Raw genomic sequence first — 57,671 nt, 5'->3', positions numbered from 1 at the left:
GCGATTTCCAGACTCTTTTTCACTTGGGCAGCAGCGTAAGCGAATACATCTGCATCCGGTGAAGTCGCAGCGCCATGCGCAAACCGAGGGTTAGAAAACATGTTCTGGGTGTTCCACAGCAACTTGACGCCGGTCGACTTCATATACTCCTTGATCATGCTGACGATCTCGTCCAAATTGCGGTTGCTTTCGCGCAAAGTGTCGCCTTCCGGCGCAATATCGCGATCATGGAAGCAAAAGTATTCGACTCCGAGCTTTTCAAAAAACTCAAATGCCGCTTCGACGCGCTTTTTCGCCAAATCCATGCCAGTGTAGCCGTCCCAAGGGCGAATCATGTTGGCAAGGCCAAACGGATCGCTCCCTGGCAAGGTGAATGTGTGCCAGTAACTCACCGCAAAGCGAAGATGCTCGGCCATCGGCTTACCAAGCACAATTTCTTGAGGATTGTAGTACTTGAATGCGAGCAGATTGTCTGACTTTCTGCCTTCATAGGCAATACGGCTGACTTCCGGGAAGTACGTCGCCACGGGCCATCACCTTTCTTGACAAATAGTTTGTGCAACAAACTTATTTCATGCTAACAAAACGAGGGCCAGAATTCAATCAGAACTTCCGAAATCGCTTTTTCTCCAATGTATTGCCTTTCACCTGACGTATCGACAGCCGACGACATGAGGGGCTGAACACGCAAAAGGCACTTTTCGCGAGCTCTATAGCGATGCGCCATAGACTGATTGCGAAAAGTGCCCAATCGTAAGTACGCTGAACTATCCAAACAACGATAGCTTACATCCGTCATCACTTATGCGAGAATTTGCGTTCCGGCGACTTGCCTGGCACGATGGCACTCGCATATTCCAACTGAACGCGTGCGGTTTCGCGCCCAAAAACCAGAAACGGAATACTGAGTACCACAAGCACCACGGCAATGCCGAGAAAAATAACGAGATCGCCCCCTGCTTTGAGTACGAATGGGATGAAATAGGTGGTTACAATGCCACTTAGTCCGCGCGCAGCCATTTCAACAATGTAGACGCCGCGGCCACGCACGTCTGTCGGATACTGTTCTGCCACACAGAGCTTCGATACCGGAAAGATGCCAAGGCCGAAGAAAGCCGTCAGAAACCCGGCGGCGAACGCAATTGGCGCACTACCTGCAAATGCGAACAAAAGACAACCTATTGTCGCAAGGCCAACATATACCGCCAAGATTGCCTTGCGGCCAAACCTGTCAGATAGGTACCCCTGGCATACCGAGCCAAAGCCGGCGAGCAACATCATGATCCCCGTGTACAAAATCGAATTTGAAATGGCAACTCCGCGCGTTGCCAACAGTGTAGGACCAAACACCTGCAAGATATAAAACAGGATGAGAGCCGCAGTCAGATGCATGATCACCATGGCCGTACGCCCAAAAAGCGGTCTACGCACCAGAGCCTTCAGCGTATTCAACATATCATGCGGGGTCGCATCCAGCATTTCGGCGATCACGTCGTCGTGAAGTTTCTCATCGTGTGGTAAACTCGCCTCGTGTTCCAGCGATTCCACAAGCTTTTGCACACGGCCAGCTTGCCCACGTTCCAACAGGTAACGCGGCGACTCTGGAAGCCACAAGTAAATCGGAATTAACATGACCAAGGGAATGCCGCCGAGTAAAAACGGGACGCGCCACGCATAGTCGGCCGGGTAGTTGTGCAAAGCCCAAAGTGAAACGACACTCGGCACAATATAAGCAGCGGTGAGGATGCCATTCGCATACCCGACGCTGACCGCCCGCCGTCGATGTCCGGTAAACTCTGACAAAATCAAATATGGCATCGGCAGCACCGCCCCCTCGCCGACACCTGCGAGAAGGCGAATCGCAAACAGCGACTCCACATTCGAGACGAGCGCGCCGAGCAACGTTAATACCGAGAACCACAGGATACCGAACAGAATCACCTTGCGTCGGCCAAACTTGTCCGCAATCATGCCCGACGGCAACATCCCAAGCACGATGCCAACGGTCGAGGCAATCGCCAAGAGTCCGACCTGCCAGGACGCCAAGTGCCAAGACTTCTCCAAAGTGGTCAACACCGGCCCGACGATCCCGATATCAAACGCCTCCGCTAACCAGACAAGCGAAAGTAAAAAGATGATGCCAACGACACGGGGCGTAAGCGGTATCCTATCCAACCGCGTTAAAAGATTCACTTCTGAACGGTTTGCCAATGCTTGTCCTCCTCCAATGCACAACGGCAATCACAGTTCGTGGACCGTGATTTCACTGCGCACCAAAAATCGCAAGTTGATGCCAGATTGTCCAATGCCTTTCGATATGTAAAACGGCCCCTGTGAACAGCGATGGCGACCCTTGTAGACGCCTGAAGCAGCGAGGGGGCCCATCGGATTGAGTTGAAACAGGAACGGTACGTTAAACTGCTTCCCGTGCAAGTGGCCAGCAAACAAGCAATCAAATCTGCGTGTGGCGACGACCGTATACGTGGGGTCATGAGTCATCACAATGACTGGAAGAGCGTCGTCAATCTGGTCGAACGCCCGCTCGTCACTATGCCGCGTACAATAATCGTCGAGGCCCACCAAGTTCATTCCGTCTAGAACAACAGTTTGATTGATGAGAACGGTCACGTCAAACGATTCCATCAATTCAATCAGGCGCTGCACGCTTTGCAACCTGTAGTCGTGATTGCCGAGCACCGCATAGATAGGAACCCCAACTTCCCGCAGTGCGCGCAAAAACGGTACGAGCAACAATAGCGACTCATCTCTATCGACAAAATCACCTGTCAAGCAAACGAGATCAGGCTGTTCGGCCCTAAGAACAGACTTCAGGCGGGAGGGTGAAATTCGGTTGCGCTCGATGTGGATGTCGCTGATTTGGACAATCTTCTTTTCGATTCCCAGGTTCCAATGCACACGCTCCACCTTAAGCCACTGTGTCGGGAGAACACTCGTCGCGTAGAACAACGCTCCAACGCCCGCCACAGCCGCCGCGCACCCGAATAGCACCGCCATCCCCCCGTCATCGCTGCTGTCGTCGGTGATTCTGAGTCCATTGTATACGGAAACGCTGCTCCATGTGTGCCAACTGTCGGCAAACGTCACAACCATCGCATCTCTGCAAGCGCTGTTGAAAAAGGCGGCTTAGGGTTTCCGCAAAACTCGGCCAAAGCGCACCCGGGTCCAAGTCGTGCAGGACGACGCGGCGCGGGGAATGTGCAATTAAGGTTGCGATCGCGAGGTCCTCACTGTCAATGCCGTCCACATCGGATACAACCGCATCCATCGCTTCCCCGATTTCTCCCTCGCAAAGGCCAAACCCATCCGCGTCCGCAATCCAGACAAAGTCGGGAGTCGTGAACACATGCAATTCTTCGTCTTGTATCACCTGTTCACTTAGCACTTCGCGTAGTCCTTCCACCAATCGCTCAAAATCCCTTTCACGACCGCCACTTTGCCACACGCGTTCGGTTTCGGCACGAAGCGCAAGGACTACTTCGCGCAGACGAAAACGAGCAAAGCCGTCGAGGGAGACAATTGCATCGCCTGTACAGAACGGTAGCAACTCCACCTGAACGCGCGAAAGCCATGCCGCAAAGCTGGCATTGGCGAGTGACATCCTCCCCGCGGCAAATTTGACGACAGCCTGGTCCGCACAAAGCGCCAGCTCACTGTCAAAGTCACCTGCGCGCCGGATCCATTCGCGCGCAATTTCCGTGCGCAACCAGTCGGTTAATAGATGATGTGCAATTGTTTCTGCCACCTGTGGTGCAAGCTGTGGCGGAAATATGCAAGTCAGAGATTCCATGGCCATATCGCCAAGCAGCACTTTTGCTCCTTCGAGTTGCTGCAGCGAGCTGGCCAAGCCTGGGAACGCATGCGTAGCAGTCACGGTCAACCTGTGCACGTTCACCAGTCCCTCCATCGCGAATCCCGATCGCGAATTGACGGTGTCTGCGACGCACCGCGCCAGTATTCATTGCCAATCCGTATTACGGATGCAAAAAAGCCGTCAACGTATGTACGTCGACGGCTTCGTTTGGTGCGGCTGACAGGAATCGAACCTGTGACCCCCACCGTGTCAAGGTGGTGCTCTCCCTCTGAGCTACAGCCGCAAATCGCGGACAAGCACATATGTTAGCAACAGAGAGTCCGAATGTCAACAGGCGCTCCACAACCTCGTCTTCCCGCGTTCGCGACGACCGTCTGTTGTAACCTACACGCCTGGCACCAAAATCGTATAGGCTACAGCTTGCACGGCCGTAATTCAGGCATCTGCCACAGCGGATGTGGGTAACTGGGCCAGGCGGTTCCACAGCTGTGGCGCCACGCGCGCTAGATTGACTGGTCGCATCGATCCGTTTGCCACGAATGCATGCTTAGTTTGCCCCGCGGCGCTCAACTCTCCATCCGCTGTCAAAACTTCGTAAGCAAAACATAAGCGCGCCCGCGACAGTTCCAACAGCCGAGCTGAAACTTCGATTTGATCCTCGGCTCGCAGAGCACGCGCGTAATGACAAGAGACGTCCGTCACCACGACCGTGATGCCCGCATCGTGGAAATCTGTCATATAGCGAATTCCGTTTGCTGAAAGAAAGTGCATGCGCGCGATGGAAAACCAATCGATAAACGATGGATGATACACAATACCAGCGGGATCGCATTCCCCCCAGCGCACTTCCAAAGCCGTTGTCACACGTTCAGGCATGTCGATTCCTCCATTGCGCGCCAGGTAAGCCTGGCCATGTCCCCTCATTGTAGCAAACTTGAGAGGACACCTCACCACGCGATCACGACCTTAGACCTCTAGTTGCTGGGCCGTGCATACCCATCAGAAGCCATCTGTGGTGAATCGGAAACGGGCACACTCGCACCATTCGGAGCCTCTCCATCGCTCACAGGCTCACTGCCCACCTCGACAGTGGTGCCAGACGTAGCCGTTTCGCCACCCGGTTGCACCGTACTGCTCGCTTGGCCCGACGGCAGAGCGCTCGTTTTCGCATGCGACATAAATACGGAGATGACCGTAACGATAGATGCAACGGCATTGGCAATCGCATTGATCTCTGGATTTGTGATGACGTGTAAGCCAAGCGCGTCTGTGATCAATTTCGCGGCGCCGAGCAGGCCGATGACCAGGGTTGTCAATCGTTTGGTTTGCGCCAGCTGTACCAGTGCTTGCAGCACTTTCGAAATCCCCATGTTCCATCACCTCACTGTCGATGTTCATATATTCCAGATGCAGACAACCTGTCGCGGCGGCGACAGGAACTTGGTGAAACCCACCAAGACAACCGTTCAAGAAAATAGGTTAGACTGGGATCTAACAATGTTCTTGACTTGGAAGGAGCTCTCTTCATGCGCGTGCCACATCACGCCGTCGCGATCGCGCTGACGGCGGGCGTTTTCGTCCAGCCTATTGCCACCTTATTCCCAACCACAGTCTTCGGTGCCACGGCGCCAGCGCAAGTCGTGGCAGAGGCTATTGCGACACAAAAGACCTCATTTTCCGTAAACTTGCCGATGCAGCAAACGGAAGCACTCGTCAAGACGAGCTTGCAACAGCAACCGTATTTCGCGCAGCTGTATTCCAACATGAACTATGAATCGGATGGAACCACCACGCGCGTCACCATCGCGTGGCTACAATCAGCAGCACAGACCAGAGCGTTGGATCAATCGATCCGCAGCACGGAACGCACGCTGCTGCGCCCTGGGATGAGCGACTTCGACAAAGAGTGGGTCATTCATAACTGGATTGTGGAACATGTCAGATACGACACGTCGCTTAAGCGATACACACCGTACGATGCCTTTCAAGGTTCGGCCGTGTGTCAAGGTATAGCTGCGCTCACCTACAGGATGATGTCGTTCGCTGGCATCCCCGTGCGCTTCGTCGATGGCACGGCGGGCGGCGGATCGCACCTGTGGAACGAGGTCAAAATTGGAGGGCATTGGTATCAACTCGATGTCACGTGGGACGATCCAATTGGTGGTGGTAATCGCCCCAGCTACCTGTACTACAACCTGACAAACGCACAGATGGCCGCGACCCACTCGTGGGATGAATCCGGCTTGCCCCAAGCAACGACAGATTTTGCTCAAGTCGTCAAATCGCTAAGTCGAGGCTCCTCGGATCCGGTTCTGCGCACCATTGCAAACAACCCAACCGTCATGGCGGAATTTCAGGAGAAGGTGAACAGTCAGACCATCGGCGCTGCGATAGCCCGTCACATTGCCCACGGCGACACGCAGTTTACTGTGGAGTTTGCGGGATCGGCGGAGGCGCTGGCGAAAACGATGGCAGGGTTGCAGTTAAGTGGCTTTCAGTCGATGTCATACACGTATTCACAAAGCCGCCTTCCTGGCTATCAAGCGGTACAAGTGACGCTCCAATACTGACGTTGTACTTGGGGGATTTTGCAAGGCGCAACCGTCGCGATTTATAATTGTCCTGTTAGATACAGATATGGAGGGACAGCACATGGCACAATCACTACAAGGCATGCATGCCATCATTACCGGTGCGGGCAAAGGCATTGGCCGCAGCATCGCGGAACACCTGGCGAAAGCCGGAGTCAACTTGGGCCTGATTGCACGTACACAATCGGATCTCGACGATCTCGCCAAGACGTTGCAGTCTCTTTCCAACGTTCAAGTATTTACCGCCCAGGCGGACGTCGGCGAACGTGAACAAATTGAAAAGGCCATCGCCACACTCACGGAACAACTTGGCGCAGTCGACATTCTCATCAACAATGCAGGGACTGCCACGTTTGGCACCGTGATCGATATGCCTGTCGAAGAATGGGAACGTATGATTCGCGTCAATCTGCTTGGCACCTATTATGCAACGCGAGCCGTCCTGCCACACATGATTGAGCGCAACGGTGGCAATATCCTGAACATCAGCTCGACGGCTGGTGAGCGCGGTTCGGCTACCACCTCTGCCTACTCGGCGTCGAAATTCGGGGTGATGGGCTTTACAGAGTCTCTCATGTACGAAGTGCGTAAACACAATATCCGCGTCATGGCACTTACACCTAGCACCGTCAATACGGAACTGGCTCGGGCTGCGGGACTCAAAATCGGCGATGAAAGCCATCAGATGCAGCCGGAGGACATCGCGGAGCTCGTTACGTCGATTCTGCAACTGCCACCCCGCGTGGTTGTAAAAACCGCAAGTATCATCATGACCAACCCGCAATAATGAACAGGGCTGGCGCGTGAAGCAGCGGCCAGCCCTTTTCTTTTATATGTATGTCTCATGTCATGAGGAAGTATTGTTGCCGAAAATGCGGTTATTCACAGAGCTGTTGCCCATTGAACTGTTGCCCATTGAACTGTTGCCCATTGAACTGTTGCCCATTGAGCTGTTACCCATCGAGCTGTTACCCATCGAACTGTTGCCCATCGAACTGTTGCCCATTGAACTGTTACCCATCGAACTGTTGCCCATTGAGCTGTTATCCATCGAGCTGTTGCCCATCGAGCTGTTGAGCGTTTGATTTGCACTCTCACCAATAAAATTTTGGCTTTCCTGCCCCATTGGCCCACAGCCTGCCAATCCTATCACCGTTACTCCCAGTAGAATGATCATGCGCTTTCTCAACAGTAAAAAATCCCCCTTTGTGCTTTCATACGATTGTGGTTATACTTTCCATGCATGTACAAACGCATGTATAAGTTGTCGAATTTGGTTTGATTGCGTTGAAAAACGCCGAACCACATTTGGGAGGTATACCGTTGCACACTGCTGTTAGACGCTTTCCACTTTCTGTACAGCACGTCTTTGCTATGTTTGGCGCTACCGTACTGGTGCCAATCCTGACCGGGTTGAATCCAGGCGCCACGCTCATCGCCAGCGGTGTGGGCACACTGCTGTTCCATCTGATCACACGCGGTAAAGTTCCGGCGTACTTAGGCTCATCGTTTGCATTCATCGCACCACTGACGCTCTACGTGACGAAACACCACACACCGAATCAAGCAGTCACCGGACTTATCAGCGTCTCCATCGTGTATCTCGTGTTTTCCGCACTCATTGCGGCAATTGGCTTCAACCGCGTCAAGCGCCTTATTCCCTCGGTCGTCGTCGGCCCTGTGGTCGCCATCATCGGCTTGTCCCTGGCAGGCACAGCCGTATCGACCGATGCATCGACCCACTGGGACGTGGCCATCGTCAGCCTTGCGGCCGCCATCATAAGTGCCGTCGCTGGCCCGAAGCAACTGCGTATCATTCCAATCCTTGTCGGCATTGTAGTCGGCTACGTTTACGCCATCGCCCGCGGCCTCGTGCATTTTGGTAACGCCAGTGCCTCACCATGGATACAGTTCCCGTCGTTTCACGCACCAGCGTTCAGCTGGCAAGTCGTTCTCGCCATGGCCCCCATCGCACTCGTAACGATGGTTGAGGATTTGGGCCACATGTTTGTATTGAATGAAATTATCGATCGCGACGTCACACAAGACCCTGGCTTCTCGTCCATCCTGCTTGGCAATGGCGTGGCAACCCTCATCTCCGCACTGATCGGTGGTCCAGCCGAAACGACCTATGCAGAAAATCTAGGCGTCTTGGCGATGACTCGCCAATTTTCAAGCCGCATCATTCAAGGTGCGGCCGTGATCGCCATTCTGCTTGGCTTGTTCGGCAAGTTCAACGCTGTCATTCAGTCCATTCCAGCGGCTGTGGTCGGCGGCATCGGCATTTTGCTGTACGGCATGATCGCGGCGATGGGCATCCGTCACATGATTGAGGCAAAAGTCGACCTCACAAACACGAAAAACCTCATTGTCGTCGCCGTCATTTTCATCATCGGTATCGGGGCCAAGAACAATGGCATTGCCATCGCGACCGTTGTAGGTCTCGCCATCTATTGGCTGTTGCCGGACCGAACACAGACCGGGGCCGAAAATGGTGGACAAACAGCGCACCGTAGCTAACCGTGCTATCGCGATAAAAAAGCCGCTGCCAACTTGGGCAGCGGCAAGTATGGAAACCCAGGGGGAATGGAAGGGTTTGAGCTCATAGTACACATCCAAGATTGAATTGCCCTTGAATATCTTAGTCTCATCCAAAAAAAGGACCACCGCTTACCGCAGTGGCCAAAGGATGTATTCTAGGGGGTTTCAGGGGGGTTCCGCGAGAAGAATGATATCAGCCGCAAATTGAAACAACCTCGAAATCAGCCGCAAACGCCCGCTTTCTTATCTGTGCAAGGCCAACTCCACGATTTTAATAACCAGCATAACGACAGCAATCAGAAGGTATCCGCGCAACGTCATCATGGCCAGCTTTTTCATGGGTGACCAAGATGCCTTCGGCAGTTCATGTACCGGCGGCATCTGCCATGCGTGGCGATCCGCTTTGTCAACAAACGTCGCCTGTGCAAACCCCTTTCGCCGCTTGCCCAGCATGACAATGGCGGCAACGAACAAACCCACCAGGAGCACCCCTGCGGCCACAACACTGAGGAAGCGGACATCGACATTCGGAAAAAATGTCGTGACGGCGAGAATCAGTGACAACATCACAAGCACACCGACGATCAGGATGCTGATGGCGTTTAGCCACGGGCGGTTGACCCACGGCCCCAAAACATCGCGATCGTTACATAACAGCAACAAAAAGACGGTCGCGCTCGGCAACAAAATGCCCGCGAGGGCCTGCACGCCGGTCGTGATTAGCCCCAACGGTGCGTGCGGAATCACGACGATTCCTGCCGCTACCGCGATAATTGCGGCATAGATCAAGTAGAACGAAAGCCCTTCTTTCACGCTCCTGTGAAGAGAGTGGTCCGTCCCAAACACATCGCCAAACGCATATGACGTCGACAATGTAACAGCGGCAGCGCCAATCAGCGATGCATTAAGCAGGATAATCGCGAACAAATCACCTGCCGCGCGGCCAACATGCTGCGAAAGCCCCTGGATCACACCGCCGGCATCAACGAAGTGACCCGCCAGTGTGGTACCGTGAAACGCAAACGCCGTGCAAGCCATGATGGCAGCAGCACCTATGACAACGACTACCGATCCGATGACCGTATCAGCTCGCTCATAGGCCATCCAACGCGACGTCAATCGCTTATCGATCACGTTCGACTGCTGGAAGAAGAGCTGCCAGGGCGCTACCGTGGTCCCCACAATACCGATGATGAGTAGCATCGCATTTGACGTAAAGCCACCTGCAACGCCCGGTACGACGAATCCCTTGAAAACGGAGCCAGCTTCCGGGTGACTCATGAAAGCAAGCGGAATCACCAAAAAATTGGCTACCACCATTACATACATAAACCGTTCCCAACGCCGAAAGCTTCCGGTAACCGTCATCGCGACGAGCAAAACACCCGCCAAAACGACGGAAATGAGTGGCGAAACACCGAAGTGCGCCATCGCCTCGCGAACGCCGATGAACTCTGTGACAATCGTCAGGATGTTGAGAATGAATAAATCGATGACCGAAAAAGCACCCCAAAACTTGCCGAAGCGTTCGAAAATCAGTTTCGCATGCCCAACGCGCGTGACAAGCCCAAGGCGCACCACCATTTCTTGATTGACGATGAGAACGGGCACGAGCAACAACAATACCCACAGCAAACTGGTTCCATAATTTTGCCCGGCTTGTGCATATGTCGATACGCCGCCGGCATCGTTGTCGCCGACCATGACAATTAACCCGGGTCCCATAATGGCCAACAAGGTCAATAGCCGCGTCTTCCAACCTTTGCGTAATTCCGTATCATGAACGCGCACAGTGCCGAATGCACCATGGATATCACCCGGACCATTCTGCGCGACATCGTGTTCTTGCCATGCTAAATTTTTGCTCACGACAATCGACCCCTTTCAGACGGTGGTAGAAGGGACAATACACCCCCATATGCGATTCGACATACGCCGTTCCTTTGCTTAAACATCTGGGACTAGGGCCTATATCCACAACTACCACCTCCTCCGGGATCAAAAATTCCCCCTCAGCATGAGCCCAGGGGGAATCACCATTGCACACCAAAATCTTGCAACTTATAAATCCCCCTAGTTGAGCTTTAGCACTATGCGACGTAGAGTTGTCCACTCAGCCACGTTGAGTAAAGCCTTAAGCCGGCCATACCTGTTCTACCCATTGGCGTCTTTCGACGTTTCCGGGCAGTGGCTTATGTTCACATAGACGCCTCGCCTAACGAGGACGTATGCACTTGTAAAGCGTATGAATCGACTGCTGTATTGGCCACGGGCCATTGACCCGTATGTCAATCCAAAATGCAATCCCCACCTGTTGTACCACCTGTCGTGCCAGGTGTCAACGCAAAAAATTGTGATTGCTTCAACGACTAGATTTCACCTTGAAGGCCATCCTAGATGTTCGATCGCACTTTGAACTGGGATGTGAGAATGATGCGCAACGATTTCGAACACAAGTGGATTCCTTTAACTTCGCTTGTCAGCGGACACCCCATGCAGGTGGTGAATGATGTCCTTTTTTTAACCACCCAAATCGTCAACGTAATCTACGTCGATAGCGGGCGCGATACAGGACAATTCACTCTCATTGATGCTGGCGTTCCCAACGCCGCCCAGGAGATTATCGACTTGGCCGAACGCCACTTCGGATCCCATGCGCAGCCAAATGCGCTCATCTTAACACATGGCCATTTCGATCACGTGGGATCTATTCTCGAACTCATTGAACATTGGGGTATGCCTGTATACGCCCACCAGGACGAACTGCCCTTTCTACAGGGTAGGGCCGATTATCCCCCTGCTGATCCGGGAGCGGCAAGTGGCCTGATTGCCAAACTTTCGCCGACATTCCCCAACCAAGGCATTGATCTCGAAGACCACGTGCAGGCGCTTCCCGAAGACGGTTCGGTTCCGGGTATGCCTGAATGGCGTTGGATCCATACCCCCGGGCATACACCAGGACACATTTCCCTGTTTCGCGAGCGGGATCGAACACTGATTGCCGGAGACGCCATCACAACTGTGCAGCAAGAATCACTGTATGATGTGTTCACGCAAAAACGGGAGCTTCACGGGCCACCGGCCTATTTCACAACGGATTGGGAACGTGCGCGGCAATCTGTACAAACCATTGCAGCATTAGAGCCACAAGCGCTCATCACGGGCCATGGACTGCCCGTGTATGGGGCCGAACTGGTAGACGGTTTGCGGGAGTTGGCGGAGCATTTTCAGGATTGGGAAGTTCCCAAACATAGCCGGAACGTACATTGTGCCGTGAACGGCCGAAACAATAAGACCAGTTTCAAAGAACCATGACTGAAAGACTCATGGAAATGAAAGAGCGCGGTATTCCCATCGCCATGAGAACCCGCGCCATTCCCGTCTTTTCAATTGGTGCCGAGAACCGGACTCGAACCGGTACGGGGATACCCCCGGCAGATTTTAAGTCTGCTGCGTCTGCCAATTCCGCCACCCCGGCGCATCATGCATCTACTATACTACGAACTTCACAATTGTTCAAACCCTGTTACGCATCACATCCCCCCGTTTCCACCGCCCGCTGCAACCTCTCCAGTGCGGCTGACACCTCACCTAACCTCTCCTTCCCTGCTGACACCTGCTCATGTACTTCATGGGCGCCCCGTTCCAAACCACGTACAACCTGTTGGACTTTCGCAGCAGTTCCCACAAACGATTTCGACGCCCCCGCCATCCGCTCCGACCATTTCCACAAGTCCCCCACAATCGCCTCAACGCCGTGTAGCTCTGACTGAGTGCGTGTCGCCTCGACGCTGAGCGTCAACGCAATCCGCCGCATCGCCAAAGATGCATCGGCAATAGAATTAAATGCGTCTCGCAAACTTGTGCATAAATGCCCTAAGCGCAGAATATCGGTCGTAAGCGCGTCCACAGCATCCGGCCATTGTTCAAAGTCTTCCATGAGCGGATCGAGAATCGTCATGGCGTCATGGAGTTCCAACTGGATAGAATTCGGCCATCCTGACTCGGGATTTTGAACCAACAGAAACCACCCGCCCTCGATACAAATGATCAATCGACAACGGAATTGTTCGATAATTCGGGTGGATTTCCTTTTTATTCGCGCGTTTTTCCGTCCTGAAGATCATCATGGCGAAGACGTTCGAGCTGTTCCAAGCTGCGTAAAAGCCGTTCCAATTGATTCAGCTTTCCCTCTATGCGATGAAGATGACTTTGCATGTCGTCGATTTCTTGCTCGGCTTTGTAGTTGATGGCAAAGTCGATAATCGATTCATGTTTATCCCTCGCAGCTTGCCGGTTTTGGCTCATCATGATGATGGGCGCTTGAAATGCAGCAATAAACGAAAGACACAGGTTCAGCAAAATGAAAGGCGGCTTATCAAAATGATACCGTGCCGTATACGGAATGGTGTTCCACACCATCCATGCCGCCAGGATGCCACCAAAAATCATAAGAAATGTCCAACTACCGCCAAACGATGCAATGCGATCCGCCAGCTTGTCCGCCCATCGGGTCTTGCTGACATACTCTTCATCGATCTGCGAGAGGATGTTCTCTTCGTACATGTTGACGAGGCGAGCGATACGCCGGGCATCCCCCTCGTTGATCGGAATGTCGAAGCCTTCAAGGTTCATGTTGTCCTGGCGCGAGTCGGAAGAGTGGACGTAATAGTAGCGTTTGCCCATATTCACGCCTCCTCCTGCGCAATCTGCAACTCCATACTATTCTGTCGAGCCAACATGGGCAAGGGGACCCGGATAATTTTATCATCGATGGAACAAGATCGTGATATGTGCAGGTGAGGTTGGGTGTTGACATCTGATGAACGTACATTGGCTGATGACCATTGCAGCAACGACATTCACATTTGTAATCTTACTCATGCTCGTACGGTGGATCGGTGAAACGCAGATCAGTCAAGCTACATACTTCAATTGGGTCGCCGGAGCGTGTATGGGCAACATCGCAGCAAACATGATCACGGCTGGTGGCTGGCAACCTTTGATCACGGGTGCCGTTCAACTTTTTTTCTTCTCAGCGGTCACCATAGCTGCGGCGTATTTGTCGCTGAAAAGTAGACGCTTTCGCAAGATCGCGACAGGCGAACCGATCATACTTGTGCACCGTGGGCAGTACATCCTTAAACACATGAAGAGAAGCAAAATTGATCTTGATCTCCTGCAGCAGATGTTGCGAGAACAAGGCTATTTTGACTACCGCAAGGTGGAATACGCCATCCTGGAGCCCACGGGGAGCCTCAGTGTCTTACCGAAGTCTGATCGCGAAGACAAAGTCGACGTGACTCCGCCAAATCCCGAGGCCGAGCAGCGGCAGCAAACCAATCATATAAAATAGCCACGAATGTACCATTTCACCGATTGCCCATGTGCTACAGTTTCCTACAAGTTCCTTGACAACCACACCTCTGCGCTGGGAGACGATGCACATGCCAATGATTGACCTTCCGTATGAAGAATTGCTGAACTATCGAGGGCGCAATCCACGACCAAGCGACTTCGACGCGTATTGGGAACGGGGACTTGCGGAAATGAAGGAGGTCGATGCCAAGCTCGAGATTGTACCCAATTCATTCTCGACATCACAGGTCGAGTGTTTTGACCTTTACTTTACTGGCGTCAAGGGCGCCCGCATTCATGCCCTGTATGCCCGCCCGCGCCACGCAACAACACCGCACCCGGCCATTCTGCAATTTCACGGCTACAAAGGGCACGCAGGCGATTGGTTGGACAAGATGGCCTATGCGTCACACGGTTTCACGGTCGTTGCCATGAATTGTCGCGGGCAAGGCGGGCATTCGCAAGACACGCACCCTGTCCGCGGCATGACCAGCAGTGGCCACGTCGTTCGCGGCCTAGACGACCATCCCGACAATCTGTACTTTCGCCAAGTTTTCCTCGACACAGCACAACTGGCCAACATCGTGATGAACCTGCCCGAGGTCGACCCGAATTTAGTCGCCGTCACTGGCTGGTCACAAGGCGGCGCTTTAACCGTAGCCTGTGCTGCATTGGAACCGCGGATACGGCGTGCCGCCCCCGTCTATCCTTTCCTAAGCGATTATCTTCGCGTATGGGAGATGGACTTTGGCGGCGTACACGAAGAGCTCATCCAATACTTTCGCAACCGCGATCCGCTACACGCCAATCGCGATCTCATATTTGAAAAGTTGGGTTATATCGATATTCAGCATCTAGCGGACCGCATTAATGCTGAGGTACTGTGGGGTATCGGCTTGATGGACAAAGTTTGCCCACCCTCGACACAGTTTGCCGCGTATAACCGCATTCGTAGCCCCAAACGAATGGTGGTGTACCCGGACTTTCAGCACGAGTGGCTGCCAGGCATGAACGACGCTATCTTCGAGTGGATGCTGACGATGTAACTTCACGACAAGCCGTCTTCGTTCGTCAGTTCGTGCGACGATAGCGAAGACGGCGGAGCAAGTCTTCCACAGCTGGACGTTTGGCCTCGGTATAGGAGGCCCAATCAGCGAATCCTTGTGCGACCAACTGTCGCTTGACGAAGCTGTATTCCTGTAGCAAGTCATCGCGGCTCCTAAGCAAGTTTGTGAAGTCCACCGCAGTTTTTGCCAACCGGCCGCCCGCTTTCACAATCTGCAAGTGGCATCTGACTTCGTCATTCTTGATCCAATACAGTCGACCTTTGATCCCTGCATTCCCGCAAAACTGATACCCCAAACGCTCCAATTGTGCATGTTCTTCCGGGGTTACACGTGGGCGAGACAGTTCAACCAAGATGTCGATCACGCCGTTTGCCGTGCCAAAGGGCAACGCGGTCGCACCGATATGCCGGATATGAACCATCGCCCGGTTGGCAAACACCCGATTTAAGGCATGCCGTTCAATCGCAAACAGCTCGGACCAATCAGCCGGTAAGTCGGATAGAACGACAGATTCTAAGGCCTGTGCAGGCGGTCGAAAACCGAAATGCCGCCGTGTTGCCACAACGGCAATCCATAGGACGAGCACCCCGTACATCAGCAGTGCCCACAGCTCAGTCGGAGCCGAAGTCGAGGACACCCATGTAATCCAAAGATCATATCCACTATGTACGGCGATGACTAACAGGATGCGTCCGGTGACGACTGCCATCAACGCCAAAAGCAGGCCAAGCCCACTAAACAAATACCAAGCCTGCAACCGACTGTGCGAAAATTCGAGAATGTGCCCGGCGCCAAATGCCAAAGAACTTAAGATGACGGCCAGCGTAAACGCGGCGGCACGCACACGCCCATGCCGCCAGCTATCTCCTGTTAGCCAGCGGCAGACGATGACGACCGTGCCAATCATGCTCCAACGCCACAGTTCTTCTAATCCGGCCAAGAGGGCAATGACGTAGTCCATGACACCAGCTTTTGTTGACACGTTGGTCTGCGTAAACTGTAAAAACAGGCTCTCCAAGATACTGAACAGTTCTAACAACGCGATGAAAGCGATAGGCGTCAATATGTAAAGATAAAGCCGCCATTTCAATAAAGCGACAGGCTTGCCCACGTACATGCGCGATCGCAACGGATCCCATGTACGAAACAACACACGGCGAATGTGCGGTAAGACGACGATCAAAGCAAAGACACTTAGCAGGATATACCCCCAGGCCACCCATGCTGCGTTTGGGCTCGTATCCAGATTGGCAATCGTCGCATAGACAGCAAAGCACATCATGTATCCGATGCGCCAAGCACCAATATTGCGAACAAGGCGATCCGGCAGTTGCCTCCAGCGATTCACCGAAACCCTCCAAACAGACAATCCCCCCGCCAGTGCGAGGGGTGCCGTGACATATTTCTCATTATAGCGAAAGAACATCGCTCGAGGCAGATTGCATCACATTTGCTTATGTGCCAGCAAGCGACGGTGTTCCACGTCAAAGCGCTTGTTCGAAACAACTTTGAGGCCGGCCTGCTCGGCTTGCGCAATGGCGGCTGGATCGTATACTCCCTTATCTAGCCAGAGGACCTTGGCATTGGCTCGTATGGCGTCTTGGACGACGTCTGCCACGTGGCGCGAGTTGCCCGCGACCTCGACGATGTCGACAGGCTCTTGAATGTCATGCACATGTTGTACCGAAGGGTGTCCGAGCACCGTTTCGCCTTCCCGATTGACCGCAATGACGCGATACCCTTGCGACTGTTGATAAGACGCAACACGGTACGGATCGGTTTGCGGATTGGAGGTCAGCCCGACCGCGGCGATAACCTGTGCATTCGCCATGAGCTGCGTCAGTTCGCTATCCGAGACGTGCATAAGCTGCCTCCTCACTTCGACGCATTGTTTTGCGATTTCGGCCGGAACGTATGACAGCACGTCTGCATAGAAGATTGAGCCCAGTCTGTGCGCTTGGTGTCGACAGCGATTTCGCTCGCAATCTCCTCGCGGAAGTTTGCGCGGCTTTGATTGTCCACCGTCACCATAATGCCAGGTGCAGCACAATCATTGTTGGCTTTCCAAAAGTAACAATTCGAGACACTGCATTTCACATCGACCATCATCGCGCTCTCCCCCCTGCCTGTAGGCTGCGGGCATCATGTCCGCTCCCCATATTGTCGACCGCGGACCAAGCTTCATCCCGGCAATCGTTCACCGTTTGGGCAATGCCATCCAGACATACACACGGTCACTGCAAGACACAGTCGCATTGACGATTGACATCTGTGCGATCACGTGTATAATACTGATCAATACCCATTTGCATACGATATGAGAGATGCATGAGCCGTTCATTCTGGCCTCAATGGGTCGGAAGAACGGCTTTCTCAATGCAAATGAATTTGGTAAGTGCTGATGGAAGCACCATGGAGGAATTAGGATGCAAGAAGGTATTGTTAAGTGGTTCAACTCGGAAAAAGGCTTTGGATTTATTCAAGTTGAAGGCGGCGACGATGTGTTTGTTCACTTCAGCGCCATCCAAGGTTCCGGGTTTAAGACGCTGGACGAAGGACAACGTGTTACGTTTGACATTGTGGAAGGTCCGAAGGGCCCACAAGCGGCAAACGTTGTGAAATATTAATCACAGATTTCGAGCCCATGTTGCGACATGGGCTTTTTTTGTGTCATGATTTCGATGAGAACCATGACATGCAGTGTGCGGCCGGGATCTCACTGGGTTGACATTGCGGAAAAGAGGAATCTGTGTTGGTCACGTTCATGCTCGGATTGATTGCAGGTCTCATTGGCGTCATTGAGACATTGCTCGACATGCTGTCGAAACAAGGATATACACCCGATTTTGGCTGGCGCGGTTACGGTGCTATAGCCATCTCCATCATCGCGATGGTGCTTTCGGTTCTGTCGAAAACGCGCCCAAAAGCCGCAGGAATCGGCATGTATGCATGCGCCGTGATCGGCTTTATATTCGCCAGTTTTTCCTACATTCCGTCCGGCATCGTACTCATCATCGCCGGCACCATCGCAACCTTCTTTGACATGAATGGAAGGCAAACGGCGGATTGACAAACGTTACATTCTAAAAAAGCTACCCAGAGCACAGTTGGGTAGCTTTTTATCGTTCATGATGATGGTTGGAGTATTATTGCCATCCCCAGGAAAACTGAATGGTGTAGCCGCTCCCGTTACCTGCGCTTGTCGGGATGCTAATTGACCAACTGCCGCCAGGCATCCATCCGCTCCAACTGGATACATCTCGGTGATGACCACCGCCGTATGAAGATACAGGCCAGTGGCTCCATCCTTGCGACCACCCGTCGCCAAAGCCACCACCATCACCCGGCAGTCCATCGCCTGCACCGCTTGATGTCGTACCCAAAGTGGTCGTCGAGAAGGACTCTCCATCCGTGCCGAGACTGGAGGGGCTGATGAGAATGTCGCCTGCATTGTCAACCATGGCAACAGACTGGACGGTGTTTCCGGAAGCTGTGATGGGTTGCCCATCGACCGTCGCATTCGTGAATTGAACAGTTCCCGCATTGGCCAGCGGATACAGATCACCTTGTTCAGTGGACGGGTCTTCGCTAATCCATTCCGCAGACGTACCGATATTCGCCGCATACCGGTTGCTGAGGGAGACGGTTATACTTTTACTCTCCGTTTGCCCAGATGGCGTAGTCACACGGATGGACAAGTTCCAAGTCGAGCCGTTACCCTTATCAATGGTCGCCGCAACGGAGGAGCCGACAGGAATGGTCATGACGGAATTAGCAGAAGCAGGTAATTTCTCCCAAAACACATCCACCTCTTGCTGCCCATTGACCATTTGTTCCGTTGTGCCAATTTGGAGTAAATCCTGGTTTTCCACGCCCCCCAAACCAATCCACTGAGCCGCCATGGAATTGTCCGCACCCGAAATGGTTGGCACGACCCAATTGCCGGTTACGCTTGTATAACCGTTTGCTCCGTTTGGGGACGCGATATATCCACTCCAATTTGCCGAGCCTTGTGTATTCGCTGGTAATGACATGTTACCGACAGAACTGTTCTGACTGGTGCGAGTGGAATACCGCGTATTGTCATACGTGAGCTTGGCTTGTGTCTGCATAGAGCGATGGACGTGATCGACACCCAATAAGCATGCAGCCGCCGCGCCGACTGCCAGCCCTGACTGTACAATAATTCGACGTTTCGAGTGCATGGCCCAAAATCTCCTTTTCCTAATCTGATGAATACGTAGACATCATAGAAAAGCTTTCTTGAAAATCGCTATAAACCTAAAGTCTGCAATCGCCTGCCTACCATAAATCATGCGAAATGTTCTCTACGGATATGGGGGTAAACACGTCGACGCAAAAACGTGTATCATACTTTACATACATATCTTCTTCTGAAAGGATGTTGGAATGTGAAATACAGTGCGCTACAAAACGGTGTAAGCGTTTCCCAAATCACGTTTGGCTGCTGGGAGCTTGGTGGCGGACAGTGGGAAAAAGAAAGTGATGAAGTGAATATCCAAGCGATTCAGACGGCTTTCGAGCTCGGCATTAATTCATTCGATACAGCGGAAGGATACGGGCAAGGCCATTCGGAGGAAATTGTTGGTTTTGCGCTCGAAGGCAAGCGCCAAGATTGCGTGATCGCGACCAAAGTCTCGCCCAATCACCTGAAGCGCGACGATATTCTGCGCTCGATCGAACAAAGTTTGAAACGCCTCCGAACAGATTACGTGGACATTTACTATGTGCACTGGCCGAACCCTGAAATCCCTCTCACAGAGACCATGGAGACGTTCCGCCAGTTACGCGAGGAGGGGGTAATTAAGTCTGTTGCCGTCTCGAACTTCTGGAAGGAACAGTTGGAGCAAGCGATGACCGTGGTTCAGGTGGATGCAATTCAACCGGAATACAGCTTGTTAGACAGGCGAATCGAACAAGAGGTGTTGCCGTATTGCCGCGACCACGGTATCGGTATCCTCACGTACAGTTCGGTTGCCAAAGGTATTCTCACCGGTGCCTACCATATTGGCGGCGTGACATTGAAGGAGACGGACTTCCGGCAAGGACGTCGCCTGTTCAAACCCGAACATATGGAAAAAGAACAGGAATTGGTCCTTCTTGTAAAGGAGATTGCCGACGCGCACGGTGTTAGTCCGGCTGAAATCGCCATCGCTTGGTTATTGCATCAATCGGGCGTGACATCGGCTATCGTTGGCACGCAAAATATTCGACACTTGAAGGAGAACGTGCGCGCTGTTGATATTCAACTGAACCAAGAAGAACTGCATCGTCTCGACGAAGTGAGCCGCCGCACAATCGAAGCCATTGATGCCACAGAAGCATAACCCTAGGCGAGGGGCGGCAGATGCCGCCCCGTAACCTTCCGTATGTAGGCGTTTAACCGACTGGATAGCAGGATTGCAAAAATGCCATCTTTACATGTGGAACACAACCTACATCCCAGGGTCCAAACATTTCACGCCTGCTCCAGACTTGGCGCATGCCCGTAAGTGGGCCGTGGCCCCGCTGCTGGACGGGCCCATAAGACGGCGTTTTGAATGACACGAACAACGTTCGGATCGTGATATGTCGGATAGGTTTCATGCCCCGGTCGGAAATAAAAAATTTTGCCTAGTCCTCGACGAAATGTGCAGCCACTGCGGAACACGTCTCCGCCAGAGAACCAGGAGACGAATACCACCTCGTCTGGTACCGGAATATCAAAGTGCTCGCCATATGTCTCCTCTTGCGGAAGCTCGAAGTAAGGCGATAATCCTGCTGCAATTGGATGCGTTGGGTCGACAACCCACAAACGCTCCTTCTCGTCCTCTTCGCGCCAGCGCAAGTTGCAAGACGTGCCCATCAATTTTTGAAACACCTTCGAGAAGTGGCCTGAATGAAGGACAATGAGCCCCATGCCCGCCTGTACTCTTGACACGACGCGGTTCACCACTTCGTCGGCCACCTCGTGGTGCGCCATATGTCCCCACCAGACGAGAACATCGGTGCTATTGAGCACCGTTTCTGTGAGACCATGCTCGGGCTCGTCCAGAGTAGCCGTGCGCACGTCGTGCCCGGCCTCTGTAAGGGCTTTCGCAATAGCGCCATGAATGCCATCCGGGTAGATTTCTGCGATTTTGGGTTCCTGTTTTTCATGGCGGAACTCGTTCCATACTGTAACGCGCAGGTTTGTTGACATGTGACCACTCCTATCGTGAATAACTCGCGCTCCCCCTCCATCATAAACGAAATGAGGAACAGATTCAGTGCAAAAAACAAATCCGCCCTCACGGGCGGAGAAGGATGGACGTTGACCTGTCTCAGTTTGTCACAGTCAAGGTCACGTTCTGATTGATCCACTGCAATTGTGTCCATCCACTGGTAAAAATGCCTTCAGGGAACGTGTAGGTTCCGGCCTGCTCTGGCGTAAAGGTCCAGGTCTCGGTCACCGATTGCCCAGGAGTCAATGTCGCAGTTGGATTGGACTGTTGCGATGATGTCCAGTTATTGTACACGGCATACTGTACAAGCAACCCGTTGTTCAGGTACCCTGTGGGCGCCGTTTCCGTGTAAGTCGTCGTGATGGTCACAGGGGTGCCCACTTTGACCGTAGTTGCGGACAGCTGAACGGTGGCCGAAATGGTGGGCGGATCCGGCTGTGTGACCGTGAACGTGGCTGCACTCGGGTCTGCCGCATACACGCTTGTTCCGTCTTGGCTGAAGACGAACGCCTTCACGGTATACGTCCCAGGAGAATCGGGCGCCGTCCAGTTCCAGGTGAGCGGTTGAGACGATTGCCCGGGCGTAAACGTCACGCCAGACTGCACTTGTTGCCCAACCAATTGCCCTGCTGGATTGTAGATTTCCACGTCGAGTGTACCATCTTTGACCGCACCACGCGTGTCGGTAAACGTCGTGGTCAAAGTCTCGTTGGCACTGGGCTTCACCTGAAGGGTGGATAACGTCGTCTTATCAGTAAACTGTGGCCCTTGTGGCTGATGCCCGGGCACCGACGGTATGATGATATCCGTCACCGAATAGGGGGGTAGCGTCACATTCTGCAGGTTATCCAATTTGCCCGGCGTCACCGCGTTACTGCCTTGCCCATAGAATAACGTGAACGCAGGACCCTTAGCTGCAAATCCTTCAGCTTGCAAATCGACGGTATACGCTTGCTTCGGATCTTTGTTGATCAACATGACGTCGACAGCACCATTGGGCAACTTGGTCGCATGCACGGCCACCAGATCATTGTTCGATCCGGCACCGATCATCGTCGCTCCTGGCACCATGACGGCTGCAAGCATTTGGTACCCATAATACGTTGGGAACGGTGTATTGGCAGCCGGCTCTGAAATGCCATTGTCACTCGAGCCATTGGACAAAAGTCCATAGTCTCCGTAGTTATACTGCCCATACAGATTCGGATCGACATTTGCACCGGCCTGTTGTGTAACAATGCCATTATGCAAATCCCACCAGTCGACGTTTTGCGCTCCGGACTCAAGCCAGTCTGCCATGTCATCATCGAGGAACAGCGCATTGACCAGACTTGTACTCTGGCGCCCAGGGTTATACGAAACCGAATTCGTTTCGGTGACAAAAACCGGGATGGTTCCATAGGAGCTCAATTGCTGCTTCAAGGTATCCATCATCGTCGAAATTTGATTCGTCGAACTGAGCAACCCAGCGTCAGTCTCGCCTCCCGGGTTTTGCGCATACCAGTGCACAATGGCGAAGTCCGGAAGCACTCCAAGGCTGTGCATGGTGCTAAGCACGGTTGCATTCCAGTCAGCTTCTCCAGTACCAGGTGCGATGAGGTCCACGCCGATTTTAATAGAAGGATCAACCGCTTTCATAGCCTGAATGAAGGATACAGCTTCTTTTGCGTAACCAGCTGGGTTATTCGCAAAATTCCCTGCTTCCCAGCTGCCATACATCTCATTTCCAATTTCCCAATACTTCACGTCGTAGTGGTGCGTGACATTGGCATCTTGAACCCATGCGGCAGCTTCACTCGGTGTGCCCGTGCCGGCGTTGACCGTAATAATGGGTTGCGCACCTGCCTTTTGGGCCACTCCCATGAAGTTGTCAAAGGTGTTGTTGGGATCTGCATACCCCCCAGTTACGGTATTCGTTTGCCAATTGTACTCATCTGAAGTCGATCCTCCGGGATATCGCAACATGGTTACCCCAATGCCACGAAGCAGTGATGGAATGGCTGCATCGAGTAAATGCCCGTCCCAAACGGCCGTATTTACACCAAGTGCAGTATTTGGCACGGTTCCAAGTTCAGCAGCGGCATTGACTGTGACATGAACTGTCGATGACGCACTGGCCGTCGTCGTATCCGCACTGACGACCGCAGGCGTGGCCACGGCTGAGAGTGCCACAATCGTTGCCGTGAGCGTTCCCAGCTTTAACGTACGCTGTTTTCGGTTCACACGGACTCCCCCTGAAAGTGACGTAAAGCCACAAAACCATCGAACTCCAGTATCCAGGACAAAACGAAAGCGCTTTCCTAAAGTTCTACACCTCCTTTGATCCGAAAAGATAGCACAATAAGATGGAACCGTCCAAATCCGACAGGTGACGACAACTTGGCACCCGGGAACACTGATATACGCTTACGTAGAGTTCCTCATGAGAATCAATTCCGTAACGAAGAAAGCTGCCTTTCCTCCTTAGGAAAGACAGCCTTCTTCTTGATATTAAGTTTCGTCGTTCGGCCGGCGGGCAATTGAAACGATTAAGAACAATAGCCCGAACACCAGGCTGACGAGCCCCCACCACAAGTCGATATTCCAGTGTAAGCTCGGCGTCCGGGGATCAGACACCGCGCCGTAGATGGCAAGGACGATTCCGTAAACCGTAAACAAGATCCCTATGAGAAAGCGCAGGTCAAGCCAACGACTTTGCATAGCATCATCTCCAATCCAATCACCAGAAGGCGATGTTCAAGCCAACCAAGATGACAAAGACGATCCCGGCTAGATATCCAGGCCGTTTATACCAAGGATAGCCGCTGTAGTCCGGTCGTTTGCTCAGACCATACACAAGCCCTTGAAGTTCTTCGAGCGGACGGCGTTTCGTGAACAAACTGACCAACACCGTGACAGCAACCGTAATAAACCAGGCCCACCAAGCGCGCCAGAAGTTCCCGGCATCTGGGCTCGTGAACATATTGGCTGGAAGTAAAAAGTACATTAAAAACGCGCTGGCAATACCACAAATGAGCCCCCAAAAGCCACCCCAAGGCGTCGTCCGCTTCCAGAACATACCGAGCAGGAATGTACCAAAAAGCGGAGCATTGAAAAACGAAAACAACGTTTGCATATAGTCCATGACGCTTGGGAAACCGGCTGCGAAATACGCGGTACCAATGCTGATGATAACACCGACGACGACCGCCCAGCGACCCATATTGACGTAATGCTTGTCACTTGCGTCCTTTCGAATATACGCCTGATAAATGTCATAGGTCCAGACGGTTGTAAACGCTGTGACGTTACCGGCCATACCGCTCATAAAGCTTGCGAGCATCGCCGTAAGCCCTAGGCCGAGCATACCTGGCGGATAATACTTGGCAATGAGTAAAGGCAGTGCCAGGTTATAACTCATGTTCGGCGAATGCCCGATTTTCGGGAAAATGGCCAATGCGATGAGGCCTGGAATAATCACCAAAATCGGCACAATCATCTTGAAAAATGCGGCATAGATAGGCGTATTTTGCGCCGCCCGCAAATCCTTGGCCGCCAGTGTTCGTTGCACGACTAAGAAGTCTGTCGTCCAATAACCGAACGAAAGCACGAAGCCAAGGCCAAGCACCACCCCGAGCCAGCCAATGCCCATTGGGTTGTGTGACGGGTTGCCAAGATTTTGCCAAAGGTGGCCGAACCCTTGTGGCAGACGAGCCATCATTCCGTTCCAGCCGCCGAGACTGTGCATACCGATCAGCGGGATCGGTAGGAGGCCAGCCCAAATTAAGAAAAACTGAACGACTTCGTTAAAGATCGAAGACGTGAGACCGCCGAGGCCTACGTAAACCAAGACGACGACAGCCGAGATCAAAATACTCGTTGTGAATGACCAGCCGATGAGGATTTGGAAAATCAGCGCCATCGAGTACAAGCTGATACCCGATGTGAGAACCGTCATGACCGCAAACGCGATGGCATTGACCGCTCTCGTTGCTTCGTTATAGCGCAACTTCAAGTACTCAGGTACAGAACGAACCTTTGAAACGTAGTAGAACGGCATCATGTAAATGCCGAGAAACAGCATCGCTGGAATTGCACCAATCCAGTAAAAATGCGTCGTGAGCATACCGTACTCGGCACCACTCGCAGTCATGCCCATGATCTCAAGGGCACCAAGGTTCGCGGAGAGGAATGCCAAACCGGTGATCCAAGCCGGAATAGATCGACCTGAAAGGAAGAAGTCCTCACCGGTCCGAACACGGCTGCGCAACACGAAGCCCACACCAATCACGAAAACGAAGTACAGGGCAATAATGATATAGTCTACAGCGTTTGCATGGAATAGCGCATGCAACGAACGTACACCTCCTCAAATATGTATTCCCGTATGCGCTGTCACGGGATTTTCACCTTATGCATAGCCAAAAGCGTGACTATGAAGCTTAATGTCACCGTTTTGTCTGCATTCCCCCCTCGTTACATACCTTTTCCGGTTACCATTTGCATTGCTCGCCACATCGATACCCCTCCGACTCCGCCGACAACAGCGACAACAAGTACCAGACCCAAATTGATGGCATCTAAATTGTGCACATGTACACCTGTATTGATGCTCCATTCAGCTAGGGAAGGAACGATAAGAGCCAAGCCCCCTGCGACAACAAACAGAAGTCCGCCATAAAAGAGCGTATTGCCAGACACGTAACGACCAACGAACGCTTTGCCGGCCGCTGAAATCTGTCGACGCTGGAGCCACCATCCAAAAAGAGCACCAATGGTCATTTGCATGAGCAACGTACCAATGCCAAACAATACACCTGGCACGAACCCTAGCCACGCAGAAGGCATGGTCGGCGCGATCACCGTGTACAAAATGGTCGCAAATGCCCCTGTTCCCCATCCTGCGATCACGCCATGAACAAACGCTAAACGCAATGGGACAGGTGCATCCATCCCCCCGGCATGCGACGCATGTGGTAGCCATTTGTCGACCCATGGTATCAAGTGGATCGAGTGACCGCGCATCAGAATATACCAACCAGAACACGCCATGACAAGTCCTACGATGATATAGACAATATTTTCGACATATCCATGCATAAGGAACCCAGCTAATGCAAAATATGATAATTCAGAACCGATAGCCCTTTGCAGCGTAAAGCCAAGAGAAAAGAATAAACCCGCCAACATGCCGCCTTTACTGCTGTAGCTACCGATGGAATAGCTGAACGTAATGGGCCAGGTATGCTCATCTGGAGTGATTCCGTGGATGACGCCAAGTAAGCAGGCCGTGATCAGTCCAATTGCGAGCGACAGATGTTGCGGATTCCATAAGTCTATCAATGTCTCTCCTCCTCGCATGAACGACAGCGGCCAAAGAAATCGAGTTTGTGATACGCCACCGTTCCGATCTTTTGGTCCACATCCATCGCCTGTTGCGCGTTACACTGAAACAACTCCTTTACTTGATGGCATTGCAGACAGACAAAATGATGATGATGTTGGTTGGGACAAAACGTATAATAGATCTCTCCGTCAATAAGGAACGGAGTTGCCAGGCCCACCTTCGTCAGCGCCTCCAACAAACGATAGACAGTGGTGAGCCCAACCCGCTCGTAGCGCTCTTTCACGTAATCGTGCAGTTGTGCAGGAGTAAACATGCGCCTTGCGTCGACAAAAGCCATCAAAACGGCCTCTCGTTCCTTAGTTAGCCGAAACTTATGCTCATGTAGCAACTGTTGGATATCCTTCAAATCCACCAAAATCACACCTTATAGAAAATCATTTTCTACAATGGATTATGCTCCGCCTCTGACGAAAATGTCAACAGGCCAATCTAGCATTGGATCTCATTGACTCCTGTCGAATCTTGTTGGATAATGTGCCAGGCTATGAAATTCGGGCTCCAAGATGTGCCCGATTGCAAGGCAAACCAGCGGAAACGCTGGGGCGCAAAGCCACGGGTCTACGGATTCTACGGATTCTATCTTGGGATCTACGATGGCCGGGCTGCCAAGCCGTCAGCTGAGCACTGAAATCGGCAGGTATCACACCAAGGCAGCCTTCTGTGAAGACCCAGAAGGCTGCCTGTTTGTATCTACCATTCTGCACAGTGCCAAATGTCTTTAATGAAACAGACTTTCGCAACAGGAGGTCACACCAATGGAGAACCAAATGGTGGCATCGGCACAAGTAGCTAAACGAGGGTGGACGATTGGATTAAAGCTACTCACAATTAGCCTGGCCCTATTGATCGTTCCGTCCCTCGTCATCGGGTTCACGTCGTTTACCACTGCCAAAAGCAACTTTTCATCTCAGTTGGACAACCACGATATGACGAGTGTGAAGGTGTTCAACCAGGATGTAAACACGTTCATCTCACAGCGTGAGCAAACCTTGACCTATCTCGCTAAGTTATTAAACAGCACAGCCTTGGACGAGTCTTCCACACTCCCTGCATTAGAGGGTGCAGCCCAATCGTATGCTGACTTTCTTCACGTCTACGTGGGAACAAACACAGGCGCGTTCTACGTGAGTCCGGCCGCCAAGATGCCGGCTGGCTATGATCCCCGTAAACGCTCCTGGTACCAAGCGGCCATGACAAGCCCGACACCGATTGTCACGCCACCTTACGTCGATGCCATAACAAAACAACTGACAGTGACCATTGCCGAACGATTGGCCAACGGGCGTGGCGTTGTCGGTGCAGATATTTCCTTGAAGACGTTTGATCGTCTTGTCAATCAAGTTCCACTTGGCAACAGCGGTTATTTGGGGCTGATGGACGGACAATCGAACGTCATCGCGATGCACGGCCTGGCCCCAGGCTCAAGCCTCCATCTCGCGACGCTAAAGCAGATGTACCAACACGACAGTGGTATTTTTAGCGTGGCTGTAAAAGGTGCGAGTTACCGATTCACATATGTGACCAATGCAGCGACTGGTTGGAAAGTCATTGGCATTTTGCCAACGTCGTCCTACATGCGTGCCGTGCATCCCATCTTGGTCATTACGCTGATTGTACTTGGTATCTCACTCATCTTAGGTTTTCTCACGATTTGGTATTTGGTGCGATCGATCACGCGACCTCTGCACGCACTGGTCGAATTCGCAGAACGTGTGGGTCGCGGGGATTTAACTACAGATGTGGTCATCAAGACGCGGGATGAACTGGGTGTCCTAGGAGGCGCATGTAATCACATGCTACACTCCCTACGCGACATCATCCGCCGTGTCGAGATGAATGCGGAGCAAGTTGCGGCATCGTCCGAACAACTGACGGCAAGTGCAGAAGAAAATACCCGCGCAACCGAACAAATTACAAATGTGGTCGGCGAACTTGCGGCAAGCGTTACGGAGCAGTCGGAGCGTGCCAAGCGCGATCGCGAACGAGTGGATTCCCTGGCGAGTAACATTGAAGAGGTTGCGACCAGTGCCAGTGTCGTCGCCCAGGTGGCAGAAGCAACGGCTGCAGAAGCCGACCGCGGATCCAGCAGTGCGGAAAGCGCCGTGCATCAGATGGAAGTGTTGGGCCACTCGTTTACAGGATTATCGACATCGATTCAGGAACTCACAGCATACTCGGGACAAATTCACAGCATCATTGCGGTCATTCAATCGATCGCGACGCAAACCAATTTGCTTGCCTTGAATGCTGCAATTGAGGCGGCTCGAGCCGGTGAGAGCGGACGTGGATTTGCGGTCGTGGCGGAGGAAATTCGCAAATTGGCGGATCAGTCCTCATCGTCGGCCAATGAAATTCAAGAGTTGATTGAGTCGATGCAGGTACGGATGGAAGAAGCCTCCGCCTCGATGGAAGCGAGCCAGCAAGATGTGCAGCATGGTATTGAAGCCGTGAATCATGCGGGTGAACTGTTTGCCAACATTCGAGCGGGTGTCGTCGCCCTGGCAGAAGAGATTCGCAGCGTCACGTCCGCATCACAGGCGATGGCGGCAAGTGCCAACTCTCTGCGCGAATTTATCGCACAAGTCGAATCCGCAACGGTGGAAACGTCGGCTGGGATGCAAACCGTCTCTGCATCGACCGAGGAACAGCTCGCATCCATGGAGGAGATTTCGGCTTCGGCCGCTTCCCTCGCGGAATTGGCGGAACAGATGCAAGCCGCCTTACAACAATTCTCGCTTCGCTAGTCATGCCATTTGTGCACCGAGCCAGCCGACATGCCCGGCTGGCTCGTTTGTATTTACGGAAGGATATTCCCCGCCGCGCGATAAATCTCGTACCACTCTTCGCGGGTAAGCCGAATCTCGCTCGCTTTGCACGAGTCGCGCAGGCGGCCAACATTCATGGTACCGATGACTGGTTGCATATTTGCAGGGTGTCGCAATAACCATGCGATGGCAATGGTTGTATTCGATACATCGTAACGATCCGCAATTTCGTCTATTTTCTGATTGACCTCCTTGAATTTGTCGTTGTTCAGAAAGACGCCTTCAAAAAATCCATATTGGAACGGCGACCAAGGTTGAATGGTGATGTCGTGTAAACGGCAGTAGTCGAGCACACTACCGTCGCGATCGATGGCCGATTCGTTTTCCATATTCACATTGATACCGTTCGAAATCATGGTCGCGTTGGTAATGCTCAGTTGAAGCTGATTGGCCACGAGCGGTTGACGAACATAACGCTTGAGCAACTCGATTTGCATCGGTTTTTGATTCGATACACCAAAGTGGCGTACCTTTCCGGACGATTCGAGAATGTCGAACGCCTCTGCGACTTCCTCCGGCTCGACCAGTGCGTCCGGCCTATGTAAAAGTAACACGTCTAGGTAGTCCGTTTTCAACCGCCGCAAGCTGCCGTCAACGGCCTCTAAAATGTGTTCTTTGGAGAAGTCAAACATACCTTTGCGAATGCCACATTTGGACTGTAAGATAACGCTTTCGCGAACATCGTCAGTCATGTGCACGGCTTCCGCAAAAATGGATTCGCACTCACCGCCTCCGTAAATGTCAGCGTGATCGAAAAAGTTTGCGCCCTCTTCTAATGCGGCCTGCACAAACCTTTCAGCCTCCAACTTGCTCAGCGAATGAATTCGCATACATCCAACGGCGACGACCGGCACTTCAAGCGCGCTGGTACCCAGTTTGATGGTTCTCACGGACTCTCCTCCTCATATCAACACAGCCTCTGCAAAGAAAGCGCACGAATTGCGCTACGATGACGGCTTCTAATCCATTGTGACACAGATCCCAAAGCTGCTCAACCAGGCGCTTCCCGTTTCTCATTTTCGCCTTGACAGGATACAATGGAGCGTGTGAACGTTCGGAAGTTTGGAAGGAGCAACGGACATGAGCGACATACAATATGTGATCAGCGTGATCGTCTATGAAGATGGACACTGCGACGTCATGTGGGACTCGTCGGTACCGATGGAGCACTGTTATGAGGCTTTAAAGCAAGTCACCGACGACATGGCGGGATCGATCGCCCCAAAACCGCCTACGCCGCCAAAGCAATCCCCGAAAATCACACGCCTGAAATAACAAGAGCGGACGCCGAGCTTCTGCTGACGTAATTGGCACGGTGCGCGGCGTTCGTTTATGGAGAGGCGATACAGACCCGATTTCTCCCTCGCTTTTTGGCCGTGTAGAGTGCGTCGTCGGCAAGTTGTAAAAACGCGGATGTATCGACTGTGGATTCCGGTAGGCACGCCACGCCAAGCGAAACCGTGATGTGAATCGACTCCCCATTGGGAAGCAGGAAGTCTCTGCGTTCAACAGCAGCGCGAATGCGTTCAGCCATCTCTTGCGCCACAATCAGCGTGCAACCAGGCATAAGCACGGTGAACTCTTCCCCGCCATTTCGCGAAACAACATCGCGCGAGCCCGTACACGTTTGCAATACCGTCGCAAGTTGTTGCAGGACAGCATCCCCAGCAGGATGGCCGTATGTGTCATTCACGCTTTTAAAATGGTCAATGTCAATCGCAAGGATGGACAAGGACTCCGTGCCAGTGGCCGCTCGCGCCGCAAGTTCGTTAATGACCAAATCAAAGTGACGAGTATTGTTAAGCCCGGTCAGGAAATCGACGGATGACATTTGCTCTAGTTCATGTTGGCGCCCGAAATGAGCGAATAGCTGCGTCACCAACCAAGCACTTCCGTACCCTGCGACCAACGAAACGATCCCATACGTGAGAAGAACCCATTCGAATTGCGCATGGGTGGGCATTAACCAGACGACCAAAGCCGAAATCTGCGCAAGTGCATACACATTGACAACAAGCACCCGGATAGCCAGTCTGCGCTTGATACGTGCCAGTATGGGTGCAATGGCACTAACCAACAACATATTGAGTGCGGCGAGGATTGTCGTCTGATTCGCGCCGAAGGTGGCGACGCGCCCTATTTCTTCCACCAATCCTGCCACCAGAGACGCCGAGGGTCCTAGGAACAAAGCACCAGTCACCACAGGCAAATGTCGTAAATCCAAAATGAGCTTAGAATTCGGAACCGGTAGGGCGTACAGCATGAGCAGAATTCCCATGACTCCCGCAGCCAGACCTGTGAGAAGGCGATCCAACGTGGTGGGCAAGCGGCGAGCACGTAGCCGACTATACGGCAAAAAGCCAATCACAATCAATGTAAATACGATACATGCGTTACTAAAAAATGTACCAACCATACCGTCTCTCCAAACGCAAACAATGTGAACTGAGGGAGATCATATTCGACACTTTTCGACCGAAGCCCTGCCAAGATGGGAGATGCGTCTACTAACCGGGCTGTACCTGGTACTAAGGCCAATACCACCACTTTGGGGTTAATAAAGCCTGCCGCCATGGGTAAGAAGTATGCGTTTCTTTCTGGCCCATGATCACGGAGCGATGCTGCAAAAGAAGGTTCGAGCCGATGTCAATGCGATTGTCAGACAAAAAAATGACCTTCATGAAGTGCCTCATCGGGCCATCGAAGCCCGCTATGGATAACAAGGTTTCGCCACTTTAGTAGAACTCTGCTTTACCCAATCACCAAACTCCAAAAGGTCGCGAAATACGATGTTTTTTGAGGGCCCAAAATATGTTTCTATTCACGATAGGTTTGCACGACGTTTTTGAAATAGCAGAACGCGGCTCCGAAACTCCTTCGGTAGCCGCGTTCTGATGAATTTTCACTTGGAGGCGCCAGCCGGATTCGAACCGGCGGTAAAGGTTTTGCAGACCTCTGCCTTACCACTTGGCTATGGCGCCAAAATCGCCATCAGTCGTCCTCGGTTCTCGCCCGCAGTCGGGCTGATGGCGTTTGCCCTGGAGCGGAAGACGGGATTCGAACCCGCGACCCTCGCCTTGGCAAGGCGATGCTCTACCCCTGAGCCACTTCCGCATATTCGGTTGCTGGTGGCTCGGGACGGAATCGAACCGCCGACACGAGGATTTTCAGTCCTCTGCTCTACCGACTGAGCTACCGAGCCGCAAACAGCTATGTAATTCTACAAAACTGTTCAATCTGTGTCAAGTTAGACACAACAAGCTTGGTGGAGCCGATGGGATTCGAACCCACAACCCCTACGCTGCCAGCGTAGTGCTCTCCCATTGAGCTACGGCCCCTGACGAACGCTATTTATTATACATGAACTCTGCCTATTGCGCAACTGTCACATCGATGAACTAAAGCTCCAACCACTGAACATAATTTCCAATTTACTGGGTAACCTAAAATTAGTTCGTCCACAAAGGAGTGTATGCCTTCCATGAAACACTGGATTACAGCGATTTCAACACTTTGCACGCTTGCGTGTGCATATCCGTCCGCATTCGCGGCACAAACGTCCGGGTCTGGCGTTTTGACAACTCCTCAACAAACAGAGTCGGCAGTACCTTCGTCGAGTCCCAGCCACCAGTTTGAGGTAAAATCGAGCGTACAAGTCTCGCGCGAAACGCTACGCGAAGCGTACCAGGCAAGCCATGATGCATACACGAAGAAGCTTCAAAAATACGCAAAGTGTTCAGAGGCCGACGCACGCAAGGCCGTTCTCGGTGAACATCCAGGCGCAAAAATTGAGGAGATTCAGTTGCGCAACATCCGCACCAATCTCGTGTATATGGCAATCGCACGGGATGATGAAGACAAATATCTTGTCATCGTCGACGCTGGCAACGCAAATATCCTGATGGATCGCCGTATTCCGACACACCATGAACGCGTGTTTGCAAACGGCCCCGACGGTGGCAAGGCCGAATAATCGCCAGCAATCGACTTCGCGAGAACGCGAAAAAGGCGCCGGTTTTCGTCCGGCGCCCTCCACGTGGATCTCGTCCGATTAAAACGCGCGCACTTTTACGTCTTGAACTTGAATTGGACCGACACCGCGTGGCACTTCTATAGACTCCAGGCGCTGTGCGCCGAGATGCTTCGTAATTAAATCGCATGCCACATTCGGATCAATTCGATCACCGCAGGTATACACATCAATGCTTGCATACCCGTGCTCAGGAAAACTGTGAATCGTCAGGTGTGACTCCGAAATGATGACCACACCGCTCACACCCTGCGGAGCGAACTTGTGAAACGCCACTTCGCGAACCTCGGCGCCCGCCTCCAAGGCCGCATTTACCATAGCTCGTTCGATTCCATGGACATCGTTCAACTTTTCCGGGTTGCAGCCCCACAGTTCTGCAATCACGTGACGTCCCATCGTATCCATGACAAAAATCCCCCTTTAAGCCAAATCGGCCATGCCGTTGCAAAGGCATGTGGAATCGTCCCTACACCACGGGGGAAAGTTAGTCCGTCGAGGTCCTAACCCTTTAAGTGTAAGTCCAAATCCGTCTTTTCATTACGCAGTCCAACTTGCAAACATTACGATGTGTAGTATACGTTGTGGACCTGCAATTTGCAATAAGGAATTATGTGGGCTCATAACCCAAACGGCAACGGCGTCACCAACGCATAGATCAAACTTACTGCCGTGGCAATACAGCAAACCACGGAAACTCCAATCCAAAAGCGCCGGTTGCGCACGTACCGTACAAATATCAGGGTGAGCAAAGCACCCGAAATCATGCCTCCCAAATGCGCGATCCAGCCAATGGTCCCTAAGTTCGAGATGTCGATCACGACGTTCACCGCAAGTACAATGAGGAGTTGATTGCGCACGAATGGCGGGAACTGACCCATCAACGCCAGAGCCAACATGGCACCAAAAAGTCCAAAAATAGCGCCCGACGCCCCTCCTGACACCGCATTCGGAAGGAACGGCATACTTAGTAGATTGCCAATTGCTCCGGAAATAACGTAGAGCACAATGAAGAATGGTGTCGTCAACAGTCGTTCAACGATAAAAAGCGTCCATAGGGATATCATGTTGACCAAGATATGTAGAGGGCTAACATGGACAAACATTGCGGACAAGATCCGGAACCACTGCCCTTGCTGTACAAGCGGTGGGAGCATCGCACCTGCCCGCAATAGTCCTGTCGCAGATCTGCCAGTTGCCGATTCGACCAGTACGTACCAAGCAACATTTAGTACGAGGAAGGTCCAGCCCGCCGGGACTGGATCTCCACCCGCCAACCGAAACTGCATTCGAAAGCGCCTCATTCGCGCAACCACTCCGTTCGATTTTCCAACGGCACAATCTTGCCTGTTCGTACAGCATCCTCTTCCAACACGGTGTATCCACGCTCATATGCCGCAATCATGCGATCTCGCGAGTACAACGGCAACACTTGCTCACGAAACACCTGCACGTAATGGTTCCTTAGTACATCGTCATGAAATAGCCGATGTATGGCGCTTGCCAGTGCCTGCACATCGCCAACAGGGACCATTTCACCCGCCTCGCCGTTCAGCAGCATGCGACGCAGGGCCGGAATATCCGATCCAACATTCGCAGCGCCGTAAAATCCAGCCTCCAAAACGGACGTCGGAGCACCTTCACTCTTCGAGGGCAAGACATGTACATCGAGAGCCCCGTAAAATTCTTCGACGGATGCGAGAAACCCCAAAAAGTGCACGCGATCTCGAACGCCAAGCCGATCCGCTAGAACCTCAAGCGTAGCCCGTTCTCTTCCATCGCCGGCAATGCAAAGATGCACATCTGGATCTGGTATCTTCGCTACGGATTGGATCAAGACGTCTATATTCTTCACCGGATCGAGGCGCGCTGCCACGCCCATAAACCGTGTCGACGTCGGTAACCTGAGTTGCTTGTGCCAAAAAGCTCGATATTCATGGCGCGATCGCGCAGGTGGCGCAAGAAAAATGGCATTTGGAACTTCTAGGATGGTCTTGCAGGGCAGGATATCGCCGAGCGTCGGTTGTACAACAAATAAGCCTGACGCCTGGCGAAGATGCCATAGATGCAACTTTGGAAATAAAAACGACTTGAGCGGATGCCCTAGAAAATCGTATAGCGGGTTGCTGTGAATCGTGGCTGTCCAGGGTATTTGTTGACGTTTTGCGGCATACGCCGCAAGTATGTTCATGCGAGGTCCATGTGAATGCAATAACCACGCTCGCTCCTGACGAATGATCCGAGCGAGCGCATCGATGACCGATCGAAATCCACCCGTGATCTTGGTCAAGGAACCTCCAGTGCGTTCCACTGCAGACGCTAGCGGCCCATCCCCCAAGCTGACAAATCGATATTGGTATTGCGTGCGGGCTTCAGCCAGGCCCTCGGCCCACGTGCGCAGGTGGGACGCCGCGCCCCCCACCTCGTTTCCAGCAAAAAAGACTATGACAGTGCGCAATCCATTTCCCCCGCAGCCACTTACGACGGACGATGTCCCTGCTTCGTATGTGTGTGAATATAGCGATCAAGATCTTCGTCATCAAACCAAAATGATCCTCGGTATAAAAACAAAAAGTCTATCGATGTATGCACTCGATCCGCTGTAAACGCCAGCATGTGATTGCGGCAGACGGTCGGATCCGGCCAGACTTCTTGAAATCGACGATTCATACGATTGAATTGTTCTTTGCTCATGCACGGAATCATGCATACAAACGCTTCGTTCGGCAGTTCCAGAATATCATAATTCCTGCCATCGTATTCGATATTGAATCCCAGGCGCATGACAACCATCCTTATCGCGCAACACGAAATCTGAGATTGAACGGTGGCAAAGAACCACTGATTTCAGTATAGCGGACGACGGATCGCCAAACAAACGAAGGTAGCGCCTATTCGTAACGCAACGCCTCGATGGGATTCAAGCGAGCCGCCTTGTTTGCCGGATAAAGTCCACAAACGACACCAATCACAGCCGAAAACAAAAAGCTTAATACCGCAACCGGCCATGGAACTGACGCAGGAATTCCTGTTGCCATACGAATGCCAAGCCCGATTAAACTTCCGATCACGACGCCTGCCAGGCCACCGATCGCCGTGATCGTCGCCGATTCGACGAGAAACTGGAACAAAATCGCGGTCCTTGTGGCACCCAGCGAAATGCGAATGCCAATTTCCTGGGTCCGCTCCGTCACAGAGACCAACATGATGTTCATGACACCGACGCCGCCCACCAAAAGTGCGATACCCGCAATGGCGCCAATCACCAAGGTCAATATCGTCGTCACCTTGGACAACAGGGCCCCAACACTTGAGGCGAGTCCCGATGAATCCGCAAAGGCAGTTGCATCGCCCGCGTGAATATTGAGGGCTGTAACGATACGCTGTGCAAGATTTTGCAAGTTGATGCCTGGCGCCGCCTGCACATCCATCTCGCTGATGCTCCAATTCGGGAACAAGTCCTGACAAGTCGTTGCAGGCATGTACAGCGCGTCACTGCCCATAAATAACGAGAACAAACTTGCCTCCTGAGAGACTGCAACCCCAATCACTTGAAGTGGCACACCGGACACAGTAACCAGACCACCGATGGGATTGCCGCTGCCAAACAGTTTATTTGCAAGCGACTGACTTAGAACTGCGACATCGCGATGGCCAATCACATCCGCTTGGCTGAACATGTGGCCGTGCGTGATCCGCAATCGCGTCAATTCATTCAAGTTCGCTGGCCCCGCCTCAATCGACGCATTGTCGGAGCGATTGCCGGAACCGACCACAGCCGTGCCATACAAGGTGTAGTTGACCTGCTGCACACCAGAGAACGAGGCTGCAATGGCCAAGTCAGACTCGTCGATGGCCAGCACTTGCCCAGGCTGTGGCAACCCCGGCGCAACCAACTCGCGCGGGACAATCTGAATGGTGTTCTGCGCACTGCCACTTGCAATCGCACCTAATACGGCTGCCTTGCCACCGTTGCCGATGGCGACGATGGCAATAATCGACGCGACGCCAATTAAGATGCCAAGCATCGTCAGAAAGGAGCGCAGCTTGTTTGTGCGCAAAGAAATCAACGCCATGCTGACCATTTCCCAGGCGTTCACCCTCTGCGCACCTCCTCGCGCTGAATATGGCCATCCACTATGTAAATCGTGCGATCCGCCGCGGCGGCAACGGTCGGGTCATGCGTGATCACCACAATTGTGCGTCCCGCACTATGTAACTCGCGCAACAATTCGATAATTTCAAGACCCGTGCGCTGATCTAATGCGCCGGTCGGTTCATCCGCCAAGATCAATGCCGGATCGTTGGCCAGGGCGCGGGCGATGGCTACGCGTTGCTTCTGCCCACCCGAGAGAGCCGTCGGCAGATGCTGCGCGCGGTCCGCCATACCGACGCGCGCCAACAACTCGAGCGCGCGCGAACGCCGCTGTGCACGGCTTACACCCGCATAGAGCAGCGGTAACTCGACGTTGCGCACGGCTGTGATGCGCGGCAGCAGATGGAAGTTCTGAAATACAAAACCAATGGTGCGGTTGCGTAAGACGGCGAGATCGCGCGCGGAGAGGCCTCCAACAGACGTACCGCTCAGCCGGTATTCGCCCGCTGACGGCGTATCCAAACAGCCGATGATATGCATCAACGTCGATTTGCCGCTCCCAGATGGACCCATGATCGAGACAAACTCCCCTTCTTCGATCCGAAGATTGATGCCATGGAGAACCGTCAACGGCTCGTCACCGACCTTGTACGCCTTGCACACGCCATTAAGTTCGATCACGTCGGCTTCACAACCTCTCCATTCGTCAGCGTATCAGGCGGATTCACGACCACGGTTTGGCCAGGGCGAAGCCCGGAGATGACCTGAACAGCCGTGTCGCTCGTCATGCCAAGCTTGACCGGAACCAACGACACGCGGTTGCCCCGCAACACATATACCGCATAGCTCGTGCCTTCTTGAACGAGTGCACCATAAGGTACGGTTGGGACCTTGTCAGGCGTGACGCTGCTGATTCGACAATTGACCTGGTATCCGTAGGGAACGGGTAGGGTTCCCTGTGGTGCGACAAGCACTTGTACCTGCGGTGTCCCGCTCGCGGAGACGCTGGCAAACGGCGCAACCTGTTTCACAACACCTCGAAATACCTGATTTGGAAAGGCGTCGCTCGTCATACTCACCGCCATTCCGGTTTGAATTTGTGCAGCATCCACTTCCGACAGTTCCAAGACCACCTGTTTGCTCGGGCTAACCACTTCCACGACCGGCGTTTGATTGCCTTCGGCATCTAAGCCGTTCGCGCTGGCGATAAGCACAATTCCAGTCACACTCGCCGTAATGGTCAGCTGGTTCAACTGTGCTTTCGCCTCTGCCAATTGATTTTGGGCTTGTACCAAAGTCGACTGGGCTGCATCGACCTGTGGCAACCATAGACCTTTTAAGGCAGCGGGTGCCTGCTGATACTGAGTGAGTGCACGTTGATAGGCCAACTGCGCCTGTGTCACAGCCGTCTGTGCCTGGTTGACAGCGAGCGTGGCTGCGCTCGTATTCAACTGTAATAAAGGTTGTCCCACATGCACGTGCTGACCGACCGCTACGTACAGATGGGCGACAGGCTGTGGCAGACTCGTCGCATCGACGATTTGTCGGTTGACCGGTCGGACGTCCCCGGTACTAATGGTCACTCGCTGCATATGTTGAAGTTGTACGCTTGCCGTTTGAACTTGCACAAGGGCGTGCCGCGATCGCCAAAAGACAGCGGATACAAGGCCAGCAATGACGATCACGCAGAGAATTACCATGAAGACCAGTTTGCGCCTTTTGCTATAGCCTTCGCGCACCACCCGACCCCTCCCACGATTCATCACCATCTAACATACCATAGCAACGCCCGTTTACTCACTGCATAATTGGCCATCTAGCGCGTACACATGGGACATACCCAGTGTGTGAAGACGAGGGATGGGAGCATGACCAATAGTAAAACGGTATGCCGATTGATTGGCTGGACATGTACCACATTAGGGGCACTTGGTATCGCATACGGGCAGCTTGGGTCTTACCTGCGCTTTTCGGACTTAGAATCCTATACCTACCTAGTGTTTGGGTTGATTTCGATATGGGCAGCCAGGCGGCGACAACGCACGGCCGTAGCCGTGTTGTTTGCGGTCGGAATGGCGTGTTTTCTTTGGGCCGCACTCGGACTGGCTGCCCCGGCAAACGAATGGGCTCGCTACTTCGGCGAGCAACAGCCGCTTGATGTATTGATTCGGGAGATGATTGCACTATGGGGTGGCGGTACCGCGCTTCGTGAAATTCTGGATTGGCGGCGACAACAAACATCTTCCGCTTCTTAAACCGCACCGCCTGGACATACTACCCTGTGAACGTTCAGTCCACAGGAGGGATATTGCATGAAGCTGCAACAGATTATGACGACCGACGTTACCTGCTGCTGTGGAACCGACTCGATTCAGAAAGCGGCACAGGCAATGAAGAATCAAAACTGTGGTTCGATCCCGGTTTGTGACAACAAACGCGTGATCGGCATGATCACGGACCGCGACATCGTTTTAAAAGCAGTTGCGCGTGGCAAAATCGACACCCGTGTCGAGGATTGCATGACGAATACGGTTGTAACAGCAACACCTGACATGGATGCCCACGAGGCAGCTGATCTAATGGCTCAACATCAGATTCGCCGCCTGCCAATCGTCAATGCGCAAGGCGAGTTATGTGGTATTGTTTCCATCGGCGACTTGGCTACGGTGGACATTCACATCAACGAGGCAGGCGATGCCCTCAGCAAAATCTCGGCTCGGACAGAAACACAAAATAGCGTTTTACATTGACAAAATAGACGTTTGCTTTTTGGGGCTGGGGGATCTCAGCCCCTCCTTGGCATAATCAGCACACAAAAAAAAATACACAGAAGGGCTGTCCGAAACCGGTACAGCCCTTCTGTGTATGATTACTCGACTTCAGTGGAGCCCTCGGCCAGTTTTTGCTGAGCATACGCAACCAGCTTACGCGTAATGCTACCACCGATAGAACCGTTCTCGAACGACGAGACAAATCCCCAATAGCCGTCAGCAGGCGGCGTGATGCCGAGTTCTCCAGCAATTTCGTACTTGAGATCCTGCAACGCCTTCGAAGCCTGCGAAAGCAATAACCGATTGTTGTTGGCCATGCCCCATCCCTCCTTGAACACATTGTTCCCGAACGGGATGCCGTCACGCCAAGACAATCAAGGATCATGTGGCAATTCGTAGAGCTTAGCGCTCTGCGATGGGAACGTACTTGCGGCCGACCTTGCCAACGTACTCGGCACGCGGACGAATCAAGCGATTGTTGCGGTACTGTTCCAGAACATGAGCCGTCCATCCAGAAATCCGGCTGCACGCGAAAATGGGCGTGTACAAGTGGGTTGGAATGCCCATCGAGTAATACGTGGACGCGGAATAAAAGTCGACGTTTGCGTTAAGCCCCTTCTTTTCCTTCACAAACTGCTCGATGATTTGGGACATCTCAAACCACTTCGTCTCGCCAGCCAGTTCGCCAGCCTGTTTGCTCAATTGGCGCAAGTGAGTAGCACGTGGATCTTCTGTGCGATAGACGCGGTGGCCGAAGCCCATGATTTTCTTTTTGTTGGCAAGAGCCTCTTCAATCCAGGACAACGCCTGATCCTTTTCCCCAATTTCCAGGAGCATCCGCATGACTTGTTCATTTGCCCCACCGTGCAATGGGCCTTTGAGTGTGCCAATCGCCGACGTGATTGCCGAGTACATATCAGACAAAGTGCCTGCCGTGACACGAGCCGAGAACGTGGACGCGTTCAATTCGTGATCGGCATGCAAAATCAAAGCTGTATTGAACGCCTTTTCCTCAAATGCAGACGGACGTTCACCACGCAATTGATAGAAAAAGCTTGCTGCTGCGCTGAGTTCCGGAATGGGAGCAACTGGCTCAAGTCCCTGACGAATGCGCTCAAAAGAAGTGACAATGGTGGGGATTTTTGCGACCAGCCGAGCCGCTTTGCGAAGGTTGGCTTCTATACTCTCATCGCCGTCATCGGGATCGTACAAACCGAGATGGGAAACGGCTGTGCGAAGAACTGCCATCGCGTTCGCGTCTTTCGGGAGTCGTTTCAACATCTCCAAAACTGGCTCTGGCAAGCTGCGCTCGCTGGCCAATTTTTCAGTGAACGCTTTCAGTTCCGTCTTGGACGGGAGTTCACCGTGCCATAGTAGGTAGACGACTTCCTCAAAGGTGGCTCCACCATTGACGAGATCGTGAATATCATAGCCTTGAAATATCAAGCGCCCTTCTTTTCCATCTAGAAAACAAATTTCTGATGTATTGGCTACTACATCTTCCAACCCGGCTTTAAAACCTGTATCCGCTGCCATAATAGCAGAACCTCCTCTTCCCTATTGCCGAAGGCTCGCATGGGCGAGCCATCGACAAAATGCCGCTTGCTGTACTCGGCCATTATACTACAATCACAGCCAGCCTCAAAAAGTGTAAACTCTGACCAGCAGCGGTAGATGCCTTGGTTTAAACCAGCGCCATGACACCCGCGACGATGAGCAGTACCGCGCCAGACAGTTTGTCTGGCGAAAGTGACACTCGCTTGCCGAGATGTCGTCCCACTTCAAGGCCTAAGAGTGTGAGACAGAGACTGATCACACCAAAAATCACAGCCGCAATACCGAGTGGTGCATTGAACATCCCGATGCCAAAGCCAACAGTGAGGTTGTCCAATGAAAGCGCGATCGCCAGAAATAAGATTTTCATCCCTCGCGCTTTCGCCGCCCGCTCCGCCTCGTCATCGCCGCCCTCGCGCCGTAGTAAGCTATAGACGCCCATGACGACCAAAACTGCGATGCCGACCAGCTTCGCCCGGCGGCCGATGTCGCCTGCCACCGACTCGCCAATGACCATGCCAATAACCGGCATAATCGCCTCAAACACCGCAAAAATCAGCGCCGTCCGCCATTGTTGGGCCCGCGTCAACTGTGAAGTACCAAGGCCAACTGAGGCAAGCGCATTGTTCGATCCCATCGCAAGCCCGAAAAGAATCAGTTGCCAAATCAGTGTGATCCATCCCCCATCCTGGTTCGCCAGATCGATCCGGTCGCCACATGAAAAAAGCGCAACGCATCGCCTACAAAGGACTGTGTACCGACACAAAGAACGAGATCGTTTGCGGTCGCAGCTGTCACGGCGTCTGCAATCGCGCGTTCGACTTCGGGGACGGATTTCGCGGCGATGCCGTGATTGGCGGCAAGCTGAGCGAGGTCGCGACTGTATTGCAAATGCGGATTGCTCGCCGTCGTAAAGATGAACTCGTCGACAACCGACGCGAGCGTTCCCACAACACCTTCCGCATCTTTATCGTCGGGCAAGGATAAGACTGCACACACCCGCCCTGTTTGCCCTGCCTGGCGACGTTCGACAAACCTGCGCACAAACGCCGCGTTCACCGCATGAATCGCGCCGTCCACGACGACGGTCGGCGATTCATGCACGACATGCAAACGCCCTGGAAGAATTAAATCGCTGAGATCGACAGCAATAGGCATATGGGCATGTCGATCACCTTGATGACTCGCTCGATGGGCAATGGCTTTGGCCGCCGCGACAAGGGAGAGACCGACGTTGTCCGGGTAGGATAGCAAACGCTCGTCAATTCGAGCCGAGTGCACATGGCCTTGATACGACGCCCGAACCAGATATGTACCCAAATGTTCGGCAGGCATCACATCTACCTGAAACGTATCATTCATGTACGCAAAATCCCCAACGCGCCCAATGTACGGCCGCATCGCCGCCATTGCGCGGGGCGCTTGCTGACTGCTCACCGCCCATGACACATCTTCAGTAAGAATGCCCATTTTTGCGATCACGACGTCTTCCCATGTCGGCCCCAGTCGATCCAAATGTTCTGGAAAGATAGGCGTGATCACAACCCCTTGATGGACAATTTGATTGACATCGTCGTGGCGTGCACCGCGCCCAAGTTCGAACAGATTAAAGTCGGTTTGTTGCTCCTTAAACCAAAGAGCTGCCATGGCGGCGACGATACCAACAGGCCCTATGTATTGATCCGGCGGAACCGGAAGCCTATCGACCACATGCCGTACCCTGTCCGCCATACGGACGAAGTCCGGCTCCGGAATCATCTCGCCATTTACGCGGATTCGTTCCAGAAAGTCAACCAGGTGGGGACTCGTAAAAAGCCCAACTCGATATCCTAAACGCTCCAGTATCGCAGCCGTAAGAATGGCATGGGATCCCTTTCCTTTGCTTCCGGTCACCGCAATATTGTATCCGTATCGGTCCGGCCGGCCTAACGCATCCAAGATCCGGCCTGTCCATTCCGGATGCCGAACATCGCGATCCAAGCCGATGTGCCTTTCCTTTGGAAGGCGGCCATACGACGCAAACACAAAACGAATTGCATTTGTCACCTGTGCTGCCCATGACGACGCCAAGACAATGCCCCTCTCTCTTGTCGCTAGTGTACCACGGGGATCTACACGCGAAAATACCACCCTCGTCTCGCGAAGGTGGTATTCCGTGTCGGCCCTACTCGCCGGTTTCTCAGTACACAAATTGATACGCCTTGCGGTTCGCTTCATACGCACGAATGTCGGCCTCATACTGCAGCGTGAGCCCGATGTCGTCCAAACCGTTCAACAACATGTAGCGCTTGTGTGCATCCACTTCGAACGCAATTCTGTGCCCACAGTCCGTTTCAATGACCTGCGCTTCCAGATCAACTGTCGCCCGTTCCCACTGTCCTTTGGCATGCGTCTCCGCCAATTCCTTGCGGACGTCAGTGGGAATGACAATCGGCAAAACCCCGTTTTTAAAGCAGTTGTTAAAAAAGATATCCGCAAACGACGGTGCAATCACGACACGAAACCCATAGTCTGCGAGTGCCCAAACGGCATGCTCACGTGATGAACCACAGCCAAAGTTCTCATCAGCTAACAAGATGGTGGCTCCTTGGGCGCGAGCCGTGTTCAACTCGAAGTTCGCATTCGGCGTTCCATCCGCTTGATAACGCCAGTCATAAAACAAAAATTCGCCAAAACCATCGCGTTCAATCCGCTTTAAAAACTGCTTTGGAATGATTTGATCTGTATCGACGTTCAGTCGATTCATACAAACCACTTTACCTTCGTGCTTAACCAAAGGCTCCATCAGGCCGTAACCCCTTCCGATTGAAACGTGCGCACATCGACGAAATGACCAGCAATCGCAGCGGCGGCAGCCATGGCGGGACTGACCAAATGAGTTCTCGCTCCTCGCCCTTGTCGGCCTTCAAAGTTGCGGTTTGACGTGGATGCAGAACGCTCGCCAGCCGGGATGATGTCCGGATTCATGCCAAGGCACATGCTACAGCCCGGTTCGCGCCACTCAAAACCTGCAGCCAGGAAGATTTCATGCAACCCTTCTTCCTCCGCCTGCTGCTTCACTTGCTTGGACCCCGGTACGACCATTGCGTGCACGCCTTCGGCAACCTTGCGTCCTTTGACAATCACAGCAGCGAGCCGCAAATCTTCGATCCGCGCGTTCGTACAAGAACCGATGAAAACATGCTGAATCGGTATCTCGGAAATTTTCGTACCAGGCTCCAACCCCATATATTCGAGAGCTTGTCGAATAGCCCGCGCTTCTGTCTCGGTCGCCGCGTCAGCAGGATCCGGAACCACGCCGTTCACACTACCGCCCATACCAGGATTCGTGCCCCACGTCACTTGCGGCTCAAGCGATTCGACGTCGAACTCGATATCGACATCGAATCGGGCATCCGCGTCCGACACCAGCGACTTCCATTCGCTGACCGCAGCTTCCCAAGCCTCGCCACATGGGGCATGCTGCCGGCCTTTGACGTACGCAATGGTCGTTTCATCAGGTGCCATCATGCCCGCACGTGCACCAAACTCAATCGACATATTGCAAATGGTCATCCGCTGCTCCATGGACAACTGGGGAATCAGCGTTCCAGCGTACTCAACGACATATCCGGTCCCAAAGTTGACACCATATTTGGCGATGAGCCCTAGAATGACGTCTTTTGCGGTGATTCCCGGTTGAAGCGAACCGTTCAGGCGAATCCGCATCGTTTTCGGCCTATTTTGCCATAGACATTGCGTTGCAAGAACATGTTCCACCTCGCTCGTACCAATGCCGAAGGCCAATGCGCCAAACGCACCATGCGTCGACGTATGACTATCCCCACATACAATGGTCTTACCGGGCAAGGTCAATCCCAGCTCCGGACCGATGACATGTACAATACCCTGAAAGGGGCTGTCGAGGCCGGCGAGCGAAACGTTAAACTCACGGCAGTTCTCCATCAATGTCTCAATCTGCTTTTTTGCAATGGCATCGCGCACATCGGTTGGATTGACAGTCGGCACATTGTGATCCATCGTAGCGAACGTCTGTGCCGGTTGACGCACAGTGCGCTTTGCAAAGCGCAAACCTGCGAACGCCTGTGGCGATGTCACTTCATGCACAAGATGCAGGTCGATATAAAGAAGGGCCTGCCCGTCAGGAAGTTGTTTGACGACGTGTGCGTCCCATACTTTTTCAAATAGCGTTTTGCCCATCTTATGCCAACCTCCTTCGAACATCGGCGCGCACCAATTCGCTCATTTCCTTAGTTCCGACAAACGCTTGGTTCAACCCTGCGAGATCGCGCGTGCGTACCCCTTGCTCAATGACAGCTAAGACCGCAGCTTCGATAGCATCGGCTGCTTGCGGATATCCTAGGGAGTGACGAAGCATCATCGCGACGGACAAAAATGTAGCCAATGGATTCGCGATACCCTGCCCTGCAATATCTGGGGCCGAACCGTGCACAGGTTCGTACAGGCCCGGGCCCTCGCCGCCGATGCTAGCAGATGGCAGCATGCCGATGGACCCTGTGAGAACTGCAGCCTCATCACTGAGAATGTCGCCAAACATGTTCTCGGTGACGATCACGTCAAAACTGTTTGGCCGTGTTACCAGTTGCATCGCGGCATTATCGACAAGCACGTGATCGACTGCCACATCGGGATATTCTGCAGACAACTCGTTGACCACCTCGCGCCACATGCGGCTGGACTCGAGGACGTTAGCCTTGTCTACGGAGGTCAACCTCTTTCTGCGACCTTGGGCCAAGCTAAACGCCTGGCGCACGACGCGCTCGATCTCGCCGCGGGTGTAGTACAACGTATCGACGACCGCTTGGCCTCCTTCGACACGGGCCTTTGGCTGTCCAAAATAAAGGCCTCCCGTCAGTTCGCGAACGATGATCATATCCACGCCTTCCAGCAACTCGGACTTCAAAGGAGACGCCAGCATTAAACCGGGCCATGTGCGAATGGGCCGGAGATTTGCGAACACGTTCAACCGTTTCCGTATGCCGAGTAAACCTGCTTCAGGACGTACGTCGCCCGGCAAGTTATCCCACTTCGGGCCACCCACGGCGCCAAGTAATACGGCGTCCGCACGTAAACACTTCGCAACCGTCTCCTCGGGCAACGGCGTGCCGGTTTCTTCGTAAGCGCCGCCGCCGATGAGCCCTTCGTCAAGTTCCCACTGTACTCCTAACGCAGCGGCAACATCGACAAGCAGTTGCCTCGCCTCGGCTGTCACTTCTCGGCCGATGCCGTCGCCAGGTAAAATAACAATTCGTTTCGTCATACTAAACACAGTCCTTATTTCCAAGATGAGATGACGTAAGAGTCAGACTAGAATTTCTCTCTACGAATTTCAAAGTGGAAATCAGGGAAGCCGGCCGACAGCTCCCCTGACAGTCCTCAAATTCGCGCCGCAGAAGCAGGAGCTGATGCGTCTTCTGCCTTTTTCGACTTGATAAACGGCATCATCGCACGCAACTCACGGCCAACCACTTCGATGGGATGCTCCTGTTCACGTCGATTGATGGCATTAAACATCGGACGATTCGCTTGATTTTCCAAAATCCACCCTTTGGCAAAGGTTCCGCTTTGGATATCTGCCAGGATTCGTTTCATTTCCGCCTTCGTCTCTGCGGTGACCACGCGCGGTCCAGAGGTGAAGTCCCCCCATTGCGCAGTGTCGGAAATCGAGTAACGCATATATTCGAGGCCACCCTCGTAAATGAGGTCGACGATCAATTTCATTTCATGCAGACATTCAAAATACGCAATCTCAGGTTGATATCCGGCTTCTACCAAAGTTTCGAAACCAGCTTTGATCAATGCCGAAAGACCGCCGCACAATACAGCCTGCTCGCCAAAAAGATCTGTCTCCGTCTCTTCTCGGAACGTCGTCGTAAGTACGCCTGCTCGACCAGCACCAATGCCACGAGCATATGCCAATGCCAATTCTTGTGCTTGCCCACTCGCATTCTGATGCACGGCAATCAACGCCGGAACGCCACCTCCGGCCTCGTATACGCGGCGAACCAGATGCCCTGGTCCCTTCGGAGCGACCATAAACACGTCCACATCTGCAGGAGGTTGGATCTGCGAAAAGTGGATGTTAAAACCGTGTGCAAACGCCAAAGCCTTCCCCGCGTGCAAATAAGGACGAATCTCCGACTCGTAAACGGCGACTTGCCGTTCGTCTGGCAAAAGAATCATGAGGACATCGGCTTCTTCAACCGCTTCGCCGACTGGCAAAACCGTAAACCCATCGGCCTCAGCACGCTGCCAGGACGCCCCTGGACGCAGCCCAACAATGACGTCAAAACCACTGTCGCGCAAATTTTGCGCATGAGCATGCCCTTGTGAGCCATAGCCAATGATGGCAATTCGTTTATGGGTCAATGCTTGAATGGAAATATCCGCGTCATAATACACTTTTGTCATGGTCGACACTCCTCATTTTGACTTTTGAATGGCCCTTCAGTGGATGAGACAGCGTGCCGACAGGCTCCCACAGCCCGTCGGCCGCCTTGTTAAATGGGAAGTACCTGGCTTTCATTAAGCCGTCTCAGTTCACTCACAGCACTAGCTTCTCGAGGCAGCGCCGTCAATCCCGTTCGCGCCAGTTCGCGAATGCCATACGGGCGCAACAAACTGATCAATGCCTCAATTTTCTCCGCGTCGCCTGTGACTTGGACGGTTACCGTGTCCCTGCCAACGTCGACGATGCTCGCCCGGAACGGATCGATAAGCGACGTGATAATAGCTCTTTGCGCAATCGGACTGTTGACCTGTATCAACGCCAACTCCCTCGACACCATCGGCGCCTCGGTCAAATCGGTTACCTTCAAAACATCAATCTGCTTATGCAACTGCTTCATGACCTGCTCGAGCGCCGCTTCGTCCATCTCGCTCATCACCAAGGTCATGCGGGAGACGTCAGGACTCTCCGTGATGCACACCGTGAGGCTCTGAATGTTGAATCCTTTGCGCATGAACAAGGCTGTGATGCGATTCAATACGCCCGGTTTGTTATGCACGAGTACAGATAGCACCGGTGTCATGGCTTCACCCCCACCATTTGATGAATTCCGGTGCCAGGTGCCACCATCGGGAACACGTTCTCTCGCGGCTCGACCACACATTCGAGAAACCCAGGTCCAGGAGCCGCTAAAAACGCTGCTAGAGCATCAGTTAAAGCATCGTCCTCCTGCACGCGCGTGGCAGGGATGCGATACGCCTCGGCCAACTTGATAAAATCAGGTTGCCATTCGAGCAGCGATGCCGAGTATCGTTCGCCATGGAACAATTCCTGCCATTGGCGGACCATACCAAGTGCACCATTGTTAACTATTACAACTTTAATTGGCAGTTCCATCTCGCCGATGACAGCCAATTCCTGCTGAGTCATCTGGAAGCCCGCATCGCCCAGAATAGCGACGACTTGTTGCTCTGGCTTGCCGAAATACGCACCAATTGCAGCGGGTAAACCAAACCCCATCGTGCCCAGGCCTCCAGACGTCACCCAGCGATCCGGTACTTCAAACGGGAAAAACTGCGCTGTCCACATCTGGTGTTGGCCTACATCTGTGATCACAACCGCGTTACCTGCGGTTAGCCGCGCGATCTCGGCAATCAGGCGCTGGGGTTTAATACCAGCACCTTCCTGCACATACCAGTAGGGAAACTGTTCCTTGGTCGCGAGCAATTCGTTCATCCATGCATCCGCGTGGGGCGACTCCACATCCGTAGCCAACATCATCAGCAACGCTTCTCGCACATCTCCGACGACGGGAATCTGCGTGCTGACGTTCTTGCCGATTTCCGCCGGATCGATATCGACGTGCGCGACCGTGGCGTGGGGAGCAAAAAACTCGAGTTTGCCTGTCAAGCGGTCGTCAAAGCGAGCCCCCAAATTGATTAAAAAGTCTGTTTCATGTAACGCCTTGTTGGCCGCCGCACTGCCGTGCATGCCGCCCATTCCAAGAAAAAGTGGGTGGCTCGCCGGGAATCCGCCTAATCCCAGCAAAGTATGGACAACAGGAAGTCGGTGCCGCTCGGCGAAAGCCACAAGTTCTGCACTCGCGCCCGCGTGCAAAATTCCTGCGCCGGCAAGGATCACAGGCTTCTTGGCACGCGACAACCCAGACATCAACTTGCGAATTTGAAGCTGATGCGGGATGACCGTCGGCTGATAACCCGGTAGTTGCAGCGGATCGTCGTATGAAAACAGTGCAGTCTCCCCAGCTACATCCTTCGGAATATCGATTAAAACCGGCCCTTTTCGTCCTGAGTTCGCAATGTGAAACGCCTCTTTGAAGACTTTGGGAATTTCCGATGCATGCCGAATTTGATAGTTGTGTTTAGTGATGGGTGTGCTGATGCCGATGATGGATGTCTCCTGAAAGGCATCTGTACCAATCACCGTCTTCGCCACTTGTCCCGTGATCGCCACGATGGGGATACTGTCCATCATCGCGTCAGCCAGACCTGTGACGAGATTGGTTGCCCCAGGCCCTGAGGTCGCGATCACGACGCCCGGCCGACCAGTTACGCGTGCGTATCCTTCTGCTGCATGAATGGCACCCTGCTCGTGCCGCGTCAGCACGTGGCGAATGCCACACTCGTACAACGCGTCGTAAAGAGGCAGAACGGCGCCACCCGGGTAGCCAAAAATGACGTCCACGCGCTCTCGTCGCAAGGCCTCTACGACCATGTCAGCCCCCTTCAACAACATCGCGCCATCCGTCCTGTGATTCGCCTCTCCCATCGGACGCTTCATTTCATCCGCAGGCTTTGACATACCTGGCATCGTTTTGCCTCCTCTCTTTGTATCGAAAAATAATAGTTGTCATCCTCTTCAGACTTTCAAAACTGCACCGGTGTTGGCGGAAGTGACAAGATGGGCATATCTTGCAAGGTAGCCTGTCAGCCTTTCCTTCTCCGGTGGCTGATACGACTCCCTGCGCCGCTCCAAATCTTCATTCGAGACATTGAGCTGAATGGAGCGGTTGGCCAGATCGATGACAATCTCGTCGCCATCCTCTACCAAAGCAATGGGTCCTCCAACCCCTGCCTCTGGCGAAATGTGGCCGACGCAAATCCCACGCGTCGCGCCGGAAAACCGCCCGTCCGTAATGAGCGCCACGTCGCGGCCCAATCCACGTCCGACAATAGACGACGTAGGTGCGAGCATCTCAGGCATACCGGGTCCGCCTTTTGGCCCTTCGTAGCGAATGACCACCACGTGCCCGGGTTGTACGCGACCCTCATTGATGCCAGCCAAGGCTTCATCTTGCGAATTGAAGACAATAGCCTTCCCGACAAAACGAGTGATGTCTGGATCGACCGCACCTACTTTGAGGACCGCCCCGTCCGGTGCTAAATTTCCGTAGAAAATGGAGAGTCCGCCCTCTTTGCTGTACGGGTCGCTCGCCGGGTGAATGACCTTCTCGTCGACAATGTGTGCATTCTGTACCGATTCGTACAGCGTCTTCCCGGAAATGGTCAGACGATCTCGATGCACCGCATCGGTGTGTTCACACAGTTCACGGATGATCGCCGAGACACCGCCAGCTCGATGCACGTCCTGCATACTGTATTCCGAGGCTGGACTAATTTTCGCAAGGTATGGCACGCGCTTTGCAATTTCATTGATGTCGGCAAGGGAATAGTCGATCCCGGCCTCGTGTGCAATCGCCATCAGGTGAAGTACTGTATTCGTGGACCCGCCCATCGCCATGTCAAGCGCGAACGCGTCGTCGATGGCTTCACGGGTGATGATATCGCGCGGACGGATATCTTCCTGAACCATGCGAATGAGGTGTTTTGCGGCTTCGTAGATCAATTCATGCCGCTCTTTCGATGTGGCAACAAGCGTCCCATTGCCGGGAAGGGCTATGCCGAGCATCTCCATAATGCAGTTCATCGAATTCGCGGTGAACATTCCAGAACACGACCCGCAGGTCGGACACGCATTTTGCTCGAGATCCAGCAGTTCGCTCTCGGAAATGGCGCCGCTTTGATAGCGCCCGACTCCTTCAAACACGGAACTTAACGACAATGTTTGACCTGTTCGCGACTTGCCAGCTTCCATCGGCCCGCCTGAGACAAAGACGGCTGGAACGTTCGTGCGCACGGCGGCCATCAGCATACCGGGCGTAATTTTGTCGCAGTTCGGAATATAAAAGACACCGTCAAACCAATGTGCATTAATCATCGTCTCTGCCGAGTCGGCAATCAGTTCGCGGCTTGCGAGGGAGTACCGCATACCAATGTGTCCCATGGCAATCCCATCGTCGACGCCAATGGTATTGAATTCAAATGGAATTCCGCCTGCCTGACGAATTGCGTCTTTGACCACTTCGGCGAATTCTTTCAGATGGACGTGACCCGGGACGATATCGACATAGGAGTTACAGACGCCAATAAACGGTTTGGGTAGATCCGTCGGACGAACTCCAGTTGCATACAGCAAACTGCGGTGAGGCGCCCTATCGACGCCCTTTTTGATCATGTCGCTTCGCATGATTTTGCCACTCCCTGCAATTCTATATCTAGCGAAATTTCATTATATACAAACTATTTTATTTGGAAAATATCGCACCGCCGCAACAAAGAGCGGTGCGATATTTCTTTGCCGCAAGCCAAACAAAACCTGTGTTTAGATGCGGACGCCATCAGTCCGCACGATTTGGGTAAAGGCCTCGTGAATTCGCTTCGTGATGGACCCCGGCGCCCCATTGCCAATGGTCCTGCGATCGACGCTGATCACAGGGACAATCTCGGCAGCGGTGCCAGTCAAGAAGACTTCATCGGCAACGTAGACATCGTGCTGCGTGAACGGCTCCTGTTTGACAACATAGCCAAGTTCGCCGGCCAATTCGATAACAGCCTGTCGCGTAATGCCTTCCAGTGCCCCGAGATAAGCTGGAGGCGTCGTCAGCACGCCGTCGCGGACAACAAAAATGTTTTCCCCTGAGCCTTCGACCACATAGCCCTCGGAATTTAACACAATCGCTTCACTGGCGCCGGCGTTTAACGCCTCCATCTTGATGAGAATGTTGTTGAGGTAGTTAAGAGATTTAATTTTCGGGTTGAGCGAATCACTACGGTTCCGGCGAGTAGCCGCAGTAACGGCATGAATGCCTTGTTCATACAAGGCTGCCGAAAACATGGCAAGTTGCTCAGCGATGATAAATACGCGCGCTCCGTGGCAGTTGGTGGGGCTTAAACCCAAATCTCCGCTCCCACGGGTAACTACCAGGCGAATGTACGCGGACGACAATTCATTTCGACGCAACGTTTCACAAACGAGATCTGTCATCTCTTCCTGTGTATAAGGGATCTCGAGTGCAATGGACTTCGCCGAATCATACAGCCGGCGAATATGTTGTTGTAATCGAAATACATTTCCGTCGTACGAACGAATGCCTTCAAAGATTCCATCTCCGTAAAGCAAGCCATGGTCAAATACGGAAACCTTGGCGTCGTCCCGGCTTACGAAAGCACCGTCCAGAAAAATTTGAGATCCCAAGTACAACGCCCCTCTTTCGCTGTTGTCAGCGAGTTTCTATTTTGAATTGAATTTTCAAACAATATTCCGTCAAAACGCCGCTAACCTTGTGCTAATGCATTGAAATGCTTCGTTTTGACAAGAATCAGACGACTTGCTGGTCATTTTAGTACGGGTATGGAGCCCTGTCAATTAGGGGAGAGCCCGAGGAACGCCGTGAAACCGCTTGCAAAAGGAGAATGGGCAACGTAAAAAGCCGCCATATCAACGTTTCCGGGACTGGCTAAAAAATTCGCAGAGCAAGAAGATAACTCGCAACCGAACCCATATCATAGGCGAACCCATTACTCGATTTCCGTGCTTTCACTTGCCATAAGCCTACTGAGCCCATAACAAAGGCGGGCCCACTGCCCGCCCTTGTCCACTTTTCTTCACTCTGCCACCGGCTCGACCGGCATCACAGCTTCAACTGCCAACTGCGGCGACCGAGACAGTTGAACAGCAATTTCCCGAGCCAACCGCGAGGATATGTCGTGTGTAACAATCACAATTTCCGCGCGGTCTCCTTCGACTCGTTTCTGCAGCACAGTCTCCATGCTTGCACGGTATTCGCCAAACAAGTGAGCTACTTGCGCAAACACACCGGGTTGATCCGCCGCGGTTAAGCGGAAGTAATATTTGTAAACATCGTCCTCTCGCTCGACCACAGGCTTGCGCTCACCCGCAGAACCGTTCGGTGAACTGGCCACAAAGCCGAGCTTTAAGTTACGGACAAGCGCAATGATATCACCGACAACCGCACTCGCGGTCGGCATCCGCCCAGCACCACGTCCAAAGAACATCAGATCGCCTGCCGCATCTCCACGCACAAAAAGAGCGTTGTAGGCATCCGACACATGCGCCAGAGGATGGTTCTTCGGAATGAGCGTCGGGCGCACGGCTAACGTCAGTTCCCCATCGCGATCGCGCCCGACGGCTAAAAGCTTGATGACATAACCTGCTTCGTCCGCATAGCGCACATCAGTTGCCGTAATGTGGCGAATGCCCTCCACGCGCACGTCACTGAGATGGACTTCCGTATGGAAAGCAATGGAGGCGAGGATCACCAATTTACGTGCCGCATCGAGGCCGTCGACGTCACTTGAAGGGTCTGCCTCAGCATAGCCCAAGTCCTGCGCCATCTGCAGAGCTTCGGCGAAATCGATGTGGCGCGTCGTCATTTGGGTTAAAATGAAGTTTGTGGTGCCGTTGATAATCCCTTTTAAATCCGTAACTTCGTTAGCCGTCAGGTTTTCCTTCAGCGGCCCGACGAGTGGAATGGCGCCACCGACCGCAGCCTCAAAGAGCACGCTTACGCCATTTGCAGCCGCAGTCTGCAGAATTTCAGGTCCGTGCAAGGCGATGAGATCCTTGTTGGCCGTCACAACGTGTTTCCCCCGCGACAAGGCCTCCAAAATATACGTCTTTGCTGGTTCGATCCCGCCAATGGTCTCCACGACAATTTGAATGTCATCGTCCGCCAGAATATCCTCCGGCGAAGTGGTCAACTGTTCGTCGATGAAAGAAACACCGCGATCTTTTTGCGTGTCGCGCACGAGAATAGTCTTCACGACCGGCCGCAGACCCGTCATATCGGCAACTCTATCTGCACGGCGCCGCACAAGCGAAACGACGCCTGCACCAACCGTCCCACATCCCAACAATCCGATTTGAATTTGCATCTCCTATGTCCTCCCCGACTCCTGCCACAACAATCGCTCCGGTTGCGACTGACGATGCCTAAAGCAACATACAAACAGCCGCGAAACCGTCCAAACATTTTGCTTCTTTATACCCTCCGTCCACAAACACTGTCAAGCAGGCAGGTGTACCAAGATTTCGGGAAGGGTTGGCAGAGCATCCATCGCTCCCTGCTTTGTCGTCGTGAGCGCTCCTGCTACCGTCGCAAATGTCACGGCGTCGACAAACAGCTCGTCGTCCCGTATCACCTGCAACAAAGCCTTGGCATTGCGCGTTACGCGATACAAAAGAGCTCCCAAAAATGCATCGCCAGCGGCTGTTGTGTCTACCGCGGCCACAGGTAAAGAAGGAATGCGGACGCGACCGCTGTCCGTGTCGACGATAGCTCCCTGCGGTCCGCAGGTCACCGCAAACCGAACCGCGGGAAACGCCGAGCGAAGCTGATTCATGCCCGCATCCACGTTATCCTCACCCGTGAGAAAAAGCACTTCATCATCGGAGATTTTCACGAGGTCTGCCGCTGCTATCGCCGTTTGTATGCGCGATCGCGCTTCTTCTAAATCTCTCCACAGCGGCGGCCGCAGGTTTGGGTCAAACGAGATGACACAACCAGCCGCCTTCGCCAGTTCCATGGCGGCAAAAGTCGCATCGTACGAGGGATTGTCCGTGAGAGAAAGGGAACCAAAATGAAAGACGCGAGCCTGCTCAAACCAGGTGGGATCCAACTCTTTGGCCTGTAGCTGTGTGTCTGCACCAGGACTGCGCTCAAAGGAAAATGACCGTTCTCCGTCCGCTGCGAGCTGCACAAATGCCAGGGTCGTGCGGGCGGGATCGCGCAGAAGCGACGTGGTATCGATGCCAAACGCCTGCACAGAGCGTTCCAGATAATCACCGAACGGATCCCTGCCCACCTTAGCTATGAGTTGTCCGGTACCGCCCAAGCGACAAACGGTCGCCAAGACATTGGCGGGTGCCCCTCCAGCCGATCCAACCATCTGAGGCGCACCCTCCGCCACTAGCGATACACGAAAGTCGATCAACAATTCGCCTAATGCCAGTACGTCCAATCGCTTATCGTTCCTCCTTGCGCCGCTCACCTGCTGATTCGGACATTACCCTTTCACAGCACCCTGCGTCAAACCAGAAACAATCCATTTCCGGAAGATAATAACGAGCAATACAATAGGGACGATGGAAACGACCGATCCGGCGAAAATCGTTCCGTAGGGAACCGTGTACTGCCCACTAAACAGCGCGATGCCCACTGGAATGGTCCGCATCGTATTCGATGGATTGAATACGAGGGCCATGAAAAACTCCGTCCAACAGGCGACGAACGTAAAGACTGCGGCTGTGAACAGCCCTGGCGTTGTAAGCGGCAAGAAAATCCGCCAAAAGGCCGTGAACACGGACGAACCGTCGATCTTGGCCGCTTCAAACAGCGCACCTGGAACTTGCAAAAAGTAATTTCGCAAAATCCAGATTGCAAACGGCAAATTAAACGCTGTGTACGGGATGATCAGCGCTTGATAGCTGTCCAACCAACCCACATCTCGCAGAAGCATGTATAGAGGTGTAATGACAACCAACGGTGGAAAGACCGAGATAATCAACAAAAAAATCAACATTGGCCGCTTGCCGCTCACGGGTAAGCGCGCGATCGCAAATCCTGCCATCGAACTAAAGGCCAATACGATAAATGTCGAGACGACAGCGACAATCACGCTGTTTAAGATATACCGGCCAAAATGAAACTGGCCAAACGCCTCAGCATAGTGTTGAAAAGTCCAGTGCTTAGGAAAATATGCCGGCGGATACGAACTAATGTCGGTATTGGGTTCGAACGATGAAACAAACATCCAATAAAAGGGCAGGAGAATCGCAATCAAAAATGCAATGAGTACCACGTAACCAAGGATTCGCTTCGACAATGGCTTGGTCATTGTGCTTCCTCCCCTACCATGCCGCGGAACGCAGACAAGAAGATCAAGCAAGCGCCGAGAATGAGAATGACTGTACTAATAGCTACCGCAGCGCCTAGGCCAAAGTGTAGATTGGTAAACAAGGTTTCTTCCCCGAGCATCGCGAGCGATGTCGTTGTCGTACCTGGCCCACCTTGCGTTAGGACGAACGGCAGGTCGAAGATGCCGAATGCC

The 57,671-nt window shown here is 53.1% G+C and carries 59 protein-coding genes, 6 tRNA genes and 2 riboswitches (2 of these 67 running past the window's edge); of the genes, 15 read left to right on the top strand and 50 right to left on the bottom strand.

Annotated features, from left to right (window positions below):
- The 7 genes from xylA to QMF38_RS07905 form a co-directional block, all read right to left on the bottom strand.
- Positions 1–527, bottom strand: partial view of a xylose isomerase gene (gene xylA / locus QMF38_RS07935; protein ID WP_281759123.1) — the 5' end (the start) only. The gene continues 793 nt to the left of window position 1, outside the view; only the first 527 of its 1,320 coding nucleotides appear in the window; it begins with the start codon at positions 525–527; its stop codon lies beyond the left edge, outside the window.
- A 271-nt stretch (positions 528–798) separates the two neighbouring features.
- Positions 799–2,211, bottom strand: a complete 1,413-nt coding sequence (locus QMF38_RS07930) for an MFS transporter (protein WP_281759122.1) — start codon at positions 2,209–2,211, stop codon at positions 799–801.
- Positions 2,212–2,241: 30 nt separating this feature from the next.
- The gene (locus QMF38_RS07925) at positions 2,242–3,015 is read right to left on the bottom strand and encodes a metallophosphoesterase (RefSeq protein WP_281759121.1); all 774 of its coding nucleotides are present in this window, start codon (positions 3,013–3,015) and stop codon (positions 2,242–2,244) included.
- 7 nt (positions 3,016–3,022) lie between these two features.
- On the bottom strand, positions 3,023–3,913 hold the full coding sequence (gene ytxC, locus QMF38_RS07920; RefSeq protein WP_281759120.1) for a sporulation protein YtxC: 891 nt from the start codon (positions 3,911–3,913) through the stop codon (positions 3,023–3,025).
- A gap of 127 nt (positions 3,914–4,040) precedes the next feature.
- Positions 4,041–4,115: transfer RNA gene (locus QMF38_RS07915), tRNA-Val, on the bottom strand.
- 152 nt (positions 4,116–4,267) lie between these two features.
- Entirely contained in the window at positions 4,268–4,708 is a 441-nt protein-coding gene (locus QMF38_RS07910) for an acyl-CoA thioesterase (protein WP_281759119.1), read from the bottom strand.
- A gap of 98 nt (positions 4,709–4,806) precedes the next feature.
- A complete protein-coding gene (locus tag QMF38_RS07905; RefSeq protein WP_281759118.1) occupies positions 4,807–5,202 on the bottom strand; it encodes a hypothetical protein in 396 nt (131 codons plus the stop codon).
- 156 nt (positions 5,203–5,358) lie between these two features.
- On the opposite strand from QMF38_RS07905, the gene QMF38_RS07900 reads away from it, so the two are divergent.
- From QMF38_RS07900 to QMF38_RS07885, 4 genes are all read left to right on the top strand, one after another.
- Complete coding sequence (locus tag QMF38_RS07900) at positions 5,359–6,402, top strand: transglutaminase domain-containing protein (protein ID WP_281759117.1); 1,044 nt, start codon at positions 5,359–5,361, stop codon at positions 6,400–6,402.
- An 82-nt stretch (positions 6,403–6,484) separates the two neighbouring features.
- The gene (locus QMF38_RS07895; protein WP_058093711.1) at positions 6,485–7,210 is read left to right on the top strand and encodes a 3-ketoacyl-ACP reductase; all 726 of its coding nucleotides are present in this window, start codon (positions 6,485–6,487) and stop codon (positions 7,208–7,210) included.
- A gap of 76 nt (positions 7,211–7,286) precedes the next feature.
- Positions 7,287–7,508, top strand: coding sequence for a hypothetical protein (locus QMF38_RS07890; protein WP_281759116.1), 222 nt, complete (start codon positions 7,287–7,289; stop codon positions 7,506–7,508).
- Positions 7,509–7,746: 238 nt separating this feature from the next.
- Positions 7,747–8,943, top strand: coding sequence for a uracil-xanthine permease family protein (locus QMF38_RS07885; protein ID WP_281759115.1), 1,197 nt, complete (start codon positions 7,747–7,749; stop codon positions 8,941–8,943).
- Between the two features lie 264 nt (positions 8,944–9,207).
- On the opposite strand, the gene QMF38_RS07880 is transcribed toward QMF38_RS07885, so the two are convergent.
- Positions 9,208–10,833: an Nramp family divalent metal transporter gene (locus QMF38_RS07880; RefSeq protein WP_281759114.1), complete on the bottom strand. Its 1,626-nt coding sequence runs from the start codon at positions 10,831–10,833 to the stop codon at positions 9,208–9,210.
- A 194-nt stretch (positions 10,834–11,027) separates the two neighbouring features.
- Positions 11,028–11,194, bottom strand: a riboswitch (M-box (ykoK) riboswitch).
- A gap of 200 nt (positions 11,195–11,394) precedes the next feature.
- On the opposite strand from QMF38_RS07880, the gene QMF38_RS07875 reads away from it, so the two are divergent.
- On the top strand, positions 11,395–12,279 hold the full coding sequence (locus QMF38_RS07875) for an MBL fold metallo-hydrolase (RefSeq protein WP_390854292.1): 885 nt from the start codon (positions 11,395–11,397) through the stop codon (positions 12,277–12,279).
- Between the two features lie 76 nt (positions 12,280–12,355).
- Here QMF38_RS07875 and QMF38_RS07870 read toward each other — a convergent pair.
- The 3 genes from QMF38_RS07870 to QMF38_RS07860 form a co-directional block, all read right to left on the bottom strand.
- Positions 12,356–12,442: transfer RNA gene (locus QMF38_RS07870), tRNA-Leu, on the bottom strand.
- A 48-nt stretch (positions 12,443–12,490) separates the two neighbouring features.
- On the bottom strand, positions 12,491–12,985 hold the full coding sequence (locus QMF38_RS07865) for a hypothetical protein (protein ID WP_281759112.1): 495 nt from the start codon (positions 12,983–12,985) through the stop codon (positions 12,491–12,493).
- A gap of 74 nt (positions 12,986–13,059) precedes the next feature.
- Positions 13,060–13,650, bottom strand: coding sequence for a DUF1003 domain-containing protein (locus QMF38_RS07860; protein WP_006448003.1), 591 nt, complete (start codon positions 13,648–13,650; stop codon positions 13,060–13,062).
- 136 nt (positions 13,651–13,786) lie between these two features.
- On the opposite strand from QMF38_RS07860, the gene QMF38_RS07855 reads away from it, so the two are divergent.
- On the top strand, positions 13,787–14,320 hold the full coding sequence (locus tag QMF38_RS07855; RefSeq protein ID WP_058093715.1) for a DUF421 domain-containing protein: 534 nt from the start codon (positions 13,787–13,789) through the stop codon (positions 14,318–14,320).
- A 91-nt stretch (positions 14,321–14,411) separates the two neighbouring features.
- On the top strand, positions 14,412–15,368 hold the full coding sequence (locus tag QMF38_RS07850; RefSeq protein ID WP_281759111.1) for an acetylxylan esterase: 957 nt from the start codon (positions 14,412–14,414) through the stop codon (positions 15,366–15,368).
- Positions 15,369–15,393: 25 nt separating this feature from the next.
- Here QMF38_RS07850 and QMF38_RS07845 read toward each other — a convergent pair whose 3' ends face one another.
- From QMF38_RS07845 to QMF38_RS07835, 3 genes are all read right to left on the bottom strand, one after another.
- Complete coding sequence (locus QMF38_RS07845) at positions 15,394–16,737, bottom strand: GrpB family protein (protein ID WP_281759110.1); 1,344 nt, start codon at positions 16,735–16,737, stop codon at positions 15,394–15,396.
- A gap of 96 nt (positions 16,738–16,833) precedes the next feature.
- On the bottom strand, positions 16,834–17,253 hold the full coding sequence (locus tag QMF38_RS07840; protein WP_281759109.1) for a CoA-binding protein: 420 nt from the start codon (positions 17,251–17,253) through the stop codon (positions 16,834–16,836).
- Between the two features lie 11 nt (positions 17,254–17,264).
- A complete protein-coding gene (locus tag QMF38_RS07835) occupies positions 17,265–17,498 on the bottom strand; it encodes a DUF1540 domain-containing protein (protein WP_232302107.1) in 234 nt (77 codons plus the stop codon).
- Between the two features lie 317 nt (positions 17,499–17,815).
- On the opposite strand from QMF38_RS07835, the gene QMF38_RS07830 reads away from it, so the two are divergent.
- Entirely contained in the window at positions 17,816–18,016 is a 201-nt protein-coding gene (locus tag QMF38_RS07830; protein WP_006448009.1) for a cold-shock protein, read from the top strand.
- Positions 18,017–18,141: 125 nt separating this feature from the next.
- Positions 18,142–18,459, top strand: a complete 318-nt coding sequence (locus tag QMF38_RS07825) for a hypothetical protein (RefSeq protein ID WP_006448010.1) — start codon at positions 18,142–18,144, stop codon at positions 18,457–18,459.
- A gap of 76 nt (positions 18,460–18,535) precedes the next feature.
- Here the strand turns inward: QMF38_RS07825 and QMF38_RS07820 are convergent, their stop codons facing one another.
- Positions 18,536–19,594, bottom strand: coding sequence for a G1 family glutamic endopeptidase (locus QMF38_RS07820; protein ID WP_281759108.1), 1,059 nt, complete (start codon positions 19,592–19,594; stop codon positions 18,536–18,538).
- A 207-nt stretch (positions 19,595–19,801) separates the two neighbouring features.
- Between QMF38_RS07820 and QMF38_RS07815 the strand changes: the two genes are divergently transcribed.
- Positions 19,802–20,737, top strand: a complete 936-nt coding sequence (locus QMF38_RS07815; protein ID WP_281759107.1) for an aldo/keto reductase — start codon at positions 19,802–19,804, stop codon at positions 20,735–20,737.
- Between the two features lie 131 nt (positions 20,738–20,868).
- On the opposite strand, the gene QMF38_RS07810 is transcribed toward QMF38_RS07815, so the two are convergent.
- From QMF38_RS07810 to QMF38_RS07785, 6 genes are all read right to left on the bottom strand, one after another.
- Positions 20,869–21,591, bottom strand: coding sequence for a ThuA domain-containing protein (locus QMF38_RS07810; RefSeq protein WP_281759106.1), 723 nt, complete (start codon positions 21,589–21,591; stop codon positions 20,869–20,871).
- 121 nt (positions 21,592–21,712) lie between these two features.
- Positions 21,713–23,836, bottom strand: coding sequence for a hypothetical protein (locus QMF38_RS07805; RefSeq protein WP_281759105.1), 2,124 nt, complete (start codon positions 23,834–23,836; stop codon positions 21,713–21,715).
- A 267-nt stretch (positions 23,837–24,103) separates the two neighbouring features.
- Entirely contained in the window at positions 24,104–24,313 is a 210-nt protein-coding gene (locus tag QMF38_RS07800) for a hypothetical protein (RefSeq protein ID WP_006448015.1), read from the bottom strand.
- 19 nt (positions 24,314–24,332) lie between these two features.
- Positions 24,333–25,946 (bottom strand): sodium:solute symporter family protein, encoded by a 1,614-nt coding sequence (locus QMF38_RS07795; RefSeq protein ID WP_006448016.1) that lies wholly within the window; start codon positions 25,944–25,946, stop codon positions 24,333–24,335.
- Between the two features lie 122 nt (positions 25,947–26,068).
- A complete protein-coding gene (locus tag QMF38_RS07790; RefSeq protein WP_281759104.1) occupies positions 26,069–26,935 on the bottom strand; it encodes a hypothetical protein in 867 nt (288 codons plus the stop codon).
- Complete coding sequence (locus QMF38_RS07785; protein WP_058093724.1) at positions 26,932–27,351, bottom strand: Fur family transcriptional regulator; 420 nt, start codon at positions 27,349–27,351, stop codon at positions 26,932–26,934. The genes QMF38_RS07790 and QMF38_RS07785 overlap by 4 nt, the downstream gene beginning before the upstream one ends.
- Positions 27,352–27,508: 157 nt before the next feature.
- A riboswitch (cyclic di-GMP riboswitch) is annotated at positions 27,509–27,609 on the top strand.
- Positions 27,610–27,754: 145 nt separating this feature from the next.
- On the opposite strand from QMF38_RS07785, the gene QMF38_RS07780 reads away from it, so the two are divergent.
- Positions 27,755–29,743, top strand: a complete 1,989-nt coding sequence (locus QMF38_RS07780) for a methyl-accepting chemotaxis protein (protein WP_281759103.1) — start codon at positions 27,755–27,757, stop codon at positions 29,741–29,743.
- A gap of 53 nt (positions 29,744–29,796) precedes the next feature.
- On the opposite strand, the gene QMF38_RS07775 is transcribed toward QMF38_RS07780, so the two are convergent.
- Entirely contained in the window at positions 29,797–30,714 is a 918-nt protein-coding gene (locus tag QMF38_RS07775) for an aldo/keto reductase (protein WP_281759102.1), read from the bottom strand.
- 190 nt (positions 30,715–30,904) lie between these two features.
- Between QMF38_RS07775 and QMF38_RS07770 the strand changes: the two genes are divergently transcribed.
- Entirely contained in the window at positions 30,905–31,099 is a 195-nt protein-coding gene (locus QMF38_RS07770) for a hypothetical protein (protein ID WP_040290650.1), read from the top strand.
- A gap of 55 nt (positions 31,100–31,154) precedes the next feature.
- On the opposite strand, the gene QMF38_RS07765 is transcribed toward QMF38_RS07770, so the two are convergent.
- The 5 genes from QMF38_RS07765 to QMF38_RS07745 form a co-directional block, all read right to left on the bottom strand.
- Positions 31,155–32,240, bottom strand: coding sequence for a GGDEF domain-containing protein (locus QMF38_RS07765; RefSeq protein ID WP_281759101.1), 1,086 nt, complete (start codon positions 32,238–32,240; stop codon positions 31,155–31,157).
- Between the two features lie 491 nt (positions 32,241–32,731).
- Positions 32,732–32,805, bottom strand: a tRNA-Cys gene (locus QMF38_RS07760).
- 58 nt (positions 32,806–32,863) lie between these two features.
- A tRNA-Gly gene (locus QMF38_RS07755) sits at positions 32,864–32,938 on the bottom strand.
- A gap of 12 nt (positions 32,939–32,950) precedes the next feature.
- A tRNA-Phe gene (locus QMF38_RS07750) sits at positions 32,951–33,026 on the bottom strand.
- Between the two features lie 61 nt (positions 33,027–33,087).
- A tRNA-Ala gene (locus tag QMF38_RS07745) sits at positions 33,088–33,162 on the bottom strand.
- A gap of 143 nt (positions 33,163–33,305) precedes the next feature.
- Here QMF38_RS07745 and QMF38_RS07740 point away from each other — a divergent pair.
- On the top strand, positions 33,306–33,797 hold the full coding sequence (locus tag QMF38_RS07740) for a hypothetical protein (protein WP_281759100.1): 492 nt from the start codon (positions 33,306–33,308) through the stop codon (positions 33,795–33,797).
- A gap of 78 nt (positions 33,798–33,875) precedes the next feature.
- On the opposite strand, the gene speD is transcribed toward QMF38_RS07740, so the two are convergent.
- From speD to QMF38_RS07705, 7 genes are all read right to left on the bottom strand, one after another.
- Positions 33,876–34,259, bottom strand: coding sequence for an adenosylmethionine decarboxylase (gene speD, locus QMF38_RS07735; protein WP_006448028.1), 384 nt, complete (start codon positions 34,257–34,259; stop codon positions 33,876–33,878).
- A 212-nt stretch (positions 34,260–34,471) separates the two neighbouring features.
- On the bottom strand, positions 34,472–35,140 hold the full coding sequence (locus QMF38_RS07730; protein WP_232302109.1) for a rhomboid family intramembrane serine protease: 669 nt from the start codon (positions 35,138–35,140) through the stop codon (positions 34,472–34,474).
- Between the two features lie 11 nt (positions 35,141–35,151).
- The gene (locus QMF38_RS07725; protein WP_281759099.1) at positions 35,152–36,309 is read right to left on the bottom strand and encodes a glycosyltransferase family 4 protein; all 1,158 of its coding nucleotides are present in this window, start codon (positions 36,307–36,309) and stop codon (positions 35,152–35,154) included.
- A 20-nt stretch (positions 36,310–36,329) separates the two neighbouring features.
- On the bottom strand, positions 36,330–36,635 hold the full coding sequence (locus QMF38_RS07720; protein ID WP_281759098.1) for a hypothetical protein: 306 nt from the start codon (positions 36,633–36,635) through the stop codon (positions 36,330–36,332).
- A 107-nt stretch (positions 36,636–36,742) separates the two neighbouring features.
- Positions 36,743–37,951: an ABC transporter permease gene (locus QMF38_RS07715; RefSeq protein WP_281759097.1), complete on the bottom strand. Its 1,209-nt coding sequence runs from the start codon at positions 37,949–37,951 to the stop codon at positions 36,743–36,745.
- Positions 37,948–38,628: an ABC transporter ATP-binding protein gene (locus tag QMF38_RS07710; RefSeq protein WP_281759096.1), complete on the bottom strand. Its 681-nt coding sequence runs from the start codon at positions 38,626–38,628 to the stop codon at positions 37,948–37,950. Before QMF38_RS07710 ends, QMF38_RS07715 begins: the two co-directional genes overlap by 4 nt.
- Positions 38,625–39,686 carry an efflux RND transporter periplasmic adaptor subunit gene (locus QMF38_RS07705; protein WP_281759095.1) on the bottom strand — a complete coding sequence of 354 codons (1,062 nt, stop codon included), beginning with the start codon at positions 39,684–39,686 and terminating at the stop codon, positions 38,625–38,627. The genes QMF38_RS07710 and QMF38_RS07705 overlap by 4 nt, the downstream gene beginning before the upstream one ends.
- A gap of 129 nt (positions 39,687–39,815) precedes the next feature.
- Between QMF38_RS07705 and QMF38_RS07700 the strand changes: the two genes are divergently transcribed.
- Together QMF38_RS07700 and QMF38_RS07695 are read left to right on the top strand one after the other, a co-directional pair.
- Positions 39,816–40,202 (top strand): hypothetical protein, encoded by a 387-nt coding sequence (locus QMF38_RS07700; RefSeq protein ID WP_281759094.1) that lies wholly within the window; start codon positions 39,816–39,818, stop codon positions 40,200–40,202.
- Between the two features lie 57 nt (positions 40,203–40,259).
- The gene (locus tag QMF38_RS07695; RefSeq protein WP_058093737.1) at positions 40,260–40,697 is read left to right on the top strand and encodes a CBS domain-containing protein; all 438 of its coding nucleotides are present in this window, start codon (positions 40,260–40,262) and stop codon (positions 40,695–40,697) included.
- Positions 40,698–40,816: 119 nt separating this feature from the next.
- On the opposite strand, the gene QMF38_RS07690 is transcribed toward QMF38_RS07695, so the two are convergent.
- The 16 genes from QMF38_RS07690 to QMF38_RS07615 all read right to left on the bottom strand — a co-directional run.
- Positions 40,817–41,035: an alpha/beta-type small acid-soluble spore protein gene (locus QMF38_RS07690; RefSeq protein WP_040290670.1), complete on the bottom strand. Its 219-nt coding sequence runs from the start codon at positions 41,033–41,035 to the stop codon at positions 40,817–40,819.
- A gap of 85 nt (positions 41,036–41,120) precedes the next feature.
- Positions 41,121–42,254, bottom strand: coding sequence for a citrate synthase (locus QMF38_RS07685; protein WP_281759093.1), 1,134 nt, complete (start codon positions 42,252–42,254; stop codon positions 41,121–41,123).
- Positions 42,255–42,402: 148 nt separating this feature from the next.
- A complete protein-coding gene (locus QMF38_RS07680; RefSeq protein WP_281759092.1) occupies positions 42,403–42,909 on the bottom strand; it encodes a manganese efflux pump MntP in 507 nt (168 codons plus the stop codon).
- 29 nt (positions 42,910–42,938) lie between these two features.
- Positions 42,939–44,342: a bifunctional folylpolyglutamate synthase/dihydrofolate synthase gene (locus QMF38_RS07675; protein ID WP_281759091.1), complete on the bottom strand. Its 1,404-nt coding sequence runs from the start codon at positions 44,340–44,342 to the stop codon at positions 42,939–42,941.
- A 109-nt stretch (positions 44,343–44,451) separates the two neighbouring features.
- Complete coding sequence (gene leuD, locus QMF38_RS07670; RefSeq protein ID WP_281759090.1) at positions 44,452–45,057, bottom strand: 3-isopropylmalate dehydratase small subunit; 606 nt, start codon at positions 45,055–45,057, stop codon at positions 44,452–44,454.
- A complete protein-coding gene (gene leuC / locus QMF38_RS07665; RefSeq protein ID WP_281759089.1) occupies positions 45,057–46,472 on the bottom strand; it encodes a 3-isopropylmalate dehydratase large subunit in 1,416 nt (471 codons plus the stop codon). Before leuC ends, leuD begins: the two co-directional genes overlap by 1 nt.
- Before the next feature lies 1 nt (position 46,473).
- Positions 46,474–47,553 (bottom strand): 3-isopropylmalate dehydrogenase, encoded by a 1,080-nt coding sequence (gene leuB / locus QMF38_RS07660; RefSeq protein ID WP_281759088.1) that lies wholly within the window; start codon positions 47,551–47,553, stop codon positions 46,474–46,476.
- Between the two features lie 116 nt (positions 47,554–47,669).
- Entirely contained in the window at positions 47,670–48,704 is a 1,035-nt protein-coding gene (ilvC, locus tag QMF38_RS07655) for a ketol-acid reductoisomerase (protein WP_058093742.1), read from the bottom strand.
- Between the two features lie 89 nt (positions 48,705–48,793).
- A complete protein-coding gene (gene ilvN / locus QMF38_RS07650; protein ID WP_281759087.1) occupies positions 48,794–49,324 on the bottom strand; it encodes an acetolactate synthase small subunit in 531 nt (176 codons plus the stop codon).
- Positions 49,321–51,063 carry a biosynthetic-type acetolactate synthase large subunit gene (ilvB, locus tag QMF38_RS07645; protein WP_390854290.1) on the bottom strand — a complete coding sequence of 581 codons (1,743 nt, stop codon included), beginning with the start codon at positions 51,061–51,063 and terminating at the stop codon, positions 49,321–49,323. The genes ilvN and ilvB overlap by 4 nt, the downstream gene beginning before the upstream one ends.
- A 57-nt stretch (positions 51,064–51,120) precedes the next feature.
- On the bottom strand, positions 51,121–52,788 hold the full coding sequence (gene ilvD / locus QMF38_RS07640) for a dihydroxy-acid dehydratase (protein WP_281759086.1): 1,668 nt from the start codon (positions 52,786–52,788) through the stop codon (positions 51,121–51,123).
- A 135-nt stretch (positions 52,789–52,923) separates the two neighbouring features.
- The gene (gene ilvE / locus QMF38_RS07635; RefSeq protein WP_074691244.1) at positions 52,924–53,796 is read right to left on the bottom strand and encodes a branched-chain-amino-acid transaminase; all 873 of its coding nucleotides are present in this window, start codon (positions 53,794–53,796) and stop codon (positions 52,924–52,926) included.
- A gap of 410 nt (positions 53,797–54,206) precedes the next feature.
- Positions 54,207–55,496: a homoserine dehydrogenase gene (locus tag QMF38_RS07630; RefSeq protein ID WP_281759085.1), complete on the bottom strand. Its 1,290-nt coding sequence runs from the start codon at positions 55,494–55,496 to the stop codon at positions 54,207–54,209.
- Between the two features lie 132 nt (positions 55,497–55,628).
- Positions 55,629–56,582 carry a carbohydrate kinase family protein gene (locus QMF38_RS07625; protein ID WP_281759084.1) on the bottom strand — a complete coding sequence of 318 codons (954 nt, stop codon included), beginning with the start codon at positions 56,580–56,582 and terminating at the stop codon, positions 55,629–55,631.
- Positions 56,583–56,627: 45 nt separating this feature from the next.
- Entirely contained in the window at positions 56,628–57,458 is an 831-nt protein-coding gene (locus QMF38_RS07620) for a carbohydrate ABC transporter permease (RefSeq protein WP_281759083.1), read from the bottom strand.
- Positions 57,455–57,671, bottom strand: the final stretch of a protein-coding gene (locus QMF38_RS07615; protein ID WP_281759082.1) for a carbohydrate ABC transporter permease. The gene runs 725 nt beyond the window's last position; the window shows 217 of its 942 coding nt (coding positions 726–942); the start codon falls outside the window, past its right edge; the stop codon is at positions 57,455–57,457. The genes QMF38_RS07620 and QMF38_RS07615 overlap by 4 nt, the downstream gene beginning before the upstream one ends.

Source organism: Alicyclobacillus hesperidum subsp. aegles, assembly GCF_027923525.1.
Classification (GTDB): domain Bacteria; phylum Bacillota; class Bacilli; order Alicyclobacillales; family Alicyclobacillaceae; genus Alicyclobacillus; species Alicyclobacillus aegles.
The sequence above is the reverse complement of the archived record's forward strand: the minus strand, read 5'-3'. Positions and strand labels throughout refer to the sequence as shown.

Excerpts from the sequence above, each read along its gene's own strand:
- QMF38_RS07900 (WP_281759117.1), top strand. The coding sequence starts at position 5,359 with ATGCGCGTGCCACATCACGCCGTCGCGATCGCGCTGACGGCGGGCGTT.
- QMF38_RS07905 (WP_281759118.1), bottom strand. The coding sequence starts at position 5,202 with ATGGGGATTTCGAAAGTGCTGCAAGCACTGGTACAGCTGGCGCAAACC.
- QMF38_RS07840 (WP_281759109.1), bottom strand. The coding sequence starts at position 17,253 with ATGCACGTCTCGGATAGCGAACTGACGCAGCTCATGGCGAATGCACAG.
- QMF38_RS07875 (WP_390854292.1), top strand. The coding sequence starts at position 11,395 with ATGATGCGCAACGATTTCGAACACAAGTGGATTCCTTTAACTTCGCTT.
- QMF38_RS07630 (WP_281759085.1), bottom strand. The coding sequence starts at position 55,496 with ATGCAAATTCAAATCGGATTGTTGGGATGTGGGACGGTTGGTGCAGGC.
- leuC (WP_281759089.1), bottom strand. The coding sequence starts at position 46,472 with ATGGGCAAAACGCTATTTGAAAAAGTATGGGACGCACACGTCGTCAAA.
- QMF38_RS07925 (WP_281759121.1), bottom strand. The coding sequence starts at position 3,015 with ATGGCGGTGCTATTCGGGTGCGCGGCGGCTGTGGCGGGCGTTGGAGCG.
- QMF38_RS07860 (WP_006448003.1), bottom strand. The coding sequence starts at position 13,650 with ATGGGCAAACGCTACTATTACGTCCACTCTTCCGACTCGCGCCAGGAC.
- QMF38_RS07695 (WP_058093737.1), top strand. The coding sequence starts at position 40,260 with ATGAAGCTGCAACAGATTATGACGACCGACGTTACCTGCTGCTGTGGA.
- ilvD (WP_281759086.1), bottom strand. The coding sequence starts at position 52,788 with ATGCGAAGCGACATGATCAAAAAGGGCGTCGATAGGGCGCCTCACCGC.
- QMF38_RS07685 (WP_281759093.1), bottom strand. The coding sequence starts at position 42,254 with ATGGCAGCGGATACAGGTTTTAAAGCCGGGTTGGAAGATGTAGTAGCC.
- QMF38_RS07780 (WP_281759103.1), top strand. The coding sequence starts at position 27,755 with ATGGAGAACCAAATGGTGGCATCGGCACAAGTAGCTAAACGAGGGTGG.
- QMF38_RS07835 (WP_232302107.1), bottom strand. The coding sequence starts at position 17,498 with ATGATGGTCGATGTGAAATGCAGTGTCTCGAATTGTTACTTTTGGAAA.
- QMF38_RS07730 (WP_232302109.1), bottom strand. The coding sequence starts at position 35,140 with ATGCAGTTTCGGTTGGCGGGTGGAGATCCAGTCCCGGCGGGCTGGACC.
- speD (WP_006448028.1), bottom strand. The coding sequence starts at position 34,259 with ATGGATACGATGGGACGTCACGTGATTGCAGAACTGTGGGGCTGCAAC.
- QMF38_RS07820 (WP_281759108.1), bottom strand. The coding sequence starts at position 19,594 with ATGCACTCGAAACGTCGAATTATTGTACAGTCAGGGCTGGCAGTCGGC.
- QMF38_RS07850 (WP_281759111.1), top strand. The coding sequence starts at position 14,412 with ATGCCAATGATTGACCTTCCGTATGAAGAATTGCTGAACTATCGAGGG.
- ilvC (WP_058093742.1), bottom strand. The coding sequence starts at position 48,704 with ATGACAAAAGTGTATTATGACGCGGATATTTCCATTCAAGCATTGACC.
- QMF38_RS07740 (WP_281759100.1), top strand. The coding sequence starts at position 33,306 with ATGAAACACTGGATTACAGCGATTTCAACACTTTGCACGCTTGCGTGT.
- QMF38_RS07720 (WP_281759098.1), bottom strand. The coding sequence starts at position 36,635 with ATGCGCCTGGGATTCAATATCGAATACGATGGCAGGAATTATGATATT.
- QMF38_RS07690 (WP_040290670.1), bottom strand. The coding sequence starts at position 41,035 with ATGGCCAACAACAATCGGTTATTGCTTTCGCAGGCTTCGAAGGCGTTG.
- QMF38_RS07800 (WP_006448015.1), bottom strand. The coding sequence starts at position 24,313 with ATGCAAAGTCGTTGGCTTGACCTGCGCTTTCTCATAGGGATCTTGTTT.
- QMF38_RS07855 (WP_058093715.1), top strand. The coding sequence starts at position 13,787 with ATGAACGTACATTGGCTGATGACCATTGCAGCAACGACATTCACATTT.
- ilvB (WP_390854290.1), bottom strand. The coding sequence starts at position 51,063 with ATGTCAAAGCCTGCGGATGAAATGAAGCGTCCGATGGGAGAGGCGAAT.
- QMF38_RS07830 (WP_006448009.1), top strand. The coding sequence starts at position 17,816 with ATGCAAGAAGGTATTGTTAAGTGGTTCAACTCGGAAAAAGGCTTTGGA.
- QMF38_RS07765 (WP_281759101.1), bottom strand. The coding sequence starts at position 32,240 with ATGGTTGGTACATTTTTTAGTAACGCATGTATCGTATTTACATTGATT.
- QMF38_RS07700 (WP_281759094.1), top strand. The coding sequence starts at position 39,816 with ATGACCAATAGTAAAACGGTATGCCGATTGATTGGCTGGACATGTACC.
- QMF38_RS07680 (WP_281759092.1), bottom strand. The coding sequence starts at position 42,909 with ATGGGATCGAACAATGCGCTTGCCTCAGTTGGCCTTGGTACTTCACAG.
- leuB (WP_281759088.1), bottom strand. The coding sequence starts at position 47,553 with ATGACGAAACGAATTGTTATTTTACCTGGCGACGGCATCGGCCGAGAA.
- QMF38_RS07810 (WP_281759106.1), bottom strand. The coding sequence starts at position 21,591 with ATGTCAACAAACCTGCGCGTTACAGTATGGAACGAGTTCCGCCATGAA.
- QMF38_RS07770 (WP_040290650.1), top strand. The coding sequence starts at position 30,905 with ATGAGCGACATACAATATGTGATCAGCGTGATCGTCTATGAAGATGGA.
- QMF38_RS07910 (WP_281759119.1), bottom strand. The coding sequence starts at position 4,708 with ATGCCTGAACGTGTGACAACGGCTTTGGAAGTGCGCTGGGGGGAATGC.
- ilvN (WP_281759087.1), bottom strand. The coding sequence starts at position 49,324 with ATGACACCGGTGCTATCTGTACTCGTGCATAACAAACCGGGCGTATTG.
- QMF38_RS07620 (WP_281759083.1), bottom strand. The coding sequence starts at position 57,458 with ATGACCAAGCCATTGTCGAAGCGAATCCTTGGTTACGTGGTACTCATT.
- QMF38_RS07895 (WP_058093711.1), top strand. The coding sequence starts at position 6,485 with ATGGCACAATCACTACAAGGCATGCATGCCATCATTACCGGTGCGGGC.
- leuD (WP_281759090.1), bottom strand. The coding sequence starts at position 45,057 with ATGGAGCCTTTGGTTAAGCACGAAGGTAAAGTGGTTTGTATGAATCGA.